Below are 43,301 nucleotides of genomic sequence, written 5' to 3' on the forward strand. Positions count from 1 at the left end.
AATGTAGTCCTCCTTTTTACTGCATATCCGACAGCTATGTAATGCTATTATCATACGATAAAGTAGTAGAGTAGGCAACGAATAGGAGCATGTTTCACCATTTATTCATTTATTTAATCAATAATGTAAGAAACGAATCCTATTTTTCCTTATTTTGAGCGAAACCATGAATAATCATACTAACTTCAGCGGATTATCAAAACCGATTTCTTTACAAAATTGGTTTTTTTTCATTCGTTGGTTTGAGTTGTAATGGATATCAGCTGATGAAGTCTAATCTCCTGTACATTAAGTCTTTTTTAAAAAGGCTGTTTTCGCATACTTTGTTGCTTTTGTAAGTAATTGATCTCCGTTTCAGGATGCTCGCTTTCCGCGGGGCAGGCGGTGAGCCACATTCGGACGTTTCACTTATAAGTGTCTCACCTGACCGCCAGTCCCGCAGGAGTCTCGCACCTTTCACTCCAATCAACTTGCTAATGAAGAGAGGAATAATAAGCTCCAAAAGCAATATTTTTTTAGAAAACAACCTTTAAAAGTTTTACGTCTGGATAAAAGAAGATTAAGTCTAATCTGATAAAAATTAGGTGAAATCTGAAACGAAAAAAACAACAATGATTGTGAAAACAACCCAATTAAAAAACCACCGAAAAGGCGGTTTTCATTTCTTATACCATCTGATTCAATTTTAAAAAGCCTGCATCCACAAGCTCACGTGTGAAAATTTCGAATTCCTCAATATTCATCTGCTGTGCAGAATCGGATAAGGCAACTGCTGGATCTGGGTGAACTTCTGCCATAACACCATCAGCACCAATCGCTAAAGCTGCTTTTGCTGCGGGGAGAAGCAGATCTTTTCGTCCAGTAGAATGTGTGACATCTACAAATACCGGCAGATGGGTTTCTTGCTTTAAAATAGGCACTGCGGTTATATCGAGCGTGTTTCTTGTAGCTCTTTCATAAGTGCGGATTCCTCTTTCACATAAAATAATCTGTCCATTGCCTTGTGACATAATATATTCAGCAGAATGGATAAATTCTTCAATCGTTGCTGAGAGTCCTCTTTTTAATAATATAGGTTTGTTTATTCTTCCGGCTTCTTTTAACAACTCGTAGTTTTGCATATTTCGGGCACCGATCTGAATGATATCTAAATAATCGGCCGCCGTTTCCAAGTCGTCTGGGTGCACGATTTCACTAATAACGGCACAGCCATATTCTTCAGAAACTTTTTTCAATATGCTTAGCCCTTCTATTCCCAAGCCTTGAAAATCATATGGAGAAGTACGCGGTTTGAATGCACCGCCTCTTAAAATTTTAAGACCTCTCTTCGTTACAGCATCAGCGACTTCAGCTGTCTGCTCATAACTTTCAACCGCACACGGCCCTGCTATTAACAGTGGATTGCCATTGCCGATTTCTGTTCCTTTTACAGAAATGACCGTGTCTTCTGATCTCTTTTTTCTTGAAACGAGAAGTACTTTACGGCCATCCTCTTCTTGCAGTTCTAATCCTGCTTTAAATATCTCTTTAAACAAATGCTGCATCGTACTCGTGTCAAAAGGCCCTTCATTTTCCGCTGCGATTAAGTCCAGCATATGTCTTTCCCGAACTGGATCATACTTTTTCATACCTTGAGCATTTTTTATTTTTCCGATTTCCTGGACAAGTTCACCGCGTTCACTGATCAATTTTAATAACTGTTTATTTATTTCATCCAGATTGGCTCGTAATGTATACAAATCAGAATCATTCATTTATCGACACCTCAGTATTTATAAAATGTAAAATCTATGATACATTTCTAATAATTGGGCATGCAGCCCTTTGTAAAAAGATAACACTACATCTATCGTATCAAAAAGAGGTGCCTTCGTGGACAAAAATATTCTCTTCGCACTGGATATCGGCACTCGTTCTGTAGTCGGTATGATATTAAAACAGCATGCAGACGGAAAATATGAGATTTTACATATGAAAATAAAGGAACATGAAGAGCGTTCCATGCTGGACGGACAAATCCATCATATTCCTGCCGTAGCAAAAGTCATAAAAGAAATCAAAGATGAGCTTGAACAGCACACAGGTCCTCTCAAAAAGGTTAGTGTTGCTGCAGCAGGACGTGCATTAAAAACAGTAAAAGGCCGGACTGATAAAGAGATTTCTGAAACCCCTATCACTCGCGCCGAAGAAATTACACACCTAGAACTTTCTGCTGTTCAGCATGCTCAATTTCAGCTTGCAAGCCTTTTGGACGAAACAAATAATCAACTCTATGATTGTGTGGGTTATTCCGTTCTGCACTATTACTTAGATAATCAAGAGATTGGAAGCTTTATTGGCCAGCAAGGAAATACGGCATCTGTTGAAGTGATCGCTACTTTCTTGCCAAGAGTAGTTGTTGAGTCTCTCATTAAAGCTCTGCGGGAAGCAGATCTAGAAATGGAAGCTTTAACACTCGAACCTATTGCCGCTATAAACGTGCTTATTCCACCATCGATGCGAAAATTAAATGTTGCACTCGTTGATATTGGTGCAGGTACATCTGATATTGCATTAACCGCTGATGGTACAGTTGTCGCTTATGGAATGGTCCCTGTAGCTGGAGATGAAATTACAGAGGCAATCAGTTCAGAATACCTTCTCGATTTTCCTATTGCTGAAAATGTGAAAAGGTCTCTTACTGACAATGACGATGTAGAGTTTACAGATATACTCGGAATTTCTTCTAAAAAAGCGGCCAGTGAAGTAACCTCTAGTATAAACACGGCTATTGACGGTCTTGCAGATAAAATCACTGAAGAGATATTATATCTCAATGCTAAACCTCCTCAAGCAGTAATGTTAGTTGGAGGCGGCAGTTTAACACCTGGCTTAAAAGAAAAGATAGCACAAAAACTCAACATCCCAATTGAACGTGTAGCCATTCGCGGTATAAATGCCATCACATCGTTAATTCCTTCTCTCGACCACACTGGTCCAGAACTCGTTACACCAGTTGGGATCGGAATTGCGGCAAGAGAAAATCCCGTGAAATACGTTACTGTTTCTGTTAATGAGAAAACGGTTAGACTTTTCGAGGTGAAGAGACTAACAATCGGAGATGCACTGGTTGCCGGGGGTGCAGAACTTGGAAAACTTTATGGCAGACCTGGAATGGGCTTAATGGTTCGCATAAATGGTGAAATTAAGCTTATAAAAGGCGATGTAGGAACCCCGCCAAAAATTTTTAAAAATGGAGAAGAATGCTCCATTACAGATTTTATCAAGGAAAGTGACGTCATTTTTTATGAATCAGGGGTAAATGGGGCTGATGCATGTATTTCTGTAAAAGAGGCCGTAAACGATCATCAAACGAAAACACTTTATATTAACGGCAAGCCCTCGATGATTGAAACAAGTTATTTTGTTAACCAAACATTCGCTTCGAATGACACTCTCATTCATGACAGAGATGACATTTCAACGTATTTTCCTGAAACCATTTTTGAGGTTATGGACAATAATCATATACCTTTTAACACGGATGCCTCATCATTTTCAGTGTTTGTCGATAAGAAAAAAGTGTCCTTCCCACAGCATGAGAACAATACGCTTTATCTTAATGGAATAGCAATCCATGATAATAGGCACTGGAAGGATCAAGACGAGCTAACATATAATGAACCGACTTGCCATCATGCAAAACTGAATGATTTATTAAGCAGATTGGATTTGAATCTTTACCAATCGTGTTCTGTTATTTTTAACAATGAAGAAATCACCCTGCAGCGTCCTTTATATACGATCATCCGCCAAGGTATTGCACTGGACGAAGAATCTGTTCTTTATCCAGATGATGAGCTTTTCATTGAAAAAAGAGAACATAAACCTTTTATCTTTCAAGATCTATTTTTAAAGGTTGAGCTATCTATAAATCCACAGCCTGGTGAGACATTAATCATTTTAAAAAATAATGAGAAAGCTGGTTTTCAAACGGAGATTTCAACAGGTGATCATTTAGAATTGAAATTCGGGATTATGGCATAAAAAAAGCGTAGCTATTTGCTACGCTTTTGTTTGATCAAGTGCTGAAACGAGTTTCTTATTTGTAATATTCCAATGAGATGCATGCCATACTACATCATCCCCTTCAAGGATCAATACTTGAGGCGATTCATGCTTAATGCCCGTTTGTTCCGCTAATGCATTGGATAATGGTCTTGAATCTTGAACATTTAAATAATAAATGGTTTCATTTTCGTGACCTTCAGCAAACTTTTGATACTCTTTAAAGGCTTCGTGGCTTACCGGACACGTCGTACTATTTTTCATTACAATAATACGTTTCTTTTGATCTTTTACTAAATTCCAATCTTGTTCGTTGTGAAGCTGAATAAGTGACATAAGGATACCTCCATAAAATAAAAGGCTGTTTTCGTAAACTTTGTTGCTTTTGAAAGAGATTGATTTCCGTGGAGTGGCTCGCTTTCCGCGGGGCGGGCGGTGAGCCACATTCGTACGTTTCACTTTTAAGTGTCTCACCTGTCCCACTCGTCCCGCAGGAGTCTCACCCTTCCACTCCAATTAACTATTCAATGAAGAACTTTTAAAATCGCTCTGTAGCAACAATCTTTTAGAAAAGAGCCAAATAAAAAGATAAGAAAAATTTCTTTTTCTTATCTTTTCATATTACATCATTAGTTATCAATATTTTTGCTCGACTAATTCCTGTTCTCTAACATCGTCATAGTCTTTTTGCATTTCATCTTCAATATCGTCTGTAATTTCTCCATAAAGCTCAGAAGCATTTTCTTCTTCTTTCGCGCGCCATTTATCAATGTCTTTACGCAGGTTAGATGTTAGATCTTTTACCTTTGTAGCGACTTGATTGGACTGCTCAGAGACAGTTTTTACAATATTTGAGGATTTTTCACGAGCGATTTGTGAGATTTCAGTACTTTTGTCTTTCAAATACACAGCTTGTTCGTTTAAATCACTGCGTAATTCTTTTCCTGGTTTAGGCGCAAGAAGTAAAGCTGCTGCAGCACCTAACATCCCTCCAACTAATGCACCAATCATAAAATCTTTGCTGTCAATATTCTGATTGTTGTTATTGTTGTTATTGTTGTTGCTCATTTACACTCCTCCTCTGGAATATTGTTTGGTTGATGCTTCAACATTGGATTTTTTGAGCTTCCATTTCTCCCATAAATTCAACGCTGCATTTCCCCATTGAACCGTTTGTGATATTTGTTTAGACTGTCGCTCGGTTTCCATCGTAATTTGATCAGTTACCTTGCGGACAGAGTGGTTCACCTTTTGAACGGATTGACCAAAATCTTGCACAGCAGAAAAAACAGTGTTTAACGAATCAGCTTTCTTCTGAACATCCTCGGCGATTTTATTTGTTTTATGTAACAAATCGGTTGTCTCGCGCGTCACGCCATCTAATTGTTTTTCTAGACTATCAAGCGTTACCGCGACGTTATCGAGGGTTAGTTGCAACGATTTTAGAGCTCTTGACAAAAAGTAAACTAATACGACAAATGCAACTGCAATAAGAGCTACACTGACAGAAATAATAATATCCATATACGAGACACCTCCTAAAAGTATATTATTGCTTTTTCCCGAGTTTTAATCAAAAGAAACGTATTTATCTTAATTATTCTTTACTTTCATAGAAAATCCTTTTATAGAAGATTACAAATTCTTTAAATTAAGTTAAAATAAAAAAGAAGAATAAAATAAACCAGGGGGTCATTTTTAAATGAGAGATCCAAGAATTCAACAACTCGCAAAAAATTTAATTACATACTCTGTAAACTTGCAAAAAGGTGAGAAAATTCTTATCGAAAATTTCGGCCTGCAAAAAGAATTAGTAAATGCACTTATTGAAGAAGCTTATGCAGCAGGCGGGTTTCCGTTTGTATTGTTAAAAGATCATGCGGTTATGCGCGCGCAATATACTCAAGCTTCAACTGAGCAAATGGAGCTTATGGCTAAGCATGAAGGCGATCTAATGAGCGAAATGGACGCTTATATCGGACTACGTTCTGGTGACAACATTAACGAAATGTCTGACGTACCTTCAGATAAAATGGCACTTTACGAAAAAACAATCTTCGCTATGCACAGAAAAATTCGTATTAAGAAAACGAAATGGTGTGTTCTTCGTTATCCAAATGCTTCAATGGCACAATCAGCAAGCATGAGTACAGAAGCTTTTGAAGATTTCTATTTTGAAGTATGTAATCTTGACTACGGTAAAATGGACAATGCCATGAACGCATTAAAAGATTTGATGGATCAAACAGACAAAGTCCGCCTTACTGGTCCTGGAACAGATCTTACTTTCTCTATTAAAGATATTCCATCTATTAAATGTTCGGGTCAAAACAACATCCCAGATGGAGAAGTGTTTACAGCACCCGTAAAAGATTCGGTAAACGGTACAATTTCTTATAACACGCCGTCTCCATACAATGGTTTTACGTTTGAAAACGTTCAGTTAACTTTTGAAAACGGAAAAATCGTTAAAGCTGCAGCAAACGATTCAGAACGCATCAACAAGATTTTTGACACTGACGAAGGAGCTCGTTATGTTGGAGAATTCGCGATTGGCGTAAATCCGTTCATTAAAAACCCGATGAAAGACATCCTATTCGATGAAAAAATCGACGGAAGCTTCCACTTTACTCCAGGGCAAGCTTATGATGAAGCTTATAATGGCAATGACTCGAATATCCACTGGGATATGGTTATGATTCAGCGTCCTGAATACGGCGGCGGAGAAATTTATTTTGATGATGTATTGATTCGTAAAGACGGGGTTTTCGTACTGCCTGAATTAGAACAATTAAATCCTGAAAACTTGAAATAAAAAATGAATTGAACAATACGAGCCAATAGCAACAATCTCTAAAAATAGAGCCAAAAAAAGAGAGGAAGATCGAAAAAATAGTTTTCGGTTACCTCTCTTTTTATTTACAAACAATATGAGTGACATGCTTTTTTGTTTGATAAGAACAAGAAAGCCGACTCATTTTCCGAGTCGGCTTCAAATAATTTCTTAAGGCTTTGCTGTTAGTGTTTCTTCATAGGCTCTTTGGAACTTTTGAATATCCCCTGCACCCATAAATAGAAGAACACCGTTGTCGTATTGTTTTAGAACGTCCATCTTTTCTTCCGAGATTAATTGAGCGTTCGGAATCTTATCTTTTAGATGATCAATCGTTAAGTTTCCTGCTTGCTCACGGGCAGATCCGAAAATATCACAAAGATAAACATGATCTGCTTCGCTTAAGCTTTGAGCGAATTCATCTAAAAATGTTTTCGTACGCGTAAATGTGTGCGGCTGGAAAATCGCTACAACATCACGGTTTTTATATTTGTATTTCGTTGCTTCAATCGTTGCTTTAATTTCAGTAGGATGGTGTGCATAATCATCGATTAAAATCTGGCTTCCCGCTGTTTTTTCAGAAAAGCGGCGTTTAACGCCCGTAAAGCTCTTTAATTGCTCTACAATAATATCCATTGGCAATGTCTCATAATGGCAGATTGCAATGACTGCAAGGGCATTCAGGACATTATGGGTACCGAATCCTGGGATTTGGAATGAACCGTAAAATGTATTTCTGACAAATACATCAAATGACGTACCTTCTTCACCGCGTACAATGTTCTTAGCCTGGAAATCGTTATCATCTCCCAAACCATAAAACACGACAGGAACTTGCGCATGGATTTCTTGCAGGTTTTCATCATCACCACAGGCAATGATAGCTTTTTTCACTTGCATAGCCATTTGTTGGAACGCGCTGATTACATCTTTTAAATCTGAAAAATAATCAGGGTGATCAAAATCTATGTTGGTAATGATCGCATAATCTGGCTTGTAAGAAAGAAAGTGTCTGCGGTATTCACACGCTTCGAATACAAAATACTCATTGCCTTTTGTACCTCTGCCTGTGCCATCTCCGATAAGGAAGGATGTTGGTTTTGCAGCACCCACAACATGTGCCAGTAAGCCTGTTGTTGATGTTTTTCCGTGCGAACCTGTTACAGCAATTGATGTATATTTAGAAAGAAGCTCACCTAAATAATGATGGTATCTGTGAATAGGAATATTCTTTTCCTTTGCAGCTTGAATTTCTTCATGATCATCACCAAATGCATTACCTGCAATAATGGTCTGACCTTCCTGAATATTATTCTTATCAAAAGTGAAAACAGGAATATTTCTTTCCTCTAACGCTGCTTGAGTAAAAATGTACTGACCAATATCTGATCCTTGAACCTCATGACCCATGTCATGAAGAATTTGTGCTAGCGGGCTCATCCCTGTCCCTTTAATTCCAATAAAATGGTATTGTGTCATGTTAAGACCTCCACAAAAAGAAAACCTTCTAAAAGGCCTATTTGTATTAATATATGCCTGATTACGTGAATGGTTATAAGTTCGGTAAGCAGACTTGATTCAAATACTTGACTATTATAGCAAAAATCAAGATTCATAACCATGATAGGTAAATGATAAAAGGATATGATATTCTTATTTTTCTATTTTGTACAACAACACCTAAAAAAATGAATCTGACTATTATTGCTATTCCACAAGCTCGAGTCTTGGATTAGGACGATAGATCCTCCCTGCTTTTGCTTGGTGATTGCCGTGCATAAGTACGTTATCCCCGGTAAAGCCGATGTTGATTTTAAGCAGATTACTTCCTACACCATATATATCGACAGGAACCTTGTGTTCCTCAAATTGTTCAATTCTATCTTTATTGAATCCACCAGTTACAACAATCTTCACATGAGAAAACCCTTCAGCATCTAGTGCTTCCCTTAAGGCAAATATCAATTCAGAATTGGCACCTCTCGGATCAAAAGAGCCTAACACATCGGGATTTCTAAAGAAGTATTGATCCACCATCGTACGGGACGTATCCACCCTTACCCCTTTTAGCGTCTCTCCAAACTCTCTCGCTACTCTTAACGCATCTGTCACAACATCGTTGTTGTAATCGACAAGGGCAATAAGATCATCTTCAGGATATTTTGTATGATAAGCTTTTGTTGCTTCAACAATATCCCCGTTGAAAATTTGAATAAGTGCATGCGGCATCGTTCCCATTCCTGCCTTACCCCACCATTCGTTCATGGCATGTGTAGCTTGGGCTGTAGATCCGCCGATATATGATGCATACCCATCTCCAGCTTGTTGAGCAAAATGATCATCTCTGTCACCCATAAAGATAACAGGTTTCTGAATACCGGATTTACTTGCAGCTTTTACTACATTATAAACATTCGTAGCTACTGACGTTCTTCTGGCTAGAATACCATCAATCATTCCTTCAAGAAAACCAAAGTTTTGATAAGGACCTGTTATCGTAAGTACGGTTTCGAATGGTGAAATTTTGTCACCATCTTTTAATGAATAGATTTCTAAAGAGTCCGGATTTTTGGCAAATGTTTTAACAAGAGCGATCGCTTCATCTGTTCCGCAAAGGACCGCATCATTTTTTTGAAAAAATTGCATGGTAACTTTATTATCTGATTTATATGATTCTACAATCTCACATGTTTTTAGAAAATAAACCGCTGAGAACCATCCTTCGCGGATTCGTTCATCAAATTTAAACGTTTTATTGGTAAGCCGCTTAATTTTTCCTTGCAGCTTTAATTCTATTTCCTTCATGTATATACCCCTCATTGCGAATTAACGACTTTTTAAACGAAAAGGAACTATGCCCCACATTATAATAGCCGACAAGCATTAATAACTCAAGAAAATCATTCAATAACGTAAATGTGTGAAGCATAATCCTATAAATCTAGAGAGATTCACCCCAAATTGTACATTAAAGGAAAAGCTTGAAAGGAAAAGCTTGGCGACTAAAGACCTCTTTTATTTGCTTGCTTATATACTTTTCATTAATAATCTCTCGGAAATCCTTTTTATTCTCGCGGATTTTTAAATAATCTCACGGAAAAGCTGATTAATCTCACGGAAATTTTCATATACTCGCGAGCCGGCATTATTCACGGTTTTTCGCAGGGTTCGTATGATTTTAGGGCATTCGTATGATTTTAGGGCCAAAGAAAAAAACCTAAAGCCATGCAGCCTTTAGGTCTTCGTCTATTTATGAATCTACTTGACTATATAGTCGGTCTTCAAATTCTTCTTGTGTAAGAAGGACATGTCTTGGTTTACTTCCCATCGCTGGCGAGACTAACCCGAATCCTTCCATCATATCAACGAGACGCGCCGCCCGATTGTAACCGACTCTGAATCTGCGCTGAAGACTAGAAGAAGATGCTGCACCCACTTCTATGACATAGTAGCAAGCTTCTTCAAATAGCTCATCTTCCACTTCTGTCGCTTGCTGGTGCTGGATTAATTCTTCTCTCGTAAACAAATAATCCGTTTGGTATTCCTCTTTTACATAGCGAGTGACTTCTTCAATTTCTTCATCTGATACAAAGGTACCTTGAATACGGACTGCCTTATTTGATCCATTTTCCATGAATAGCATGTCTCCGCGACCTAAAAGCCGTTCAGCACCGCTCATATCCAAAATCGTACGAGAGTCAATTGCAGATGATACAGCGAATGCCGTTCGGGTAGGAACATTTGCTTTTATTAACCCTGTGATAACATCAACCGATGGCCGCTGTGTCGCAAGCAATAAGTGAATGCCGCATGCTCTTGCCTTTTGGGCAATCCGGCAAATAGCTTCTTCTACTTCTTGAGGCGATACCATCATCAGATCGGCAAGCTCATCGATCACAACAACGATATAAGGCATTTTGTTCTGATAAAGTCTTTCTTGTTCCATCTTTTGGTTGTATCGCTTAATCTCCCTGACACCCGTTTTTGCGAACTCTTCATAGCGTCTTTCCATTTCCTCTACTGCCCATTTCAAAGCGGCTGTCGCTTCTTTGGCATCCGTGATTACCGGTGTGACAAGGTGTGGAATGTGATTGTAAGGAGCAAGTTCCACCATTTTTGGATCCACTAAAAGAAGCCGGACTTCATCAGGTTTTGCTTTATATAGCAAGCTAACTAAAATCGAGTTTATACAAACGCTCTTACCTGAACCTGTTGCGCCGGCGATCAAACCGTGCGGCATTTTTTGCAGATCTGTTACAACTGGAGCACCTGATATGTCTAATCCAAGCGCTACCGTTAATGACGATGCTGATTCTTTAAACACATCGTGTTCAATAATTTCGCGTAAATAAACAGCACGGCTATGCTGATTCGGCACTTCAATCCCGATCGCATTTTTTCCAGGGATAGGAGCCTCAATACGAATATCTCTTGCTGCAAGGCTAAGCTTTATATCATCTGTTAAGTTGGTAACCTTGTTTACTTTGACACCTGGTGCAGGCTGTACTTCAAACCTTGTAACTGCAGGACCTTTTGTCATATGGACCACTTTAGCGTTTACATTAAAATTATCAAGTGTAGACTGCAATGTTTCTTTTTGTTCATTAAGCCAGATATCATCATCTTGAAGTGAAACAGTAGCTTCATTTAAGAATGATAGTGGTACAAACAGATTTCTCTCATGCTTTTGAGCATTCTGCACAGGTGTTACTGCTGGCTGCTGTTCTCTAACAGGAGAGAACCTTTCCGTCTTTTGCACTTGTTTTGGCTGAGTGGATACGGTTTGTCTATCTTTTTTTAGCATTAAGACATTGAATGGCACATAATTCCCACCAGGCTTGACCGAATCCCGTTTTTGTAAAGCAGGTACAGGCCGGACATCTTGATTTTCCGTATGCACAGTTTCTTCAGAAATAGATGGGTTATGAACTTCCTGTTTAACCATCATTTCCTCTTTCTTCTCTTCGATTGCTACTTCATTTTTTTCTTTTGTTTCTAAAGAAATTTCTTCGTTATGAACGACCGGCTTCTCCACTTGTTCCATCTCAAGCGCAGGTTGTTCAACTTGTTCTATTTCTTGCTTTGTTGATGAAACTTCCTCCATTGATTCAAACCTTTGTACTTCTTGCAGCTCTTCATGCTCATATACCGTGTCGTCTGAAAACGGTGCTTCCCTTTCATCCAATGGAAGATCATATTGGTTGTTAACGATCTCTTTTTCATCCTGCACATTAGGAAGAATTTCATCCACTGATTTTAATAATTCCTTGGCAATAGAAGGAGCAGAGGATGGAATATCCCTCCCAATAAATAAAATGCCCTCAGGCTTTCTTTGGCCAAAACCATATACGGGTGATGGCACATCGGTTGGAGTAAACCTTGATTTCACTTCTGGAGAAGCTTCTTTTGAATCTGCTGTTGGCTTTGTTCTCTTCTGCTTATCGAAACCATAGACGGGTGATGGTACATGAGATGGTTTGAAAGATGGACGTTTAACCGGCTCTTTATTGATCGGATTAGCTGGTGTTGAAGGCGCTTTTCTGCTCTCGCTTTTCGTGATCCGCTCTTCTGTCCTTAATTGCTCTTTTTCATAGTTTTTATCTTGTTGGTATGTATTGCGATAGTGAGTGGCATTACCCGGCTTTTCGTCAGGAATTACAGGAAAACGAAACGCGCCGTTTTCTGGATATTTGTGTAGCATCTTTGCAGACTGCTGATTTGGATTTTGGGCGAATTTTCGTACTCCTCTATTTAACGGTTCCGAACGTTTCACTTTTGGAGTGCTAATTTCTTTATTAGCGGCAGGCTGTTTTTTTGGTTGTTCTTCTTTTTCTTCATAATAAACTTCATCGTCATCATGATCGTCATCAAAAAAAGTGTTCATTAATTTTTTTATCCAACTCATTCTTCTCACCTATTTCTGTTGGTTGTTTCTTTATTGTAGCGAAAATAGAAGAGAAACAATAGTATAAATATTTCACAGGAGCACATATAAGTATTGAAATAAGAAATAAAAACCACTAGAGCTTTCTAGCGGCTTTTATTTTTTAGTATCCTCGTGCTCTGTTTTATTCCGTTTCATCTTCTACTGGTCGATTTTTAGCTAAAATGAAAATCGGTTCCAGCTCTTTATTCTCATAAATAAAAGGCAAAGCGGTAACCGGTACTCTTCCATTCATGAAAAACTGCATCGCCATTTGAGCCAATATGTCATAGCCTTGTTTATTTTGAATATCACCTATGATTAATACATCTTGATGTGGAACAGCTACAGCCATCTCACCCGTTATTTGCTTTTTCATTTCTTCAAGAAAACTAGTGTTCAAAATTCTGCTCGCATCATATCCATCATTATGATTGAGAAAGAAAAAAGTATTGCCTGCGACCTGGTCTTGTTTATAAGACGTTGAAAGCCGCTTCACATTGAACTTAGCAGCGTCGATTACTTGAGACTCCTCCACTTTTAACTCCTTTAATTTATTATTCGTTAAAAGTTTGTAAGTATTGCCTAGGTCTAAAGCATAATAAATTCTCGTTTCAGCTGTATGGTCCTGCATAAACAAGTGTTCATCCTCAGGTGTCTCTGTTGGAAAAGAAGCTGAACGAATTACTGGGAAAATTCTTGATAATAGCTCATCGCCGGAATCTTTTCTTGTAGCTTTTAATCCTTCCTCCACATGATAAACAAGATCATCGAGAAGCTGGTCTTTTTCCTTTTCCCATCTTGCCGAAAGGCCGTTTAATGAAAGTGTTACCCCTTTTCCGGAAAGAGTATCCGTCACTCTTAATGTTTCTTCCTCTCTTTGATACGTGATTTCACGTTCACTATTCGAGAGCCTGCTTTCTAGCGCCTTCTTTAGTTTTAATGTACTCAAAAATTTTCCTCCTCTCTCAAGTTAACGTGAAAAACCTCCAAATGGAGGTTTTTATGCTAGTTGCTGCTATCTTCTTTATATTCTGTTACTACTTCAGTTCCTAGTCCTCCGCGAGCATTCCAGTTCCCTACTACTTTAATATATTTCGGTTTAAGGAGCTTTACTAAATCCTCTAAGATACGGTTAGTAGCATGCTCTTGATAGATTCCTACATTTCTGTATGAAGTTAAATAATATTTCAATGATTTCATTTCAACTAGGTCTTTGTTTGGAATGTAGCTGATGATGATATCAGCAAAATCCGGTAAACCTGACCATGGACAAACAGAAGTGAATTCTGTTGTTGGAATCGTAACCATTGTATCTTTCCCTACATACTCATAAGGAATTGTTTCTAGTATATCAACTAAGATGACATTTTCGTCTTGAATATCAAAACGGATGCCTTCATATTTACTGTGGTTTACTTCAACTTTTGCCATTGCAAAATCTTCCCTTCACTTTAAAAAATAAATCATTATTGTGCTATTATAACACATATTTTTTTACACTATTTACTTGTAATATTCAACTCTTCTAAAAAGGCAGTAATCTGCTCTTTTGTTTTTCTTTCTTTATTAACATAGCGACCGATTTCTTCTCCATCTTTAAAAGCAACAAAGCTAGGAATTCCAAAGATATCAAGTTCCTGACAAAGTTCAATAAGTTCATCACGATCGACATAAACAAATTGAAAAGCAGAGTATTCAGCTTCAATCTCAGGAAGGATTGGCTTTATAACAACACAATCAGGACACCAGTCTGCGGAAAAAACAGCAATAGTCACACCGTTATTTACCGTTGAATGAAACTGTTCAACCGATTTCATTTTTTCCATATTAAAGTCTCCTTTATTGATTCAGCTTTAAATCGCCAAATTTTATACGACCCGTTTTTCTTAACCATTCTGAAATGATTAAACTGATGACAATAGGTCCTGCAAAATGCAAAATAAATATAGCAAGAAATGTTTCAAAGGTAAAGCCCATCGTCCTGAGTGTCATAATTTGGCCCACTAAACCGCTTGTTCCCATCCCTGCCCCAGCCGGAATGTTCTGCATGTGAAAGTATAGCGTTCCAATCGGTGCTAAAATGACTGCTGCAGCAGTAGGCGGTATCAAAATATACGGATTTTTCACGACATTCGGAAATTGCAGCTTTGAAGTACCAATCCCCTGTGTCAGCCATCCGCCAAAACCGTTTTCCCGGAAACTGATTGTAGCAAAACCAATCATTTGAGCAGCACAGCCGATTGTGGCAGCACCTGCAGCAATTCCTTCCAGACCGAGCATCATGGCAATGGCAGCTGAAGAAATAGGACCGGTTAACGCAAAACCTAATAATACAGCAACTAAAATTCCCATAATAAACGGTCTTTGGTCTGTAGACCACATGACAAGCTGGCCAAAGGCTTTCATAAATTGATTGATCCCTGGACCTATAAAAGTCGCAACCGTATATCCTGATAAAATCGTTACGGCAGGTGTCACCAGAATATCGAACTTAGTTTCTCCAGAAATAAGTTTACCAAATTCAACAGCGATTAATGCTGCAACATAACAGCCTGCAACACTTCCAAGCTCGGCTCCTGCTGCACCTGCGATTCCTGCAGAAAAAATCACAAGAGGCGGTGCTTTTAATCCATAAGCAACAGCCGTTCCGATCACTGGCCCCATTAAAGTCATGGAAAGCTGCCCCATGGTTACAAAGAAAGGTAAAGAAAACTGTTCCCCTATCGTTTTGAATATCAACCCGATTACTAATGAAGCCATCAATCCTAAAGCAAAATACTGAAAACCTGTAATGAAATAAGTCTTTGGTGAAAGACTTACTCCCTTTCTATTTAAAAACTCCCGCATTATTTGATCTCCTTTAATTGAAGCTGATTTAAAACCCACTAAAACATTATATCTTTTTTCTTTCAGGTGTAAAGACACATGTATATATAAAAAACATTTAAATACTTTTCTTAGAAATCTTAAAAAATTCAAATAAAGACCGATAAAATGGCTGGGGGGAATCCAAATGAACATGACAATTCGTAAAAAAGTTCAGCTGATGCTTTTTATCAGTTTAGCCGGAATGGTATTATTACTTGCATTTATTGGGTTATTTTTATGGCAGAACACAAAAATGGAAACCGAAAAAGACCGACTTCAACAAACATTAAATGCAAGCAATGAAGTGAAAAGCTCATTTAATGAAGTTAGAAAATTAGAACAAGAATATTTGAACAGCCCTAGTCCTGAGGCAAAAGATCATGTATTGACACGTTTGAAAACACTGCAAGAAGAAACCGACAAACTTGCAAAGCAAACCAAAAGTGTATCATTTAAAACACTCAGTCAGGAACTTACAAACTATAAAACATCTTTTGAATCCGCTACTGCACTCACTACCCAAATCGATTCATTAGAGCAAATGATGACAACTACATCTGGTGAGTTCGCGGAAACTGTCAAAGGAATGAACGATTCAGCATTAATGATTCAATTATTACAGATGCAAAACTATGAAAAAGATGTACATATTAAATATGACAGCCAATCCGTTTCGAATTTCAAAGAAAACGCAGCAGCTTTCGACGTTATGCTGGATAACAAGAATCTTCCACCAGAACAACTTTCAGATTTTAAATCAAAGCTTCTGAAATATACAAATTCTGCTGATACGATTCAAACAATGACAGAAAAGATTGGAAACGACATAAGCAACTTTGAAAAGACCGCAGGCGGAGTAGATAAATATACACAAATCATTGAAAAATCGTTACAAAAAGACCGTGCAAAGCTTTCGAAAGAACAGTCGTCTGTTAAGCTATGGCTTACTATTATATTAATTGCCATGAGTGTTCTTATTTTAGCGATACTAAGCATTATTGGCATCTGGCTTTTAAGATCCATTCAATCATCCATTTCCGTTTTAAAAGAAGGAGCTTCTATAATAGGTAATGGAGACCTCTCTTACCGTGTAGAAACGAAGTCTAAGGATGAAATGGCAGAACTTGCTCAAACCTTTAATGCAATGGCTGAAAAAATGCAAAAATCAATGAATGAAGTAAAATATGCTGCTGAAAAGCTTACAGGATCCTCTCAAAACTTAGCAGCAGTATCTGAGGAAACGACTGCTCAAAGTGATGAGGTAACAGAGGCGATCTCTCAAGTAGCAACTGGTGCACAAAGTCAAGCAGATCACCTGCATGAATGTACGGTTTTATTAACAGGTGTTACAGAATCCATCAAAGAAACAGCAGCGATCAGCGATGAAATTTTAATAGACGCACAACAGGCAGAAAGAGAAGGTAAATCCGGTTCAGATATCGTACAGCAATTAAATATGCATTCTGAACAATTTTTACAGCTTGCCCAAAGCTTGATCTCCGAAATCCAGCACGCTAGCCAGCAATCTAAACAAATTAATTCCATAGTTGAAACCATTCAAGAAATTGCCGGCAGTACAGATTTGTTAGCCTTAAACGCCGCAATCGAATCTGCAAGAGCAGGAGAAGCTGGCCGAGGGTTCTCTGTTGTTGCAAGCGAAGTGCGAAAACTTGCTGAACGTTCTAAAAATGAAGCTCTTAGAATTCAAAAGCTGGTAAAATCCATGACAACCCAAATGGAGAATTTATCAAAAGAAACCGTTCGATTTGAGCAATACAGAAGCGAACAGCAAGTTTCTGTTCAAGAAACAGAACATGCTTTTTCAAATATTATTCAAAACGTATCTAAAATTAACGAGCGAATTTCAAATGTTAAAGGTGCTATCACTCGCGTAGAAGCAGCCAATGAGGACCTATCTGAGAAGTTATTTGAAGTAAGTGCGATTTCAGAAGAATCTGTTGCAACGAGTGAACAAGTAAGTGCATCCAGCATTCACCAAAAAGAAGCGATCCATCAAGTAAACCTTGCAGCTACTGAATTGCAGGAAATCGCCCTTTCACTTCAAACTGAAGTAGACCAGTTTCAGCTTGGTGAAACAGTCTTAGATGAACGAGAAGAAATATTTATTGAAGAAGAAGAAACGAATGAAAACCAAGATATTTACGAAGAATTTCAAGAAGAATTTGAAGAAGTCGCTTCATCCATTGAAGAAGATCCAGTCTTAGTAGAAGACGAAAATGAAGCACTGAATTTCGATGAGAAGTATGATGAAACAGATGATTATTCATCCAGCAAAAATGATAGATAATTGATTTAACCACCTAGTGCGTAAAAGCACTTAGGTGGTTTTTGTGTATTTTTTTCCAGAAGAATTTGTATCGAAGGGTGTGTTCACCAGAAAGAATCTGACCTTTTTTACCCGTGAATTGACCATAAAGTGAAAATGCATCTTATTTTTGATAAAGCCCTTTTCTTCTAAATTCGCTGATATTGTTTGAAAATCATTTTTCTTCGCTATAATAAAAAGATTCTTCTTTGTCTTTTTTACACTATCAACCTTACGTTTTTGTATCTATTTTCCCTTTTTCCTTATTTCATGCAAAAAACCCCGCAAATGCGGGGTTTATCTGTTGTTTTTCATATATACATATTGACCTAAAAGCATGGTGGAAATATGTAAGAACATTTCCCCTCTAGAGAGCATTCCGCTAGTAAATACACCAATCGCTCCATCCTTTTTTCTAATCTCAGGATCATTAGTCCATTCACTCATAAGTTTACCGAGTACGATGCCCTTGCGCAATCCTTCCGTAATTGGAGCAGGAAGAAGAATTCTTGCACCAGCTGCTGTGAATACATTTCCTTGTTTGTCGGCTGCAGCTCCCCAATTACTCAAGTAGATACCCTCTTCCATTTCCATCACTCCGCCCTCAAACCCAAGACCGATTGCAGCGCCTTGAGCTACACAATCTTGCGCGCGGTTTATGGCACCTATCTTCGTCTCTTCATCTGAAAAAGGCTGTTCTGAAACAAGGGAAGCTGCGTTATAAGAAACAAGCTCTGCGTCCTTAAAGAATTCGAGGAAAGGCTGTGCCGCCTTAATTTTAGCAGGATTTGTGGATCCGATTCCAATCTTCATTCTTTCCACCCTTAGCTGTTTTGTAAAATGGTATTTAGTGTTGCAGCATCGGCTGACTTTACAAGTTTAAGGAGTAATTCTTTTGCAGCAGCATAATCATCAATGTGGATGATTGAGGCATGAGTATGGATATAGCGGGAACATATTCCGATTACAGCAGAAGGCACTCCATTCCCTGAAACATGCACACTTCCGGCATCTGTTCCGCCTTGAGAGATAAAATATTGATAAGGAATATTATGTGTTTCAGCAGTATCTAAAATATATTCTCTCATCCCTCTATGAGTCACCATCGTACGATCTAATATTCGTAAAAGGGCTCCTTTTCCAAGCTGTCCAAACTCGCTTTTATCCCCAGTCGCATCATTTGCAGGACTGGCATCCAGTGCAAAGAACAAATCTGGATTAATGAGGTTGGCAGCCGTTTTAGACCCGCGAAGCCCGACTTCTTCCTGAACCGTAGCCCCGCTGTATAATTCATTTGGCAGCGTCTCGTCCTTCAGCTCTTTTAACAACTCGATAGCAAGACCCACGCCATATCGGTTATCCCAAGCTTTTGCCATGATTTTCTTTGGGTTGGCCATTGGCGTAAATGGACAGATTGGTACAATCTGCTGGCCTGGTCTAATACCTAAAGCATGAGCCTCTTTGTCGTCGTCTGCACCAATATCAATATACATATTCTTTATATTCATCGGTCTGTTCCGCTGATCTTCAGACAATAAATGTGGAGGTGTAGATCCGATTACACCCGTTATAACTTCCCCGCTATCTGTATATACATTCACTCGCTGAGCAAGCAGCACCTGACTCCACCAGCCGCCGAGCTCCTGAAACTTCAGCATCCCGTTCTTCGTAATTTTTGTGACCATGAACCCTACTTCATCCATGTGTCCTGCCACCATGATTTTAGGTCCGTTTCCTTTTTTAACTCCGAAAATACTTCCTAAACCATCTTGAATAATCTCATCTGAAACAGGTTCTATTTCTTTGCGAACAAAATTTCGAATATCTCTTTCAAACCCTGGTGCTGCTCCCATCTCAGTTAATGTTTTAAATAATGTGAGAGTTTCTTTATTCATAATAAAACAACCCCTTCTAAGAATTCCTATGTACATATTTATTGTACACTTTCTCAGAAGGGGTTTTCTAGGTTTATGAATTTATACTTCGTATGGAATTGGATCCATTGAGCCGGCTTCCTTAAATCCTTTTAATCGAAGCTGGCAGCTGTCACATTTTCCACAAGCTGTCTCTTTACCATTATAGCAAGAGGTTGTTAGCTCATATGGTACGTTTAATGATAGTCCTGCTTCAATTGTTTCTTTCTTAGATAGATATATTAACGGAGTTTTAACATGAATGTTTTGACCCGTTACTCCAGCTTTAGTAGCCAGATTGATCGTTTCTTCCATGCTTTTAATAAATTCCGGACGGCAATCAGGATATCCGCTGTAATCTACAGCTGAAACACCTGTATAGACTGCAGTAGCTCCAATCACTTCTGCATAAGCACTGGATAAAGCAAGAAAAATCATGTTACGAGCTGGAACATAAGTAACAGGAATTCCTTCCTCAGCCTCTGTTGGAACTTCTAATTCATCGTCTGTTAAAGCACTTCCGCCGATATCTTTTAAAAAAGTAAGGTCAACGATGCGATGATCCTTCACTCCATAATATTTACCGACTTCAATCGCTTGTTCAACTTCACGGTTGTGGCGCTGTCCGTAATGAAACGTAATCGGATATAGTTCATAGCCTTCTGCTTTTGCTATTCCCATACAAGTCGTACTATCAAGTCCACCGCTTAAGACGATAACCGCTTTTTTGCTCATTGTTATACCCCTCTCTCATCAGGATGCCAAATGACTTTATGAAGCTGCAAGCTAAGTTTTGCGTTAGGAAGAGGATTTGCCAATAAAAGCTCGACAAGCCTTCTAGGCGGCATACTTTCCCACACAGGGCTTACACTGATTTGGCCTTTTATATAGTTGTCAGCAACTGCTTGTTTTGTGATTTCAAAGTCTTCTTCTGAACCAATGACAAATTTTATTTCATCCTGATTTTGGAGTTCTTTAAAATTACTCAAGATCATCTTGTCCATTTCACCTGAAGCAGGAAGCTTATAATCCATCACAAATCTCATTTTTCGCTGCAATTCCGCGTGAGAATTGCGTAAGTGCTCGAATGGATATAAATCGATGGCACCATTTGTTTCAATATGGATATCCACAATATGCTCGAGGTCTGCCATAGCCATTAATAAAGCTGCTGATTTTTCACGATGAATGAGAGGTTCACCCCCAGTAAAACAAATACGGGCAGATGGAAACTCTTTAATCCTTTCGATGATTTCATCAATTGTTGCTTCGAATTCAGGCTTTGCAGGTGCGTAGCTGTAGGGGGTATCGCACCATGTACAGCGTAAGTTACAGTGAAATACACGTACGAAAACAGTTGGATAACCTGCTTGTAAACCTTCTCCTTCCACCGTTTCAAAAATCTCAACCATTGGAAGTTTCCATTGTCTCCAAACGTCTTTAGATGGTAAATTAAATGTCTTCATTCCGCTGTCATCCATTCTCTTTTCATAACAGCAAAGCTTGTTGGCGTCTCATAAAGCTTCAGTTCTTCAATACGGTGACCAAGTTTTGCAAGTCCCCTGTTTTGAAGTTCGTTTTCGATTTGTTCCCACATCCACACAATCATGTTTTCAGCCGTTGTATTCATAGGCGGGAGAACTTCATTTAAATATCTATGATCTAGTTTTTCATCTATTGCTTTTTTGAAAATTTCTTTTATTTCACCAAAATCAACGGCGATTCCTATTTCGTTAACAAAGCCGCTCATTGTAATGACTAATTTGTACGTATGACCGTGAAGGTTTTTACATTTCCCTTCATAGCAATGGAGATGGTGAGCAGCATCAAATGTGAACTCTTTACATACAGCCACTCTTTTGTGATGATACTTTAATTGTTCACTAGTAATATCTCGTCCAAGAACTTGAACATCTTTTGGAATTTTATATGACATTCCAATTCATCCTTTCAATGAGGAGAGCACGAAATAAAGAAAACTGGCCAGCGCCAGTTCTTCCATAAGCATCAGTTGCACTTATACAATAAAATAAAGTGCAAAAAATCCCTGCACGAGCAGAGAATGCGGAAAATCATTTTTCACGCTCCCTAGTTTTGTTTTGTGAGGGGTGGGAATCTCGAACCCTCATAGTTATCATCAGTATCTTAACAAAAACTGACGAGAAAATGAAGGCTTTTCTTTGATATACTTAAAAATGGCAAGTATGAAAATTTACTAAAAGGTGGGAATACATATGAAATGTAAAACTTTCTTGATCGCAGGTCTTGCTGGGGCAGCTGCAGGATATTTGATCACGAAAAAAAGGACTGAGTGGATAACGCCTGAAAAAGCCTTAAAAATTTTAAAAGAAAAAGCCAGCTCCCAATTTAGTATTTCAGGCGCATGGATCTTAACAAACCGGGACGAGATAGAGGTGCATAATCTCCCTTACACCGTATATAAAGGTGGCTTCTCTCATTCAATAGAAGGTTTTGCTGCTTCTCATTATGAATTTTTGGTCGATGCACATACAGGAGCTGTACTTCAATTAAACGAACAATAAAAAAATGCCCTGCTTTGGTAATACCAAAGGGGCATTTTTCATTTTATCGATAAAGATTATCTTGGTTGAATAAGTTGTTTTCGATTTTGAATTTCGTAGTCAAATATTGACGTTTTTCCCAAACAGTCAATATTAAAAGCGGCACAATAATTAAGATAGATAAAAGTAATGTCACAACAACTACGTCCATGTGAGTTCCGATATCAGATTCATGCGCATCTTTGTAATCAATAAGTTTAGGATTTGCTTTTGCTGCAGCTGCTTCTGCTACTAATTCGTTTGTATCCGGATTGTAAAATACAAATTTAGAATGATCAAAATAAAAGATGTTATCTCTTACAGTTTCAAAATGAGCGATACCAATTGTGACTTCTGAAGCATCTAACTCAGAATCTTCATTCGGAAACGATTGAATATCAGATATTGTTAAAGTGCCCTCTTTCATGTCTTTATGTTCTTTCTTCAAGCCGTCTTCAACTGTCTTTTTCATTTGATCTGTAGCTTGCTCCGCAGATACGAATGTACCCATTGATAAAAACAGTGCTAAAACAGTAAATAATGCTGCGATCTGTTTTTTCATTTTTTTATCCCCTTTCGCTTTTTCACTTGTCATAAATTATAATTCAAATAATGTCATTCTTTCATATTTTAACATATGATGTGATTTTGGACATTCACTTGAAAATGGAAATAATGTGTCTTTTTATTCACATTTTAGGGGATCGTGGAACTCTTTCCAAATATTCGCCCTTAGCATCCCACTTTACTGCACGATAGATGCTGTCATGATAGAAAAAGTACCATGTATCCGGTTTAATCCATTTCTCTTTTTCAAAAATGGATGTCATCGGATAATCATCATAAGCCAGAACCCATAAAGGATTGTGATGGGCATGTGTAGGCATCAAATCACCAAGGTGATAGATCTTCTCTTTCCCATCTACCGTTATTTCGACAACAGAATGACCATTACTATGGCCGCCAGTGTGAACCATTCTGATTCCTTCTACTGGAGAAATTTCTTCTTTAAACGTTTTTACCTGTTGTTCAATGGGTTCCCAGTTTTCACGCCAATATGTATTTTTAGAACGGACATTAGGTTTTTTTAACTCTTCCCATTCAATTTCAGATGTGTAAATAACAGCGTTTTCAAAAACAGAGACTAGTTTATCATTTTGCCACTCCGTTAGTCCGCAAGCATGATCAAAATGCATATGTGTCATAATAACAATATCAATATCCTTCGTTGTAAGACCTTCTTTTTCAAGACTTTTTACGATCGCGGATTCTTCAGTCACACCATAGTTGCGGCGCTGCTTATCTGATAATTTCCCAGAACCTATTCCAGATTCAATCAGTATATTCTTACCGCCAAGACCTTGAAGAAGAATCGGTTCCGTTCGAAGTTCAATTTGGTTTTTTTCATTTACCGGATATTTCTTTTCCCAAAGCGGTTTTGGAACAACTCCAAACATGGCACCGCCATCCATATGTGTAACTCCGCCGTCTAACCAAGTAAGTGTTATATTCCCAATGCTCCATTTATCCATGATCTTGCTCCTTTCTCTCTCCTATACACCTTTTTAAGTGTATCACAAGAATCGGAAACTCAAAGGATAAAAATGACTGTTTTCGTAAGCTTTGTTGCTTTTGAATGAGGGTGATTTACGCACTTTTAATGCACAATGCTGTTCATTGTTGTTTTTGAAAGCAGTTGATCTGCGTTCCAGGATACTCGCTTTCCACGGGGCGTGCGGTGAGCCCACTCGTCGCAATGCGACATTGAATGGTCTAACCTGTCCCGCTGATCCCGTAGGAGTCTCGCACCTTGCACTCCAATCAACTTGTCAATGATGAGAATGATCTGAAACAAAATCACTAGCTTTTAAAAAAAGCTAGTGAAAAAGAGTAAAATAAAAAACCCGGTATACTTACCGAGTTTTTTATGAGCGAAACTGTGCTTCCATCCTATAAATCCGAGAACCTTTTTCTGAGAACTTCTCTTCATATTCAGTCATAACGTTGTCTGGCATATCACTTTTATGAAGATCAAGACTTATGTCATTAAAAAACATCCCATACTTCGACATGCTCTCAAGTGAATATTCAAACAAACCTTGATTATCTGTTTTAAAATGAATTTCACTATTTGGTTTAAGGATTGTCTCATAACGGGCAAGAAAACTTTCATGTGTCAGTCTTCTTTTTGCATGTTTTTTCTTTGGCCAAGGATCTGAGAAATTCAAATACACTCGATCAATCTCACCTGGCTCAAAATAATCTAATAAATGAGAGGCATCAGCACGAATCAACTTAACGTTTGAGATATCATTTTCTAATATTCGGTCTAATGCGGTAATAATAATACTGTCGTATAATTCCATCCCCATATAATTAATGGACGGATTTTGTTTGCCCATACCGTTAATGAATTGTCCTTTTCCTGTTCCGACTTCCAAATGAATCGGATTATGATTTCCAAAAAAAGCATGCCATTTCCCTTTCATACTAGCAGGATCTACAGATACAAATTCTGGATTATCAACTAATTTATCTTTTGCCCATGCTTTAAACCGCTGACGCATATTGTTTCTCCTCGCAATACTTACTGTTTTTCTTCTAGTTGCATTTCTTTATTATAGGATATTTTTCTCCTAAATCCACATGCTATGAAAAAAGAAAGGTGTGTAGAATGATGCCATTAAATCATAATGATCAATTGCATATCATCAGAGACCTTCTTCAAGACCATCTAACTGACTGTGCAGGTTCGCCTTCTGAGTGTGCACAGATAGAACGTCTAGCTGCGCATCTGCTTGAAAACGGAGAGGTTCATGAAGAGGTACGAACAATTTTAACAAACATTAATGAATATAGTCATACAGGATCTTCACATGAAAATCTAAATGAACATATTTCAAATCACTTACCGCATTTAGAATCCTGGATTGACACTATTCAGACCCATCACCCATATTAAGACACTATTCCCTAGGAAATAGTGTCAGTTACACAAATCTATTGTCAGATTATACCTGTTAATTCTTTAATATTTTCTGCGAACTGGGCAGTTTCTTTCGACTGTCCTTTTTCTTTATACCAGAAAAATGAACTGATTGTTTGTGCAAGCATATACCAATGCATTCTGCGCTCTAAGTCATCATCTAATTTCTCACCATAAATTTCAAGCCATTCATCCCATTCCTCGTAAGGAATATAACTATAGAGAAGCATCCCTAAGTCCAGCGCAGGATCAGCTATTTTAGCTCCGTCCCAATCAATTAAGTATAGTTCTCCTTGATCACTCAAAAGCCAGTTATTATGGTTTACATCACAGTGACATACGACCTTCTCATCTACTTCAACCTCGGATGCCGTTTCCATCAAATAGGCAAAAGCATCGTTTATGATCTCTAAATAATCTTTTTCTTTTATCATTTGTTTTTGTATATCGTTTAGCAGATCAACAGGAGTAAGCCGCTTTTTTTCAAGTCTGTTCATCATCCCGAGCAATTCTTGGGAGCGGTGAATTTTTGCTAATAATTTAGCGACGTTCTCCACCTTCATGTCTGGTGACTTTAATTCTCTGCCATCTAACCATTGTTGAGCTGTGATAACATCCCCGTTACCCAGCCTTTTCGTCCACAATAACTTTGGGACGATACCTTCTGCTGAAAGAACAGCTAAAAACGGTGAAGAATTACGTTTTAAAAACAGTTTTTGGTTCCCATATTCAGCTATATATGCTTCTCCTGTTGCTCCGCCAGCAGGGGTGACTTGCCAATCATCTCCCAAAATCTGTTCCAAATTGTTCACCTTCTTGTCATGTTAAAAAAATCCGTTTTTGTTACGTTCGTTCAGCAAGCTATCTATTATCCGATCAAATAAAAACACTGCGAAGTCATTATTTTAACACATAACAATAATAAAATCACTCCAATATTGCAACTCACCATTCTAGCTTTGGTATAACAAAGAAAAGCTTAAAGGTTTAATTTGGTAAGATTCGCTTATTGCTCTGTTAACATTATATTTTTCATCTTCGACAGCAATCGTCCAGTATTCAGATTTCAGCGAAAAACTTTCTATTTTTATTGAGGAATTAAAAAGAAGCAAAACTTTTCCCCATTGGAACTCTCTTTCTTTCTTATCGGCTGAAGATAGATGGATTTCAACACCAAATATTCCTTTTGAGATGTTGGATCTATCATAAATGGTGCTTGATAGCTTATGAAAGACAGGCTGTTCTTTTCGTAATTTTATTAATTCACGAAAATAAGCTGTACATTTTTCATACTTTTTAAATTCTAGCCAATTTAACGCATTTATTCGATCTGGAGAATTATAGCTGTTTTCAATTCCAAATTTAGTACGATAGATTTCTTGACCGGCATGAATAAATGGGACACCACGGGAAAATAAAGTAAAAGCTAAAGCGAGATGCTGCCTTTTTTTTCTAAAATCATCATTTTCACGATAGTGTCGTATAGAAAGCAGATCATACAATGTATGGTTATCATGGCATTCTGTATAATTAATGCTTTGTTCAGGCGTCAAAAATGTGTCCGTATTTCCTGAACAACCCCTTATTGATCGATTCAGCTGATTTAGCACATTACTTTCTAAATTCCCATTGATAAATCCGCTTCGTCCTTCAGGAAAGATACTCCCTTTAACACTATCACGGAATGTATCATTAAAAAACGAATAAGCAGGCATTTTTTTAGCAGAAGATAGAGAGGCTTTCAATTCTAAGGGTAGATTCGTATTAAGATTCCAGCCTTCACCTAACAAAAAAAGACTTGGATTTAAAGATTTAAGCTTATTTGCAGCGATGTTCATCGTTTCAACATCATGTATACCCATTAAATCAAAACGGAATCCGTCCACTTTGTATTCTGTCATCCAATAAACTAAACAATCTACTATAAATTTACGCATCATTTTCCGTTCAGAAGCCGTATCATTTCCAACTCCTGTACCGTTTACTGGTTTTCCGCCATCATCATAACGAAAAAAATAGCCAGGAACAAGTTTTTCAAAAGAAGACTCTTCCCGTTTATATACATGATTAAATACAACATCCAAAATGACAGAAAGACCGTTTTGATGAAGAGCTTGAATCATCATTTTCAGCTCTTTTACACGGCAGACAGGATCATAAGGATTCGTTGCATACGATCCTTCCGGAGAAAATAAATGAACCGGGTCATATCCCCAATTGTATTGCTCATCTGGTTTTGTCTCATCAACACTTCCAAAATCAGCAACGGGCATCAATTGAATGTGGCTGACTCCTAAACTTTTTAAATAATCTAAACCCGTACTATTTCCTAAAGATGTTTTTGTTCCTTTTTCAGTGAGACCTAAATATTTACCTTTATCTTTCACACCGCTATCCGCATGTATCGTAAAATCTCTAATATGCAGTTCGTAAATAAGTGTCTCCAATTTGGAACGCAAGTTCATTTTCTTTTCGGAGCGGTTCCAATTTTCAGGATCGGTAGTTGACATATTCAGCACAACCGACTTCTCGCCATTTACCGTTACTGAACGCGCATACGGATCAGCTGCTATTACCCATTCATGATTAACCTTCGCTTTATACAAGTACTCAGTCAAATGGTGGTCACCGGACAACCGGTAAGTCCAAACGCCCTTTTTCGTTTTCTCCATCGAAACTTCATGCGTATATTCGTCGTTATTTTCTCTAAAGATCAGCCGCATTTCTTTTGCAACTGGGGACCAAACCTTAAAGGTTGTGAATCCTTCCGAATAAAGCGCACCAAGTGCCCCATCATCAAAAAAAGCAGCATCAAATTCTTCTGTTCTTACAACTCTTCCTAGTTTAACGGCAATTTTGTTACCACAAACATCGACCCAGTATTCATTAGAAACATCCATCGTTAATGGTGTTCTGCACTTATAAATACGCTGATGATGGTACCTTTCTTCCTTTTCGATCGTTAGTGGATAAGAAATATTTTCAGCATGGTGAAGTGTGATGGAAGGGACGCTATGAATATCACCTTGAATGACAATGGTAATTAACGAAAAACCATCCATATAAGCCGCTGCTTCAAAAGTTATATATCCCATTACCACACCTCCTCTTGTTCTTATAACATCATATTGAACTTTATTTCTTTTTGTTATTCGTTTGCATATGAAAAATGAGAGGGGTTTCACCCGCTCTCATCTCATGTACGCTTATAAATACTTATTCTTTAACACTCTTATTCCAATTATCATCACTGCATATAGGATAATCGGAATAATTATCCCTACAATAAGGTGATTGTTTGTTATATGAAGTAACCAATCATGAACGGCCGGCTTTTTTTGAATCAGCCAAACCCAAAGAATGCCAAACAAGGCAATATTGAAAAAATCTGTCCGTTTCATTTTATTCACCACTCAAACTATTTTTTCTGCTTTAAACCTTTACCCCCACTGAATGATGATTTACTTCAATGGTTACCGGCGTTGTCCCTTTGTATTCCCCGTCCGCATGAATCGCGAGCGGCCTGTCACTCTTAACATTTATCACTTTTCCTTTAAACTGTGTCACTCCTTTTACGTTCACATGTCCGCCCCAAAAAACAGAAATAAAAAGGATTAACAGTTTCATTAAAGAGATATTATGTACGATGCATAAATTCAATACCCCATCATTATAACGTGCATCTGGACAGATTTTCATCCCTCCGCCATAAAAAGGCATATTTCCGATAGCGGCAAGCCACACGTTATCAAAAGTATGCTGCTGACCATCAACCTCAATGTCAATCGAAGCAGGCTTATATTGCTTCAGCACTTTAAATAAAGTAATAACATATGCCATCGTTCCCAGTTTCAGTTTATGAAGATGTTTTTTATAAGGAGCTTTATTCGTATATCTTGCTACCTCACCATCTAATCCAATCCCAACAGCACTTAAAAAAACTTGCTCCTGTTTGCTTCGTCCGACTAATTGCATAATACCAGAATCACATTTAGTAACCTTGGTTCGTTTCAAGTAGGAAATCTGGTTTTTTATTCCTTTGACCTGTTTCGTCATTACGCGAACAATGTCATTTCCGGAGCCGCCTGAAATAAAACCTAGCGGAATATCCGATTGATCTTTTATTCCATTAAATACTTCGTGAATCGTGCCATCTCCGCCAACAGCAATAATAGCCTGTATCGAATCTTTATTCATATAGGTCACTTTTTTCGCGATTTCTAAGGCATGACCTGCATATTCGGTGTAAAAACTGCGGTAATGTATACCTTCTCTTTCTAATTCTTGTTTTAATTGATTAAATGATTTTACAGCTTTTGCATTATTTGAATTAACAATAAAAAAGTATTTTTTCATTCAGATAGTCCTCGATTATTTGTTTGAGGATTATATTCGACAAAATGTATCAATTTCCTTCAAAACTGTATTCGGCCTCAGTTGATAAAGGGTCTAAACGATAAAGTGAATTCGTCACCCCTTGATTTAAAACATCAGAAATGAATTTTAGCTGCTGACTTTTTACAGGAGCTGGTTCAGCGGCAATTTGTAAATGCCATTCTTTGAAATTTCTTTTATCGATAAAAGAAGCTTTTCTCCAGTCATTCGAAATATCAATAAAAGCTTCAGGCGCAATAATCGTTTGATTGATTGATAACTGCTGTTGATACGGTTTCGCCCATTCATTCAAGATGCTGTTCATTCTCTCTAGCCGAATAAAGGGACTTATTCGGGTTTCTTTATGATCTGGATCAGTATTCTTCCAAAAACGTTTGTTTCCACTCTCTTGCCATATTCCTTCTCCGCTTATCCATACGATAAGCCAGATGTTGGCTGGACCTGCTAAAATGATATCAAGCTCGATTGGAGCATTTTTGATTTGAAGTACAGGCTCATACAATAAAAAATAATTATCAGGTGTTTCTTGCGTCAGAAATTGCAATCTTTTGTCTTTCATATATTTAGGCTCGATATTCGAAATTTCTTTCACAGTTGTCGTTGCCCACTTCAATTGTTGATCAAATAAGGATTTTCTAAATTGTATGATTTGTTCCTTCCGATTTGAAACAATATTGTGTTGATCATTTTTATGTAAATAATCTTTCCAGCGATTTTCTTTTAGCCTCATAAATAAAGATTGATAATGATACAAATTCTTTTCATACCTGGAAACATAGTCTTGAATTTTAACGAGCTGTGCCATCCTTTTCTCCTCCCCGAACCTATTTTTTTAATGAAAAGGACTGTACAATTTCATATTTAGGTGATTTTTCAAAATGTGTCTCATAAACAACAATACTTTCTGCCTGAAACTTTATAGTCTGTCCGAATTTTCCCCACCAATCATTTTCATCCAGCAACAAATGTTCACTTTCAAGAAACTTTCGTGAAAGTGTAATATGAGGTTTATAGGGCCGTTTTTCTAATGAAAAGTTTGCTGCAAGACATGCCTCGGCAACTTGTCTCTGCACTTCATTTAAAGACTCCTGTTCTTCAATACCCGCCAAAAAATCCGTGGACTTTCAGCTCTGCCGAAAAATCCAAAGTGGTCAATATTTACCGGGAAAGTTTCATAGGAAGTAACTAATTCTTTTAATAACGGAAACAATATTTTTAATTGGTCTTTTTCTGTTTTCCCTAAAAAAGCAAGGGTAATATGATAATCATGAGGATGTACCCATGTTTTAAACGATGCTTCCTTTTTAATCTCATCACATATTTCAGAAAGCACTGCCTTAACTTGTACAGGAAGCTGCAGCGCAATGAATAAATGCCGTTCCAAATCTGGTTCACCGCTTTCTACATAATATTTTATCAGATTTTAAGTGGTCCTTATGATTTTTTACCCGAACAAGTTATTTGTTATACTAATGAAAGCAGTAAAAAGGGAGTGCATATGAATGAAAGTCGTAGCAAATATTGCTGATCTAATTGGAGATACACCTATTGTTAAGTTAAATCGACTGCCTCATCCTGATGGAGCCGATGTATATGTCAAGCTTGAATTTTATAACCCTAGCCGCAGTTTAAAAGACCGCGCAGCTTTTAATATGATCGTACAAGCTGAAAAAGCAGGACTGCTCAAAGAAGGGGCAACTATTATTGAGCCCACTTCCGGCAACACAGGTATTGGTCTGGCGATGAACGCTGCTGCTCGCGGATATAAATCCATTATCGTAATGCCCGACACCATGACAGAAGAAAGAATAAATCTGCTTAAAGCCTATGGTGCTGAAGTCGTGCTGACTCCTGGAGACGAAAAGATGCCTGGCGCTATTGCAAAGGCAAGAGAATTAGAAAAAGAGATTCCAAATAGTTTTATGCCGATGCAATTTGAGAATCCATCCAATCCAGATGCACACCGCCATACGACTGCTTTAGAAATTAAAGAAGCAATCGAAATAATCGGAAAACCTTTCTCCGCTTTTATCGCACCTGCAGGAACAGGCGGTACGATTACGGGTACAGGGGAAGCACTTAAATCGTTCTTTTCCGATTTGACAGTACATGTTGTTGAACCTAAGGGATCACCTGTATTATCAGGAGGAAAACCAGGTAAACACAAACTTGTTGGTACGAGTCCAGGGTTTATTCCAAAAATCCTTAATCAGGATGTATACGATGAAATTATTCAAGTTACTGATGAAGATGCTTATAACATAACAAGACGTCTGTCTCAAGAAGAAGGAATCCTTGTCGGACCTTCTTCTGGAGCTGCTGTTTTTGCAGCCCTGAAAATCGCAGAAAAGCGTAAAAAAGGCGAGGTGGTTATTTGTATGACTTGTGATTCTGGAGAACGGTATTTATCCAGTGACTTGTTTCAGTTTGATAATTAATAAATGCTTTTTTGATAACCTTTGTTGTTCTTATAAGTAGTTGATTTCCGTTCCAGGCTGCTCGCTTTCCGCGGGGTGGGCGGTGAGCCCCATTGGCACTTTGCGCCGTTAGGGTCTCACCTGTCCCGCTGCGCCCGCAGGAGTCTCGCACCTTGCACTCCAACCAACTTGTCAATGAAGTCTCTTGTCGAAAATGTCCTAAAAGCAACAATCTTTTTAAAAGAGAACCTGAAAAAATGAACAACATTAAAAACATCCCGGGACAGTAATCCCGGGATGTTTTTATATCGCTCGTTTAGCCAATATTAGCTCTTTATTCTGCATTCTTGATAAAACCATTACCATAAAAAGGCCTGCTAGAGTCAGTACAGCAAAGAATAAATACGTATAAAAGATAGAGTATTTATCAAAGATGGCACCGCCAATAAACGTACAAAACCAAGAACCTAATCCATTGCCTACTGCCGTATACAAAGAAACGGCTGTTGCTCTCACCTCGCTTGGTGTATATATTCTTACATACTCCATCGCAGCCGGAATGAACAGCCCTACTGAAAACCCTTGTACGACAGTTGTCGCAAGCACCACTGGAAAGGAGGGTTCAAAGAAATAAAAGGTCCAGCGAAGAGCTGATATTGTAGCAGCAAACATCATGATTGGCATGATTCCCCATTTCTTTATCGTAAGACCTGCAAATTTCATAAAAGGCGCCTCACTGCCAGCCGCTAATAAAAAAGCTAAGCCAACTCCAGCTAACGTTCCCCCGGTTTCTTGAATATAAAATCCAAAATAAAAGTTATTTGCAAAAATCGGACCAAAAACAAGAAATGTCGCAGATAGGAAAACGATAAATGAAGGCATCTTCGCAAGCTGTCCAATTCCTTTTCGCAGATCCGTTTTTAATGATTGATTTTCTTTAGGCATATTGGATACAAATCCTATACAAAGAATCAGTACACCTGAAAAAAGATAAAAAATAATATGCACGCCATAAATTTCAGCAAATCGGCCTGCAATATAAACGGCAATCGCAAATCCTATCGCTCCAAAAAGCCTATAGTTCCCATATTGTTTGTTTTCTTTCTGAACATAATTAAGCAATATGCTGTCAGAAACAGGTATTAGAGCACTTTGAATAAATGAAAACAAAATTAATAAAAGCAACAGCCACAAATAAGCATTTAGGAGGTGAATACTGTATCCAATAAAGGCTGTAAAAAGTAAACAAAAACTTAATACGGCTCTAGGACGTCTGGAGTAATCCGTAATCATCCCCCACATCGGCTGAGCAAAAATCATCACAACTGGACTGATTGACATCAAAGTACCAATTTCCGTCCCTGATAGACCTACTTCCTCTTTGAAATAAACGCCTAATAACGGGAATAAGCTTCCAATCCCAAAAAAGCAAAACAAATAAAAACCTTTTAAACTAAAGGAGGTTTTATCGATAGTTTTCTCCATGATGCAGCCCTCTTCTCTTTCTTCTCCCTATTTTGCCAATTCATAAATAGCTTGCGCATAAATTGCAGCAGATCTTAACAAATCGTCCACATACATGTATTCATCTTTTTGATGAGCAACGTCTTCACGTCCCGGGAACAAGGCCCCAAACGCAACACCCGTTTGAAGTGAACGCGCATAAGTTCCTCCTCCGATCGCTATCAGCTCTCCTGGTTCACCTGTTTGCTCTTCATAGACTTTTTGAAGTGTTTTAACAAGCGGATGATTTCCATCCACATAATTTGGAGGGTTATTCTCGATCACTCTCATCGTCAAGTTGTCTTGATCTGCGCGCTTGGACAATGCAGTTTCAATCTTCTCGCTGTTATGTGTAACAGGATATCGGATGTTCATGCCCACCTTGCCGCCTTCAGATTCACTATATTTAATCACTCCAACATTTACGGTTAAGCTGCCGCTAGCTTCATCATTTGCAGCAATTCCAATTTTCTCACCCGTAAATTCGCCGCTAACATCCGAAAGCAGTTCTAAGAAGGTTTGATCTGAATCATTGAAAGAAAGACTGCACAAAAACTGTGCTAGCTCTAGTCCCGCATTCACACCGACTTCTGGGGTACTTCCGTGTGCCGATTTCCCTTCAGCTTTTAACGTAAGTAGGTTATCTTCCTTTGTGGTCTCATAGCTAAAACCTTTTGTTGCTGCATATTTTTTAAATTTTTCTTCAGCTTCTTTTAATGAACCGCCTGCCACTTTCGCGATCGCTTTGTCTGGTACCATGTTTAAACGCTGACCGGATTCAAAAGACACGAGGTAAAGTCCTTCGTCAGATTTTGCATTTTTAGCATTTATTTTAAATTCCACATCAAATATTCCCTTTTCCGCATTTATGATCGGAAAATCTGCATCAGGAGCAAATCCAAAATCAGGCATTTCTTCGTTTTTAAAATAATGTCTGACACATTCCCAATTGCTTTCTTCATCACAGCCTATAATCATTCGGATTCTTTTGGATAAAGGTAATTTTAATTCCTGGATGATTTTCATTGCATAAAAAGCAGCCATCGTAGGACCCTTATCGTCGCTCGCTCCTCTTGCAAAGATTTTGCCGTCTTTGATTTCTCCTCCAAATGGCTCAACTGACCAGCCTTCACCTGCAGGTACGACATCGACGTGGCAAAGAATCCCGAGAAGCTCATCTCCGTTTCCGATCTCTAAATGACCAGCATAACCATCCAAATTTTTTACTTCCATGCTGCTTTCTTTACCAAGATTAAGCATGTACAAGAGTGCTTTTTCAATTTCCGAACCAAAAGGAGCTCCTTCTTTCCTTTCAGCTTCATTCAAAATACTAGGAATTTGCAATAGTCTCTTTGTATCTTCCAACAAATCATTCTTTCTTTTCGCTACTTCTTCTGTCCAATTTATGTTTGACATGAATCTGCATCCTTTCTTTCTATTAAGCTTGGGCTAACAGGGAATCATACACTTCTTTTCTGCAAATGATATATAATCTTGCATCGTCACGGATAGGTTCATCTAATTTTTTATTGATGCCAAGATCATTACCATCTGCAATTAACGTTGCTCCTTCTCGTAAAAGCCCTTCAAATGCGTCTTTATAAGTTTTCCACTCTTTTCTTTTTCTTACTTCAAACAAATTTTCCCCATGTTTATGTGAGAGCAGCTGTGAATAAATATCTGTAATTCCTTTTGAAAATGCTGAGCGCACTGCCATACGTGAAACCGTTTCATGACTGAGTACAAATTCATCTACCTTAGCATGCCTGAAATTCTTGATATGTTCTTCTTTTTTTATTTCAACAGTACTATGAATGTGAGGAGTCAGTCTTTCAACGGAGGTCACGATGAGCAGCGTTTTTCCATCAGTCAATGCTGCGTCCTGGATTGAATCATCTGAAAAAACTAAAACTGATCTGGCTTCCTTTAGATTAGCCTGTATTAATACCTTCTCTGTGGAAGGATCGCCTTGTATGTAATGAACATGTTTATGTGTAAAGGGTGCTGCAGGCAAATTATCAATTAATACGATATAAATTTCAGGATGTGTTTCAAGTATTTCCGAAATGGCATACCTCGCTTTTTCAGACCATCCTATAATAACAAAGTGATTCCTGCCTTTAAACTCCAACCTGCCTTCCTCCCTGCGTTTACGATTTGCACCTAATGATTCAACTAATTTCCCAATAGCTAATCCTGCAATGCCGATTCCGATTAAAAAGATGAAAATCGCGTATATTCTGCCTGCGATACTCACAGGATAAAAATCACCATAACCTACTGTTGTAACAGTAGTCATCACATACCAAAGTGCATCAAACCATCCTGGAAATGTTTTCGGCTCTAACATACGCATTACAATCGATGAAAAAATGACGATAACAAAAGTAAAAGAAAAAATGCCTAGTTTGTCTAATACAAATAATTTACCGAAAACTTTCCGTAGTATAAACACACTGCCACCCCATCCTGCACGTTTTCTATGTTACATTGTAACTCAAATCATGAGTAAATTGTGAAGTTGTATAGAAAAGATTGGAAATGAAAATGTATTGACTTTTTTCTGTTTTAGAGTATAATATAGACGTAATTAGGAGGTGTGGTTTGTTACCTGTACTGACAATTTTCCTTATATGAAGGATAAATATGTTCGTAATGAAGGTTTTGCTGCATAGCCGCACTGACATATATTTTTTAAAACTGGCTTACGCAGCGAAGAACCGATTTAGGTCTTCGCTTTTTATTATAAGTAAATAGTCATAAAATTTAAAAAAGATTGTAATCAAACGTTCATACTTCATTAACTTTTAATTGGTATCATATACATGATATCAACTAAATTAAAAACAAGGAGTGGTTTTTTGAGTCCTTCAACTGACAGAATGTTGAATCGTGTGAAAGCCCTGTATTTGTTTATACGAAAAAAAGGAACCGTTACAACACGAGAACTAGTTGAAGAATTTGGAACAACACAGCGTACAATACAGAGAGATCTTAATGTACTATCTTATAACAATTTAGTAACCAGTCCTGCCCGCGGAATGTGGGAAGTGACACAGAAAAAAGTTAAAGTATCCTAATCAATTAAATTTAATAATAATTTGTTCATTCAGAAGCAAGAAGGTCGAGGAAGTAAAGTTTTGAGGAACACAGCGTATTAAACATACGTGAGTACCGTAGAAACAAAACTGACGACGAGATTCGCCGCTTATCAGTGAACAAAAAAACCGTTTTTCTAGCTCTATCTGAGCTGGAAAAAACGGTTTTATTTTTGTTTTATTTTTACTCATGTAAACGGATTACAATTCTTCAGGACTATTTCTTAATAAAACATCAGGGGTGTTTTCAATTCTCCACTCTTGTGTTTTCCAATCGGGACTCCCTACTATAGGCATGAACTTCTCATCATGGCCTAATAAACTCTTCCAAAATCCTTCAGATAACATAAAGCCCATTACTTGCTGATTTTCTGTATCCATTACAAGATCTTTAATCTTACCAATCTTCTCATTGTTTTGATCAATTACTGTCCAATCCTTTATTGCCTGAAAGGAATAACATTCAGCTGGTTCTTCGATTTGGCGCTCATTCCCTTTAAACACAACTTTATCTTCATCAAATGCTACAATTTGATGCCATGGAATGAAGAAGGTTTCTTTTGGAGAACGAACCTCTGTTTCTGAAAAACTCCCTCCTGTTAACGGCGTGTTATGTGAATTTATACCCGAAGTTGCCGCAATTACTGTTTCAATATGGTCATCACCACGGCTATATTTATGTGCATCGAGGTCCTCTGAGTAAGTAATGTAACATAACCGATGATCGTACTTGTTAAACAGGATGTCGTTTACTTTGTGATCATTTAACGGAGCAGCATCATGTTCAGCTTTCGTTCCAATCAATTTATCAGCATATACAACCATAGGGATTCATCTCCTTTTAAATGGAAGATACCCCTTATTTTTTATTCAAAAACATCTTCTTTTTCACATAATAAATCAAGTTCCTCTTCCGACAGCTCTCTATAAGATCCCAAAGGCAAGGTTTCATCTAGTTTCAAGTTCCCCATTTGAAGTCTTTGCAGATAGACTACTGTCCGGTCAACCGCTTCAAACATTCTTTTTACTTGATGGAACTTTCCTTCTGTTATGGTTAATAACACTTCTGACTCTTCACTATCATCTTTTATGACTTCCAGTTTTGCAGGTTTGGTTACATATCCGTCTTCTAGTTCGATTCCCGCTTTAAATTGTTCATGGGCAGACACAGGAACTGAACCATTTATTTTTGCAAAATAGGTTTTGGGCACATGTTTTTTTGGTGATAACAACGTATGCGAAAGTTGTCCATCATTCGTTAATACCAAAAGGCCTTCTGTATCCTTGTCCAGCCTACCTACCGGAAAAGGTTCAAAAGCCAATACGTCTAGATCTAACAAATCAATAACTGTTTTGTGCCTTGAGTCTTCAGTAGCAGAAATGACACCTTGAGGCTTATTCATCATTAAATAAATAAACTCTCTATAAACAGCCTTCTCTCCATATACTTCTACTACATCCGCTTCCGGGTGTGCTTGAGTCTTCGGGTCTTTAATGATATCTCCATTTAATGTAACGGCACCTGATTTTAAGAGCTGTTTTACTTCTTTTCTGCTTCCGTAGCCTGTGTTGGATAACCATTTATCTATACGCATGTGAACTGCCACCTTTTATAATCTATTTTTCCTATATTATTGTAAAAAAATTGATTTATTTTGTATAAAACGGGGTAATTTAGTACTATAGGAGGAATTGGAATGAAAAGGAAAATAGGTCTTCTAGCAACTGCACGAAAAAAAGCTTTAAAACCTTCGGCAGCGATTGAATTATACATAAGTCCTTTATTTGTAAAATCCGTTCGATATGCAGAAAACCATTATGATGAATTTTTCTTTTATAGTGCAAAAGAAGGACTTCTGCAAAAGGATCAGCAAATCGAACCGTACAATGTCTCCATTAAAAATTTTTCACCTTCTGAAAAAAGAGAATGGGCAGAGAAAGTAATCTTGGAATTACTAGAGCATGTAAACCCACAACAATCAATCATATATCTACATGGCGGTTTGGTTTACCGCGAGCATCTTCAGCCAGCCTTAGAAAAAGCAGGATTTCAATATGAAGTGCCATTAGAAGGCTACAGTATTGGAAATCAGCTGAAGTGGTACGACGAACAAGATAAATGAATATTTTTCCAAGGGAAAAGAAGGCTTAACAGACAGCCTTCTTTTTTTACGAATTATTTTTTTTTGCTGAGAAAAGGTATGCGGTCCCCGAGTATAATCTTTAACAATCCGGATTGATAACTTAAAAATCCATAGACAGCCCCACCCATAACAATACCGGCAGATAACTTGATAATGGCTTGCCATCTTGTTTCTGAATCACCGAGAAGCACCATAACTCCGATAACAGCAAGAGCCATGATTGAACAAAATACAGTGATAAGCAAGCTTCTTCTATATACCCACTTAAATGAAAAGCCACTGTACTTTTTAATAATATATAAGTTAAACAAGATCGAAATCGTATAGCCAATATCAGTTGCTATTACCGACCCTGTACCTCCAAATAAGAAAAGCAGCGGCTTATTAAGCAGTAACTTTGCCAGAAAACCTGCACTTAAACTAATAAATGCAAACCTTTGCTGATTTAATCCTTGGAGAATAGCTGCTGTTACAGTAAACATCGCAAACCAAAGTGCAGTAGGTGCATACCATTGCAGATAAAATCCGCCAGTATCCATGGATGGCATACCGAACAAAGCACCATAAGCCGGATAGGCCAGAACGCATAGCCCAACCGCTGCTGGAGCTGTTAAAAACAGCACCATTTGGAACGTTTGTGTAATCTGGTTATGCAAAACATCTTTATTCCCTTGTGTAAATGACTTTGTAATAACCGGTATTAACGTTAGTGCTAAGGCTGTTGCTAGTGAAACAGGAATCATTACAAGCTTATGTGCGATTTGAGTAATAATCGCATAAATGGACTCTGCTTCTGTTTGAGAATAAGAAACCGTTTTAAGTGTATTAACAATCGTAAATTGGTCAACCATTTGATAAAGAGGTATCGCTAAACCGACCGCTACAAATGGAATCGCATATTTAATTGTCTCTTTATAAATATCTTTTAATGAGATATCCGCCTCTGTATTGCTTTGATCATACATTTTTTGCAAATGAGGTTTTCGCTTCGCCCAGTACCATAAAAGAACGATAAAACCTGCAACAGCTCCTAGCGTTGCTGCAAATGTTGCAATAGCAACAGCTGTCGTTGTACTGCCATGCATAATATTCATAATGATGTAACTGCCGACGAGAATAAATACGATACGTACAATCTGCTCTACAACTTGTGACACAGCTGTCGGTCCCATTGATTGGAACCCTTGGAAATAACCGCGGATAAGACTCATAGACGGCACGATAATTAATGCGGTACTCACCATTCTGATTACTAATGTAATGTCAGAAACGGTGTTCCCCTTCTCACCGTACTTCCCAATAATATTATGTGCAAGAACGGGTGCAAGCATATATAAGAGAACGAATGCTAGAAAACCGGTCAAGGTCATAATCAATAGACCTGATTTTAATAATCTTCTTCCTGTTGCATAATCTCCTAACGCATTATACTTTGAGACAAATTTAGAAACCGCGAGTGGTACTCCCATTGTGGAAATACTAAGTAATATCGTATATGGGATGTAGGCATAACCATATAATGCCATGCCTTGCTCTCCTACTAGATTGGTAAAAGGAATAACAAAGATCAGACCGATGAATTTCGAAAAAAAGGTTGCGGCCGATAAGATCAATGTTCCACGAAGTAATCGGGACAAACTGTTCAGCTCCTACTTATAATCCTAAAAACATTATTAGTATTGTATCACATTAAAAGCTTCTGTAACCTATTTAACATGCTTACAAATAAAACGAAAAAGAAATGTAATAACCTTAGAAATTAATAGCCTTTTCTGGAAACCTATGCTATTGTATGAAAAGATTTTTAACCGAATGTATAGAAAGTTGGGATTGATATGGTTTATGATTGCGTTGTCATTGGAGGAGGTCCTTCAGGTTTAATGGCCAGTGTAGGTGCCGCACAAAATAAGGCACGCGTTCTTTTAATCGATAAAGGAGACAAATTAGGCCGCAAGCTGGCCATCTCTGGCGGCGGCCGGTGCAATGTAACGAACCGTTTGCCCGTTGAAGAAATCATTAAACACATTCCTGGCAATGGACGCTTTTTATACAGCGCCTTTTCCGTATTTAATAATGAAGATATCATTTCATTTTTCGAGAATCTAGGAATCGAATTAAAAGAAGAAGATCATGGCAGAATGTTCCCTGTATCCAATAAAGCAACAGACGTTGTTGCAGCCCTTTTGCGAAAAATCAGAGAGCTCGGTGTACAAATTCGAACAAATACGCCTGTTAAAACCATTCATTTTAACGATGACCATCATGAGGTCGTACTAGAGTCTGGGGAGACCATTGCAACAAAATCTGTCGTTATTGCTGTAGGAGGAAAATCGGTTCCGCATACAGGTTCTACGGGCGATGGATATGCCTGGGCAAAAAAAGCAGGCCACACGATAACTGAATTATACCCAACAGAGGTGCCGATCACTTCAAATGAACCTTTTATTAAGCAAAAAACACTCCAAGGTATTTCCTTGCGCAATGTTGCGCTGTCTGTATGGAATCCAAAAGGCAAACTAATAAAAGCCCATCAGATGGACATGATCTTTACCCATTTCGGTATATCCGGGCCGGCAGCACTCCGCTGCAGCCAATACGTCGTTAAAGCTTTGAAAAAGTTTAATGTTCCTTCAATTGAAATGCGAATTGATTGCTTCCCTGACGAGCATGAAGAAACAGTAATTGCCGATATTCAAAAAAGAATCTCAGAAGAACCTAAAAAAACGATAAAAAATGTCTTGAGAGGGATGCTTCCAGAAAAATTCCTGCTGTTTTTAATCGACCAGGCGAGTATCGATTGTGATTTAACAGCGGACCAGGTCCCTAAACAAGCGCTGCGTAACCTCGCTCAACACATGAAAAGTTTTTCTTTTCATGTAAATGGGACATTATCGATTGAAAAAGCATTTGTGACAGGCGGAGGAGTTTCAGTAAAAGAAATCGCTCCTCAAACGATGGCATCCAAAATGCAAGAAGGACTATTTTTCTGCGGAGAAATTCTTGATCTGCATGGTTATACTGGCGGGTACAACATCACGGTTGCATTTGTCACAGGGAATATTGCAGGTACTAACGCTGCTTACCATGCTTTTAGCTAATCTCATTTTTTATAAACAATCATAGCGGAGAAAGAGAACATCGTTTCATTTTCTTCATGGACACTATCACAAACAGCTATTTGGTATTTGATATCAATAAAATGTTCGTTTGGGATTTCGCTCAAAAATTCATTGATGGATTCTTCAAGATCTTCTTCATGATCTTCATCAAATAATTTAACTTGAATCATAAAAGCATCCCCTTTGTAAATGATGTAATGGTAAGCTGTCCCTATTTTCAAAAAGGACAAACTTCATTTCAGCATTTCACCATAAGAGGATGCTTTTCCTTTGTTAAACTTTGACTAGTTTTGTCTGCTTATACGTTATACCGATTCAATTGCGGTTTGAATCGGTACTTCACCTTCTATCATTTCAAATACTTTTTTATAAACTTTTTCATTGCCAAGGCTGGCGGCAATTGTTCGTGCGACATCTACACGAGGGATCGATCCGCGTTCATTCAACTTTTCCTTAGCTTCAATTAATCCCATTCCGTCTTCATCCGTTAAAGCACCTGGACGAAGAATTGTGTAATTCAATGAACTGTCCATTAAGATTTGATCGGCTTTGCCTTTAGCTTCTAAATAATGACGCAGTCCTTCTGGTCCTTTTTCAGGTGTATCGGCTGCAATAGCACTCACCATAATAAATTGTTTTACATTATGAGTTTCTGCGAGTTTTATTGATTTAACAGCACCTTCATAATCCACTGCATCTGTCTTCTCAGCTGGTGTATGACCACCAGACCCAGCTGTAAAAACAACCGAATCAATACCATCAAACACATGTTCAAAGTCCTTTTCTAAATCTCCTAATACTGCTTCCACATTAGGCTTCTGAAAATCCTGCTTTTGCTCTTCTTTTCTGATCATCGCTTTTACAGTATGACCTTGTTCAGCAATCATGCCGCATACTAACTTACCTATATTTCCATTTGCTCCGATTACAAGTACGTTCATTTCTCACTCACTCCTTAAACTGATCTACCTATGTAGTGTTTCACGAAAGGGCTGATGTGAAACATGAGGGGGTGAATCAGTGTTTTGCTTGGTATTCGTATTTTACGAATTTCGCTCGTGTTTATCTGATTCCGCTCGTATTTTTCGATTTCCGCTCGTATTTTTCGATTTCCGCTCGTATTTTTCGATTTCCGCTCGTATTTTTCGATTTCCGCTCGTATTTT

43 protein-coding genes are annotated in these 43,301 nt (G+C 38.0%); 9 read left to right on the forward strand and 34 right to left on the reverse strand.

What is annotated here, in order from left to right; all coding sequences use genetic code 11:
- Nucleotides 1-665 precede the first annotated feature (665 nt).
- Complete coding sequence (locus tag J2X07_RS13765) at nucleotides 666-1,754, reverse strand: bifunctional 3-deoxy-7-phosphoheptulonate synthase/chorismate mutase (RefSeq protein WP_310259693.1); 1,089 nt, start codon at nucleotides 1,752-1,754, stop codon at nucleotides 666-668.
- A gap of 118 nt (nucleotides 1,755-1,872) precedes the next feature.
- Here J2X07_RS13765 and J2X07_RS13770 point away from each other — a divergent pair, with 118 nt between their 5' ends.
- Nucleotides 1,873-4,026, forward strand: coding sequence for a cell division protein FtsA (locus J2X07_RS13770; RefSeq protein ID WP_310259695.1), 2,154 nt, complete (start codon nucleotides 1,873-1,875; stop codon nucleotides 4,024-4,026).
- Between the two features lie 18 nt (nucleotides 4,027-4,044).
- Here J2X07_RS13770 and ytxJ read toward each other — a convergent pair whose 3' ends face one another.
- The 3 genes from ytxJ to J2X07_RS13785 all read right to left on the reverse strand — a co-directional run bounded on the left by ytxJ (nucleotide 4,045) and on the right by J2X07_RS13785 (nucleotide 5,571).
- Complete coding sequence (gene ytxJ / locus J2X07_RS13775; RefSeq protein ID WP_310259698.1) at nucleotides 4,045-4,383, reverse strand: bacillithiol system redox-active protein YtxJ; 339 nt, start codon at nucleotides 4,381-4,383, stop codon at nucleotides 4,045-4,047.
- A 300-nt stretch (nucleotides 4,384-4,683) separates the two neighbouring features.
- Nucleotides 4,684-5,115 carry a YtxH domain-containing protein gene (locus J2X07_RS13780; protein ID WP_310259702.1) on the reverse strand — a complete coding sequence of 144 codons (432 nt, stop codon included), beginning with the start codon at nucleotides 5,113-5,115 and terminating at the stop codon, nucleotides 4,684-4,686.
- Entirely contained in the window at nucleotides 5,116-5,571 is a 456-nt protein-coding gene (locus tag J2X07_RS13785) for a DUF948 domain-containing protein (protein WP_310259704.1), read from the reverse strand.
- 178 nt (nucleotides 5,572-5,749) lie between these two features.
- Between J2X07_RS13785 and J2X07_RS13790 the strand changes: the two genes are divergently transcribed.
- Complete coding sequence (locus tag J2X07_RS13790) at nucleotides 5,750-6,862, forward strand: aminopeptidase (protein WP_310259708.1); 1,113 nt, start codon at nucleotides 5,750-5,752, stop codon at nucleotides 6,860-6,862.
- 189 nt (nucleotides 6,863-7,051) lie between these two features.
- On the opposite strand, the gene murC is transcribed toward J2X07_RS13790, so the two are convergent.
- The 7 genes from murC to J2X07_RS13825 form a co-directional block, all read right to left on the reverse strand.
- Nucleotides 7,052-8,359: a UDP-N-acetylmuramate--L-alanine ligase gene (murC, locus tag J2X07_RS13795; RefSeq protein WP_310259711.1), complete on the reverse strand. Its 1,308-nt coding sequence runs from the start codon at nucleotides 8,357-8,359 to the stop codon at nucleotides 7,052-7,054.
- Between the two features lie 228 nt (nucleotides 8,360-8,587).
- Nucleotides 8,588-9,685 carry a nicotinate phosphoribosyltransferase gene (locus J2X07_RS13800; RefSeq protein ID WP_310259713.1) on the reverse strand — a complete coding sequence of 366 codons (1,098 nt, stop codon included), beginning with the start codon at nucleotides 9,683-9,685 and terminating at the stop codon, nucleotides 8,588-8,590.
- Between the two features lie 445 nt (nucleotides 9,686-10,130).
- Nucleotides 10,131-12,785 (reverse strand): DNA translocase FtsK, encoded by a 2,655-nt coding sequence (locus tag J2X07_RS13805; protein WP_310259715.1) that lies wholly within the window; start codon nucleotides 12,783-12,785, stop codon nucleotides 10,131-10,133.
- A gap of 163 nt (nucleotides 12,786-12,948) precedes the next feature.
- The gene (locus J2X07_RS13810; protein ID WP_310259718.1) at nucleotides 12,949-13,755 is read right to left on the reverse strand and encodes a DUF1444 family protein; all 807 of its coding nucleotides are present in this window, start codon (nucleotides 13,753-13,755) and stop codon (nucleotides 12,949-12,951) included.
- A 56-nt stretch (nucleotides 13,756-13,811) separates the two neighbouring features.
- The gene (gene queF / locus J2X07_RS13815; RefSeq protein ID WP_310259720.1) at nucleotides 13,812-14,237 is read right to left on the reverse strand and encodes a preQ(1) synthase; all 426 of its coding nucleotides are present in this window, start codon (nucleotides 14,235-14,237) and stop codon (nucleotides 13,812-13,814) included.
- Nucleotides 14,238-14,305: 68 nt separating this feature from the next.
- Nucleotides 14,306-14,632, reverse strand: a complete 327-nt coding sequence (locus J2X07_RS13820) for a thioredoxin family protein (RefSeq protein WP_310259723.1) — start codon at nucleotides 14,630-14,632, stop codon at nucleotides 14,306-14,308.
- Nucleotides 14,633-14,645: 13 nt separating this feature from the next.
- Nucleotides 14,646-15,653: a PTS transporter subunit IIC gene (locus J2X07_RS13825; RefSeq protein WP_310259726.1), complete on the reverse strand. Its 1,008-nt coding sequence runs from the start codon at nucleotides 15,651-15,653 to the stop codon at nucleotides 14,646-14,648.
- A gap of 166 nt (nucleotides 15,654-15,819) precedes the next feature.
- Between J2X07_RS13825 and J2X07_RS13830 the strand changes: the two genes are divergently transcribed.
- A complete protein-coding gene (locus J2X07_RS13830) occupies nucleotides 15,820-17,982 on the forward strand; it encodes a HAMP domain-containing methyl-accepting chemotaxis protein (protein ID WP_310259729.1) in 2,163 nt (720 codons plus the stop codon).
- A gap of 315 nt (nucleotides 17,983-18,297) precedes the next feature.
- Here the strand turns inward: J2X07_RS13830 and J2X07_RS13835 are convergent, their stop codons facing one another.
- From J2X07_RS13835 to queD, 5 genes are all read right to left on the reverse strand, one after another.
- Nucleotides 18,298-18,813 (reverse strand): DUF84 family protein, encoded by a 516-nt coding sequence (locus J2X07_RS13835; RefSeq protein WP_310259732.1) that lies wholly within the window; start codon nucleotides 18,811-18,813, stop codon nucleotides 18,298-18,300.
- Nucleotides 18,814-18,824: 11 nt separating this feature from the next.
- Nucleotides 18,825-19,895, reverse strand: a complete 1,071-nt coding sequence (locus J2X07_RS13840; protein WP_310259735.1) for a M42 family metallopeptidase — start codon at nucleotides 19,893-19,895, stop codon at nucleotides 18,825-18,827.
- Between the two features lie 81 nt (nucleotides 19,896-19,976).
- Nucleotides 19,977-20,648 (reverse strand): 7-cyano-7-deazaguanine synthase QueC, encoded by a 672-nt coding sequence (queC, locus tag J2X07_RS13845; RefSeq protein ID WP_310259737.1) that lies wholly within the window; start codon nucleotides 20,646-20,648, stop codon nucleotides 19,977-19,979.
- A gap of 2 nt (nucleotides 20,649-20,650) precedes the next feature.
- Entirely contained in the window at nucleotides 20,651-21,379 is a 729-nt protein-coding gene (locus tag J2X07_RS13850) for a 7-carboxy-7-deazaguanine synthase QueE (protein ID WP_310259740.1), read from the reverse strand.
- Entirely contained in the window at nucleotides 21,376-21,849 is a 474-nt protein-coding gene (queD, locus tag J2X07_RS13855; RefSeq protein WP_310259743.1) for a 6-carboxytetrahydropterin synthase QueD, read from the reverse strand. Before queD ends, J2X07_RS13850 begins: the two co-directional genes overlap by 4 nt.
- 298 nt (nucleotides 21,850-22,147) lie before the next feature.
- On the opposite strand from queD, the gene J2X07_RS13860 reads away from it, so the two are divergent.
- Nucleotides 22,148-22,456 (forward strand): PepSY domain-containing protein, encoded by a 309-nt coding sequence (locus tag J2X07_RS13860; RefSeq protein ID WP_310259746.1) that lies wholly within the window; start codon nucleotides 22,148-22,150, stop codon nucleotides 22,454-22,456.
- A 43-nt stretch (nucleotides 22,457-22,499) separates the two neighbouring features.
- Here J2X07_RS13860 and J2X07_RS13865 read toward each other — a convergent pair whose 3' ends face one another.
- From J2X07_RS13865 to trmB, 3 genes are all read right to left on the reverse strand, one after another.
- Complete coding sequence (locus tag J2X07_RS13865; RefSeq protein ID WP_310259748.1) at nucleotides 22,500-23,036, reverse strand: hypothetical protein; 537 nt, start codon at nucleotides 23,034-23,036, stop codon at nucleotides 22,500-22,502.
- Nucleotides 23,037-23,163: 127 nt separating this feature from the next.
- The gene (locus tag J2X07_RS13870) at nucleotides 23,164-24,006 is read right to left on the reverse strand and encodes a YtnP family quorum-quenching lactonase (protein WP_310259751.1); all 843 of its coding nucleotides are present in this window, start codon (nucleotides 24,004-24,006) and stop codon (nucleotides 23,164-23,166) included.
- A gap of 393 nt (nucleotides 24,007-24,399) precedes the next feature.
- A complete protein-coding gene (gene trmB, locus J2X07_RS13875; protein ID WP_310259753.1) occupies nucleotides 24,400-25,041 on the reverse strand; it encodes a tRNA (guanosine(46)-N7)-methyltransferase TrmB in 642 nt (213 codons plus the stop codon).
- Nucleotides 25,042-25,151: 110 nt separating this feature from the next.
- On the opposite strand from trmB, the gene J2X07_RS13880 reads away from it, so the two are divergent.
- On the forward strand, nucleotides 25,152-25,436 hold the full coding sequence (locus tag J2X07_RS13880; protein WP_310259756.1) for a YtzH-like family protein: 285 nt from the start codon (nucleotides 25,152-25,154) through the stop codon (nucleotides 25,434-25,436).
- A gap of 44 nt (nucleotides 25,437-25,480) precedes the next feature.
- On the opposite strand, the gene J2X07_RS13885 is transcribed toward J2X07_RS13880, so the two are convergent.
- The 7 genes from J2X07_RS13885 to thpR form a co-directional block, all read right to left on the reverse strand.
- The gene (locus J2X07_RS13885; RefSeq protein ID WP_310259759.1) at nucleotides 25,481-26,263 is read right to left on the reverse strand and encodes a phosphotransferase family protein; all 783 of its coding nucleotides are present in this window, start codon (nucleotides 26,261-26,263) and stop codon (nucleotides 25,481-25,483) included.
- Nucleotides 26,264-26,413: 150 nt separating this feature from the next.
- Nucleotides 26,414-28,555 (reverse strand): type I pullulanase, encoded by a 2,142-nt coding sequence (gene pulA, locus J2X07_RS13890; RefSeq protein ID WP_310259761.1) that lies wholly within the window; start codon nucleotides 28,553-28,555, stop codon nucleotides 26,414-26,416.
- Nucleotides 28,556-28,666: 111 nt separating this feature from the next.
- Entirely contained in the window at nucleotides 28,667-28,861 is a 195-nt protein-coding gene (locus J2X07_RS13895; RefSeq protein WP_310259765.1) for a hypothetical protein, read from the reverse strand.
- A 31-nt stretch (nucleotides 28,862-28,892) separates the two neighbouring features.
- Nucleotides 28,893-29,816 (reverse strand): diacylglycerol/lipid kinase family protein, encoded by a 924-nt coding sequence (locus tag J2X07_RS13900; RefSeq protein ID WP_310259768.1) that lies wholly within the window; start codon nucleotides 29,814-29,816, stop codon nucleotides 28,893-28,895.
- Nucleotides 29,817-29,865: 49 nt separating this feature from the next.
- Complete coding sequence (locus J2X07_RS13905; protein ID WP_310259772.1) at nucleotides 29,866-30,660, reverse strand: hypothetical protein; 795 nt, start codon at nucleotides 30,658-30,660, stop codon at nucleotides 29,866-29,868.
- A gap of 19 nt (nucleotides 30,661-30,679) precedes the next feature.
- Nucleotides 30,680-30,928, reverse strand: coding sequence for a 2'-5' RNA ligase family protein (locus J2X07_RS13910; protein WP_310259775.1), 249 nt, complete (start codon nucleotides 30,926-30,928; stop codon nucleotides 30,680-30,682).
- Between the two features lie 5 nt (nucleotides 30,929-30,933).
- A complete protein-coding gene (gene thpR / locus J2X07_RS13915; protein ID WP_310259778.1) occupies nucleotides 30,934-31,239 on the reverse strand; it encodes an RNA 2',3'-cyclic phosphodiesterase in 306 nt (101 codons plus the stop codon).
- Nucleotides 31,240-31,357: 118 nt separating this feature from the next.
- Here thpR and cysK point away from each other — a divergent pair, with 118 nt between their 5' ends.
- Nucleotides 31,358-32,293: a cysteine synthase A gene (gene cysK, locus J2X07_RS13920; RefSeq protein WP_310259780.1), complete on the forward strand. Its 936-nt coding sequence runs from the start codon at nucleotides 31,358-31,360 to the stop codon at nucleotides 32,291-32,293.
- A 282-nt stretch (nucleotides 32,294-32,575) separates the two neighbouring features.
- Here the strand turns inward: cysK and J2X07_RS13925 are convergent, their stop codons facing one another.
- The 3 genes from J2X07_RS13925 to J2X07_RS13935 are packed head-to-tail and all read right to left on the reverse strand — an operon-like array spanning nucleotide 32,576 to nucleotide 36,230.
- Nucleotides 32,576-33,757, reverse strand: coding sequence for an MFS transporter (locus J2X07_RS13925; RefSeq protein ID WP_310259782.1), 1,182 nt, complete (start codon nucleotides 33,755-33,757; stop codon nucleotides 32,576-32,578).
- A gap of 27 nt (nucleotides 33,758-33,784) precedes the next feature.
- Nucleotides 33,785-35,191 carry a dipeptidase PepV gene (gene pepV, locus J2X07_RS13930; protein ID WP_310259785.1) on the reverse strand — a complete coding sequence of 469 codons (1,407 nt, stop codon included), beginning with the start codon at nucleotides 35,189-35,191 and terminating at the stop codon, nucleotides 33,785-33,787.
- A 22-nt stretch (nucleotides 35,192-35,213) separates the two neighbouring features.
- Nucleotides 35,214-36,230 carry an ion channel gene (locus tag J2X07_RS13935; RefSeq protein WP_310259788.1) on the reverse strand — a complete coding sequence of 339 codons (1,017 nt, stop codon included), beginning with the start codon at nucleotides 36,228-36,230 and terminating at the stop codon, nucleotides 35,214-35,216.
- A 406-nt stretch (nucleotides 36,231-36,636) separates the two neighbouring features.
- Between J2X07_RS13935 and J2X07_RS13940 the strand changes: the two genes are divergently transcribed.
- Nucleotides 36,637-36,855, forward strand: coding sequence for a DeoR family transcriptional regulator (locus tag J2X07_RS13940; RefSeq protein WP_310259789.1), 219 nt, complete (start codon nucleotides 36,637-36,639; stop codon nucleotides 36,853-36,855).
- A 219-nt stretch (nucleotides 36,856-37,074) separates the two neighbouring features.
- Here J2X07_RS13940 and J2X07_RS13945 read toward each other — a convergent pair whose 3' ends face one another.
- Together J2X07_RS13945 and J2X07_RS13950 are read right to left on the reverse strand one after the other, a co-directional pair.
- Nucleotides 37,075-37,698, reverse strand: coding sequence for a PRC-barrel domain-containing protein (locus tag J2X07_RS13945; RefSeq protein WP_310259791.1), 624 nt, complete (start codon nucleotides 37,696-37,698; stop codon nucleotides 37,075-37,077).
- 41 nt (nucleotides 37,699-37,739) lie between these two features.
- On the reverse strand, nucleotides 37,740-38,468 hold the full coding sequence (locus J2X07_RS13950) for a pseudouridine synthase (RefSeq protein ID WP_310259794.1): 729 nt from the start codon (nucleotides 38,466-38,468) through the stop codon (nucleotides 37,740-37,742).
- A 102-nt stretch (nucleotides 38,469-38,570) separates the two neighbouring features.
- Between J2X07_RS13950 and J2X07_RS13955 the strand changes: the two genes are divergently transcribed.
- Nucleotides 38,571-38,996 (forward strand): DUF6884 domain-containing protein, encoded by a 426-nt coding sequence (locus J2X07_RS13955; RefSeq protein ID WP_310259797.1) that lies wholly within the window; start codon nucleotides 38,571-38,573, stop codon nucleotides 38,994-38,996.
- A 53-nt stretch (nucleotides 38,997-39,049) separates the two neighbouring features.
- Here J2X07_RS13955 and J2X07_RS13960 read toward each other — a convergent pair whose 3' ends face one another.
- Nucleotides 39,050-40,654, reverse strand: a complete 1,605-nt coding sequence (locus J2X07_RS13960; RefSeq protein ID WP_310259800.1) for a putative polysaccharide biosynthesis protein — start codon at nucleotides 40,652-40,654, stop codon at nucleotides 39,050-39,052.
- Nucleotides 40,655-40,852: 198 nt separating this feature from the next.
- On the opposite strand from J2X07_RS13960, the gene J2X07_RS13965 reads away from it, so the two are divergent.
- Nucleotides 40,853-42,115, forward strand: a complete 1,263-nt coding sequence (locus tag J2X07_RS13965; RefSeq protein ID WP_310259802.1) for an NAD(P)/FAD-dependent oxidoreductase — start codon at nucleotides 40,853-40,855, stop codon at nucleotides 42,113-42,115.
- 2 nt (nucleotides 42,116-42,117) lie between these two features.
- On the opposite strand, the gene J2X07_RS13970 is transcribed toward J2X07_RS13965, so the two are convergent.
- Both J2X07_RS13970 and J2X07_RS13975 read right to left on the reverse strand, forming a co-directional pair.
- Complete coding sequence (locus tag J2X07_RS13970) at nucleotides 42,118-42,306, reverse strand: sporulation protein Cse60 (protein ID WP_310259805.1); 189 nt, start codon at nucleotides 42,304-42,306, stop codon at nucleotides 42,118-42,120.
- Nucleotides 42,307-42,441: 135 nt separating this feature from the next.
- Nucleotides 42,442-43,077, reverse strand: a complete 636-nt coding sequence (locus tag J2X07_RS13975; protein ID WP_310259808.1) for an SDR family oxidoreductase — start codon at nucleotides 43,075-43,077, stop codon at nucleotides 42,442-42,444.
- Nucleotides 43,078-43,301 lie beyond the last annotated feature (224 nt).

It is taken from the genome of Fictibacillus barbaricus, from assembly GCF_031457135.1.
Classification (GTDB): Bacteria; Bacillota; Bacilli; order Bacillales; family Fictibacillaceae; genus Fictibacillus; species Fictibacillus barbaricus_A.

Coding starts and splice junctions, on each gene's coding strand:
- J2X07_RS13870 (WP_310259751.1), bottom strand. CDS start 24,006: ATGGATAAATGGAGCATTGGGAATATAACACTTACTTGGTTAGACGGC.
- J2X07_RS13805 (WP_310259715.1), bottom strand. CDS start 12,785: ATGAGTTGGATAAAAAAATTAATGAACACTTTTTTTGATGACGATCAT.
- J2X07_RS13780 (WP_310259702.1), bottom strand. CDS start 5,115: ATGAGCAACAACAATAACAACAATAACAACAATCAGAATATTGACAGC.
- J2X07_RS13850 (WP_310259740.1), bottom strand. CDS start 21,379: ATGAAGACATTTAATTTACCATCTAAAGACGTTTGGAGACAATGGAAA.
- trmB (WP_310259753.1), bottom strand. CDS start 25,041: ATGCGTCAGCGGTTTAAAGCATGGGCAAAAGATAAATTAGTTGATAAT.
- cysK (WP_310259780.1), top strand. CDS start 31,358: ATGAAAGTCGTAGCAAATATTGCTGATCTAATTGGAGATACACCTATT.
- J2X07_RS13970 (WP_310259805.1), bottom strand. CDS start 42,306: ATGATTCAAGTTAAATTATTTGATGAAGATCATGAAGAAGATCTTGAA.
- J2X07_RS13895 (WP_310259765.1), bottom strand. CDS start 28,861: ATGAAACGGACAGATTTTTTCAATATTGCCTTGTTTGGCATTCTTTGG.
- J2X07_RS13975 (WP_310259808.1), bottom strand. CDS start 43,077: ATGAACGTACTTGTAATCGGAGCAAATGGAAATATAGGTAAGTTAGTA.
- queF (WP_310259720.1), bottom strand. CDS start 14,237: ATGGCAAAAGTTGAAGTAAACCACAGTAAATATGAAGGCATCCGTTTT.
- J2X07_RS13830 (WP_310259729.1), top strand. CDS start 15,820: ATGAACATGACAATTCGTAAAAAAGTTCAGCTGATGCTTTTTATCAGT.
- J2X07_RS13905 (WP_310259772.1), bottom strand. CDS start 30,660: ATGGCACAGCTCGTTAAAATTCAAGACTATGTTTCCAGGTATGAAAAG.
- pulA (WP_310259761.1), bottom strand. CDS start 28,555: ATGGGATATATAACTTTTGAAGCAGCGGCTTATATGGATGGTTTTTCG.
- J2X07_RS13860 (WP_310259746.1), top strand. CDS start 22,148: ATGAAATGTAAAACTTTCTTGATCGCAGGTCTTGCTGGGGCAGCTGCA.
- ytxJ (WP_310259698.1), bottom strand. CDS start 4,383: ATGTCACTTATTCAGCTTCACAACGAACAAGATTGGAATTTAGTAAAA.
- J2X07_RS13825 (WP_310259726.1), bottom strand. CDS start 15,653: ATGCGGGAGTTTTTAAATAGAAAGGGAGTAAGTCTTTCACCAAAGACT.
- J2X07_RS13840 (WP_310259735.1), bottom strand. CDS start 19,895: ATGAATAAAGAAACTCTCACATTATTTAAAACATTAACTGAGATGGGA.
- J2X07_RS13790 (WP_310259708.1), top strand. CDS start 5,750: ATGAGAGATCCAAGAATTCAACAACTCGCAAAAAATTTAATTACATAC.
- J2X07_RS13965 (WP_310259802.1), top strand. CDS start 40,853: ATGGTTTATGATTGCGTTGTCATTGGAGGAGGTCCTTCAGGTTTAATG.
- pepV (WP_310259785.1), bottom strand. CDS start 35,191: ATGTCAAACATAAATTGGACAGAAGAAGTAGCGAAAAGAAAGAATGAT.
- J2X07_RS13800 (WP_310259713.1), bottom strand. CDS start 9,685: ATGAAGGAAATAGAATTAAAGCTGCAAGGAAAAATTAAGCGGCTTACC.
- J2X07_RS13925 (WP_310259782.1), bottom strand. CDS start 33,757: ATGGAGAAAACTATCGATAAAACCTCCTTTAGTTTAAAAGGTTTTTAT.
- J2X07_RS13880 (WP_310259756.1), top strand. CDS start 25,152: ATGCCATTAAATCATAATGATCAATTGCATATCATCAGAGACCTTCTT.
- murC (WP_310259711.1), bottom strand. CDS start 8,359: ATGACACAATACCATTTTATTGGAATTAAAGGGACAGGGATGAGCCCG.
- queD (WP_310259743.1), bottom strand. CDS start 21,849: ATGTCATATAAAATTCCAAAAGATGTTCAAGTTCTTGGACGAGATATT.
- J2X07_RS13820 (WP_310259723.1), bottom strand. CDS start 14,632: ATGGAAAAAATGAAATCGGTTGAACAGTTTCATTCAACGGTAAATAAC.
- queC (WP_310259737.1), bottom strand. CDS start 20,648: ATGAGCAAAAAAGCGGTTATCGTCTTAAGCGGTGGACTTGATAGTACG.
- J2X07_RS13765 (WP_310259693.1), bottom strand. CDS start 1,754: ATGAATGATTCTGATTTGTATACATTACGAGCCAATCTGGATGAAATA.
- J2X07_RS13945 (WP_310259791.1), bottom strand. CDS start 37,698: ATGGTTGTATATGCTGATAAATTGATTGGAACGAAAGCTGAACATGAT.
- J2X07_RS13955 (WP_310259797.1), top strand. CDS start 38,571: ATGAAAAGGAAAATAGGTCTTCTAGCAACTGCACGAAAAAAAGCTTTA.
- J2X07_RS13835 (WP_310259732.1), bottom strand. CDS start 18,813: ATGAAGATTGGAATCGGATCCACAAATCCTGCTAAAATTAAGGCGGCA.
- J2X07_RS13900 (WP_310259768.1), bottom strand. CDS start 29,816: ATGAAAAAATACTTTTTTATTGTTAATTCAAATAATGCAAAAGCTGTA.
- J2X07_RS13865 (WP_310259748.1), bottom strand. CDS start 23,036: ATGAAAAAACAGATCGCAGCATTATTTACTGTTTTAGCACTGTTTTTA.
- J2X07_RS13785 (WP_310259704.1), bottom strand. CDS start 5,571: ATGGATATTATTATTTCTGTCAGTGTAGCTCTTATTGCAGTTGCATTT.
- J2X07_RS13950 (WP_310259794.1), bottom strand. CDS start 38,468: ATGCGTATAGATAAATGGTTATCCAACACAGGCTACGGAAGCAGAAAA.